We start from the raw sequence: 56,763 nt of genomic DNA on the forward strand, positions 1-56,763 counted from the left end.
GGCAGTCCATTATTAAGTTTTTTATTATGTTCCCTTTGTACACCGTTGCAAGCAAAAAAATATACTCAACGGGAATTGGCAGATAAGCTTAGTATCAGCGATAAAACAATCTCAAAATGGGAAAGGGGTAATGGTTTCCCAGAAGTATCATTGTTACTTCCACTTTGCAATGAACTAGAAATTACAGTAAATGAACTTCTATCTGGTGAAAGATTGCAAGCGATGGATTATAAAAAGAAAGCGGAGGAAAATATGGTGAATTTAGTGAAAGAAGCTCAAGAGAGTAAAAAGAAGATTATAATGTCTGCAATGGTTGGTGTTTTGGTAATTGTTGCAGCAGTACCTTTATTTGTTGTTGCGGGAATGTTTGAAATGCAGGTATGGACTAGAGTGCTATTGATGGGGATTGGATTTGTAATAATGGTAATTGGAATCGCTATTGCATGTGTATTAGACAGAGAAGCAGGAGCCTTTGAATGTCCTGAATGCAAGGAGCGATTTGTTCCTGATATGAAATCCTATGTTATGGGACCTCATACAATTACCAAAAGAAAGTTAACTTGTCCAAAATGTGGATGTACAAAATATTGCAAACATGTTTTAACCAGATAAGGTGAAACTTTCAGTTTATCTGACTCATAAACAATTTAATAATCGTTTTACACGGGGCTGTCGCACGTTAGTGCGACAGCCCCGTGCAGCTCTATCCGGTTTTACGATTCCCACTCGGCCTTGCGGGCTTCTCACCGCGCCGGTATCTACCGTCAGCGTACCGAGAAAAACGTCCTAAAAGCTCAGCTTGTAAACTTCTATAGACTCACCCCAAAAGCTGATTTCATTTTAATTCCATTCCTCTGCCAACAGGAAATCACGGATGTTGCGGTGCTTGATCCCGTTTCTGCTCATGTCGAACTCATCCAGAGAGACAACATATTTCGGGTAGTTATCGCGGATATTGTCATACGCGCCGAACTCACGCTGAACAGTCTCATCGGATGCCAGCAGATAGGCAACCTGAACATACAGTTTTTCTCCACTCTTGTCACATACAAAGTCGATCTCCTTGTCTCCGGTTCTCCCGACTGTAACTTTGTAGTCCCGGCGCAGCAGCTCCAGAAACACGATGTTCTCCAAAATGAGGTTGATGTCACGCATATTGCCGCCGAAAACAGCCTCCCGGATGCCGTGGTCGGCAATGTAATACTTCTCATTGGAGGCAAGGATCTGCTTTCCCTGCAAGTCCTCACGCTTGACCTGATAGAACAAATATGCATCGCAGCAGTATTTGATGTAGTTCAGGATGGTCTCCGGTGCAACGGTTCGCTTCTCGTTTTTGAGGAACTTCGCCAGAGAAGTTGCGGAGAAGGTCGTACCTACATTTGCAATCACATAAGCGATGATGCGTTCCAGCAGGTCCACGTCACGGATCTTGTTCCGTTTCACAATGTCCTTGAGCTGGACAGAGTTGAACAGGTCATGAAGGTAGAGCTTGGAAGGAGCATCCTCGTAGCGGATGTTGGCAAGGTACGGCATACCGCCGGATAGTAGATACTTCTGAAAGCATTTCTGGATCGGCTCATCCGGTGCGATGGGACGGTACAGTTCCAGAAATTCCGCGAAGGAGAATGGGTAAATAACGAACTCCACAAAGCGTCCGCCGAGATAGGTGGAAAGCTCACCGGACAGAAGTTTTGCGTTTGAACCGGTGATATAGATGTCGCAGTCAAGGGATACACGGAGGGAATTGATACACTTCTCCCAGTCTTTTACCTCCTGAATCTCATCAAAAAACAGATAGACCTTGCCGTTGATCTCTGCGGCTCTCTTCGTAATCTCATCATGCAGTGACTTTGCGGTTTGCAGATGAGAGAAGTTCAAATTCTCAAAGTTGATAGAGATGAACTGAGCGGAGCTGATACCGGACTCCACAAGCTCCTCTTTTATAAGCTCCAGCATGACTGATTTACCGCACCGGCGAATACCGGTCATGACCTTTATCAGCTCCGTTCCGATAAACGGACGGATGCGCTTCATATACATTTCACGTTTAATCACGATCATAAACCTCCTTGCCTGTGGTTGAACCTAGTGTAACACATTTACGTCTGAAACTCAAAGACATATTCATGAAAATATAAGATATAACTGATAAAATCTATATTTCTGCAAATTTCGACAGTTACGAACAAAAGTTTCTGAAGGGATTGCGCGATGAAATCCTCCGCTGCCCAGCGGAACCGGTAGAGCCGGAAGATAAGAGACCGGCTGCCCCTGCTGGCGTAGATCCTGAGCTTCTGGCAAAGATCCTCAGCAAATCCGGAGATGGCAGCCCTGCTGACGAGTCTGTGAAGATGTAAGGTAAAAATAAGATCTGTTGACTTTGGGAAGAATCCTAAGGGTGACAGATCTTTTTTTATGTTTTATTCTGCTTAGGATATACTAACCATAGCACTCGAAATAACATTGACAGATTTTGAAGATTGTTAGCAATATTAAATTCTGGTCTGTCACACTGCACTGGTACACGAACCAGAAACTCCTTGACAAGAACCTCTATTTCCTGCTATATTTGGTATATAGACCAGATGAAGAAACAAAGATAGTCACATAGAATAAGGACGGGGACAATTGGCAACAAGTTTAAGCGAACCAACAAAGAAACGCATCCTGCAGGTATGCGTAAAACTTTTCCTGGAGCAGGGGTACAAAAAGACAACTATGGCGGAAATCATCGCGAAGTCCAGCGTGTCCAGCAGCAGCTTTCAGAACATTTTCCGTGCAAAGGACGGCGTACTGACAGAGCTTGTGCAGTTCATGTTTGAGAATCAGTTTTCGATGGCAAGAAGTGCAGCGAGCACAAAGCTCCCTCCGGTCTATGTTTATGCAGTGGAAACAGCGATCCAGATGACGCTTACAGAGCTGAATGAAAACCTGCGGGAAATCTATATTGAAGCCTATACCCAGAAGGAAGCCTGTGAGTATATTCAGCGCGAAACAGCCAAAGAGCTGTATCAGATTTTCGGATCCTATCAGCCGGAGCTGACAGAGCGTGACTTTTACGAGCTGGAGATCGGATCTGCAGGCATCATGCGAGGTTACATGGCGCATCCGTGTGATGCAGAGCTGACATTGGAGAAGAAGCTTCGCTTATTTTTCACGATGAGCCTTCGGGCCTATAACGTTCCAGAGGAAGAAATCGGGCGGGTGATTCGATTCGTGGAGGGACTCGATATCCGCACGATCTCTGAACAGGTGATGCAGAAGCTGTTCAAAGCACTTGCCATGCACTATGAATTTTCATTGCAGGGGATAATGTAAAAAATGGAAAAGGAAAAGAGGGAGGAAACCCAATGAAGAGAAAAAAGCTGACAGCAAGTATGATCGCACTGGTCATGAGCGTAAGCCTGCCCATGACAACCTATGCCGCCAACTGGTATCTGGAAAATGGCAGCGTTACGGTAAATGCAGACAATTCCGGGCAGACGGTAACGCAGGGCAGTAGCTCTGCCGTGCCGGATGAGGCTCCTGTGATTACACAGCGGGAGAGCTCTGTAGAGACAGGAAACACAATTGCGATTAATGCGTCTGATAATGCAGCTGCAAATGTGACCATTAAGGATATCAATATTAAAAGCAGCAAGGATGCGATTGATGTTACAGGAAGCTCCAGTGCCAACATTACACTGGAGGGAGACAACAAGATCTTCTCTGAAACCGGCTCTGCACTGCATGTTTCGGATGGCAATGTCACCATAAACGGAAGCGGTTCTCTGAAGGCCGAGATTCAGGATGATCTTGGTTCTGACTATAACCATAATGCCAAGATCGGCAGCCATGAGAAGGAGGCCATGTCCGGCAACATCCATATTACAGGAGATGCAACCGTAAAAACAGATGACAATATAGCACCGAACTGCGGAGGAGACGGAGCAGGCATTGGCTCCGGCGAAGATGGGGAAATGTCCGGAAACATTGTCATTGACGGAAATGCGCAGGTTGAAGTATCCAGCAATGACCAGGGTGCGGGCATTGGCTCCGGCGATGATGGGAACCTAAGCGGTAACATTATGATTGGCGGGAATGCACAGGTTTCGGCAACCGGTGCTGAAGACAGCGCGGGCATCGGCACCGGAGATGACGGCCATTTCAGAGGCAGTATCACCATTGATGGAAACGCAAAGGTTACTGCCAAAGCAGGCGGAGATCACAGTGGTTCTGACGGCTCCGGTATCGGTGCTGGAGATGATGGGGATTTTACCGGGACAGTTACCATAGGCGGAAATGCTGCTGTGATTGCTGCAGGCTCGGATGAAGGCTGCGGAATTGGCGCTTCAGATGGTGAGAATATGAACGGCATCATCATCATTCGGGATCATGCAAAGGTCACTGCCTACGGCGGAGATCAGGGCGCAGCCATCGGTTCAGAGGATGAATGGGATATGACAGGAAAGATTATCATTGTCGGCAACGCCATTGTGAACACCGGAATGGTAGATAATGCAGGAAATGTTCTTTCGAACCGTATCGGCTATATTGGTGACGGGCAAGACTCCAACCATGATAGCAGTAAGGGACATTATATCCTTGGACCGGACGTAACGATCAACAGCCTGAGCGGAAGTGACACAGAAGCACTGAAGCAGTACGTCAATATGCACCTGGACAGCGAAGGAAACCCGACAAACCTGACGGAGCTGGATATCAGGATGGAAAATGGAATTTTTAAGGCAGAAGCAACCGGCGCGGGCAGCGTAGAAAAGGTTCTCTACAATGGCAGCGAAACTGTACCTGTTGCTCCCGGAAGCTATCCGGTAACCTGCATAATCAAGATTGACGGAAGCGAAATGGAACTTCCGATCGGAACACTGGTAATACCGGAGCCGGCATCTCCCGGTGAAACCGCAGCACCTGTGGAATACAGAATGCAGACATCTGCATCAGAGCCGGTACAGGGAAATGGAAAAAGCACAGGATACAAGGCTCCCGTACAAGGACATTTTTATCAGGTAGTAGGTCAGGACGGAAAAGCCATGATTTTTGCTACCGCGCAGAAGAAAGACGTGCTGGCAATTGCAACGGATTCCGATTTTGCCATGCTGACGGGAAAAATGGAGGACATCGAAGCGCTCAGAAAACAGGGCGTGAGAAGGATTATCTTCGCTACAAAGAGAGCAATCTCCACCTTCCTCCTTTCGGAGCTTCTTGAAAAGAGGGCATACGGAGAAATCTGGAGCCTCATCCACGATGGAGAGAACGTTGCGTTTACTGCAGTCGAAAAGAAGATGGATATAAGCAGTATTCTTACCCGGTTACAAACGAAATAAAAACTGATATAATAGGTACTGGTATTTGGAAACAGACATGACAGAAACAGGAAAGAGGACATGATTGGAATGTGTGGAGATCATGCTTTGCAGACTTTGCACAGATGATTTTCCGGTAAATTTTATAGAAGGATATCAGAGGGAACCCGGCAGTGGTCAGACAGCAGTCCTGACGCTGCCGGGTTGCTGTCTGAACAGTAACCATTTAGAGAAATTTCAGAAATTTATTTTCTGAAATAGATAACTCGTTTTAACTCGTAAATATGAATTAGAAAAAATTTTTAACTCGACAAATCGTTAATGAAAGCCGCTTGATGACTAAGCGGCTTTTCTAATACGTCATTGGATATTTCAGGTAATTACTGTATAATTGATATAAATAGTGATTTGTATATGGTTTCAATGTCTGATGGGCTACGTGTAGATTCTTTTTATGAAGACCAGCTCGAAAGAGCATGGTAGAATGGTTTGAAAAAATGCAGATATTAGTAGATGCTGATGCTTGTACAGTCATTTGAAAAACTTATATTGATGGCGAAGGAAAGATGATATGAATATACAGATATTCGGGACAAAGAAATGTAGTGATACAAGAAAAGCAGAGCGTTTTTTCAAAGAGCGTGGCATAAAGTATCAGTTCATTGATATGAAGGAAAAGGGCATGAGCAAAGGGGAATTCAATTCCGTAGCTCAGGCAAATGGTGGATTGGATAACATGGTCAACTGGGATGGCAAGGACAAGGATTTGCTTGCCCTTATAAAGTATATTGCTGCTGATGATAAGCTTGAAAAGGTTCTTGAAAATCCCCAGGTGATTAAGACACCAGTGGTTAGAAATAGTAAGCAATCAACCCTGGGTTATCTGCCGGATGTTTGGAAAAACTGGAATTAGAGGACAAGAATATGGTAAAAAAAATTATGCGGGATCCATTGTTTCTCGCTCAGAAATCTACAGATGCAACGGAGGCAGACCGACAGGTGATTACAGATCTGCTTGATACATTAAGGGCAAATCTGGATCATTGCGTTGGCATGGCAGCCAATATGATCGGTGTAAAGAAAAATATCATTGTGGTGGCAGCAGGTCCATTTCAATTTGCTATGGTAAATCCGGTTATTACAAAGAAGACCGGAGCATTTCAGACAGAAGAAGGATGCCTATCTCTGGAAGGGGTGCGTCCGTGTACAAGATATAAAGAAATTGAAGTGGATTTTTTGGATGCAGATTTCAAGAAGCAGCATGGCAAATATTCCGGTTGGACTGCACAGATCATCCAACACGAAATAGATCATTGTAATGGAGTTGTAATATGAAACCTAAGTCGCCTAAGAGCCTGGAACTATATGATATTATGATAAAACGGGGATATCCAGCGGAGTTTTGCGATCAAATAACGAAAAATCTTAACACCGACTGGACAGCCGGACGGATGATAGGTTATTTGTCCCATTACAAAAAGCTGCCGCTTGAGGAAATTGCAGATGAAATGCTTGCAATACTAAGTGACCGCAACAGAATTATGCAGAAACATGAAATGGAAGAAATCAATGCCAGATGGAATGAATATTTGAATGGATAGAGGATAAGGAGTAATACATGGACGGATATAAACCACCTTTTACAATTACAAATAGTATATTATCTCATGTGGCATCTGTATCTGAAAAAGTCGGGCGTATTACTGTAATGAGTAATATGGAAAACAAACCTCATCTAAGGAAAAATAACCGGATCAAATCCATTCATTCGTCTTTAAAGATCGAGGCAAATTCTCTTTCGCTAAGCCAGGTGCGTGATGTTATTAACGGGAAATTGGTTTTTGGAGAGGCAAAAGAAATACAGGAAGTAAAGAATGCATATAATGCCTATGAAAAAATAGCTGAAATAGATCCTTACAGCATAGAAGAATTAAAGAAATTTCATGGTATTATGACAAAATACATCGTAGAGGAATCCGGTGATTTCCGCAGTGGTGAAGAAGGTGTATTTAATGGTGAAGAGTGCATATTCATGGCTCCACCGGCACGCTTTGTTCCACAATTGATGAATGAATTATTTGGCTGGATGAAGAAAGAGAAAGATCAGATGCATCCGCTGATTTTGAGCAGCGTATTTCATTATGAATTCGTATTTATTCATCCTTTTACAGATGGCAATGGCAGGATGGCAAGGCTGTGGCATACAGCTATATTGGCTAAATGGAATCTTATTTTTGAATATATTCCGATAGAAAGCCAAATTGAAAAATTCCAGGATGATTATTATGATGCGATTGCAAAATGCCATGTAGAGGGAGAATCTACGGTATTTATTGAATTCATGCTGACTCAAATAGATAATACTTTAGCGGAACTTTTGAATCAGATGACAGATAGCGCCACGGATGACGCTATTCTTGACGCTGATGGCGCTAATCATGGTGCTGATCATATGGAAGGCAGATTGTTATCAGGCTTGAAACAGAATCCGTATATTACACAGACAGATTTAGCTAAAGAATTATCGTTGTCAAGGAGAACTGTCCAGAGAATCATGAAAGAACTGATGAATGACGGCAAGATAAAGAGAGTTGGTTCAACCAGAACAGGTCATTGGGAAATAAATGATTGATGCAGAGGCATAGTTTCGAGAAATGGAGAATATCAGTTATCATGTAGCAGCTGGATCTATTGATGAAGATTTGCTTCGAAGAATTCTTGCTGCAATACTAACCTGTACGTATGATTCTGATGAAGAACTCAAATTGGATATTTTTAATGCAATATCTGTGGACGATGTTTTTTATTGAGTGGAGTTGTAATATGAAACCTAAGTCACCTAAGAGCCTGGAACTATATGACATTATGATAAAACGGGGATACCCGGCGGAGTTTTGTGACCAAATAACGAAAAATCTTAATACCGACTGGACAGCCGGACGGATGATAGGTTATTTGTCCCATTACAAAAAGCTGCCGCTTGAGGAAATTGCAGATGAAATGCTTGCAATACTAAGTGACCGCAACAGAATTATGCAGAAACATGAAATGGAAGAAACCAATGCCAGGTGGAATGAATTTTTGAATAGCAAAAGAATATAGGAATATTTACATAGCCAGAGCTGCCTGATTATCGGTTCCGGCTATTTTTCTGCCCTTCTCCGGCTGCAGGTGTACATGCGGACTTGGGAAGGGCCTTTTCTATCCGCAATTTTCATTACAAATGGCCCGGTCATCTGTAAATAAAAAAGATTATGTTCTTGTATTAGAATGCTATTTCAGGTATAATAATTCGAGTATAAGTCTGCAAAAGGGGCAGACGTTTCTACCAACCGCCAAACTGGTTGACTACATTTTACGTAGTCAACCTTTTTTTATGACAATAGAATGCTCGCAGAGCGTGCATTCTATTGTTTATGAAAGAATATTTTATGGGAGAAAACATAATGTATGATGTTGTAATTGTAGGTGCAGGACCGGGAGGAATATTTACTGCATACGAATTATTAGAGAAAAGACCGGATTTAAGTATTGCTGTTTTTGAAATGGGAAATGAATTAACAAAACGCCACTGTCCGATTGATGGTGACAAAGTGAAATCTTGTATTCATTGTAAAAACTGTTCTATCATGAGTGGTTTTGGGGGTGCAGGTGCATTTTCTGATGGTAAATATAATATCACCAATGATTTTGGTGGGACGCTATACGAGTATATTGGTAAAAAATCTGCATTGGAATTAATGGAATATGTAGACAAGATCAATCTTGCGTTTGGTGGAGAAGGAACAAAACTGTATTCTACTGCAGGATCAAGTCTGAAGACACGCTGCATGCAAAATGGTTTACATTTATTGGATGCTTCTGTTCGTCATTTGGGAACAGATATTAACTATATTGTGTTGGAACATTTATATGATCATCTGAAAGAAAAGATTGATTTTCATTTCAATTGTTTCATTGATAAAGTAGAAAAACTGGATAGCGGATATCGAATCTATCATGAAGATTCCTATTATGATGGTAAAGAATGCGTTATTTCCGCAGGACGCAGTGGGAGTAAATGGATGGAAAATGTCTGTCAGGATTTGGGCATTAATACGAATTCGAATCGTGTGGATATCGGAGTTCGAGTGGAACTTCCGGCAGGAATCTTTGCACATCTGACGGATGAATTATATGAAAGCAAGATTGTGTACAGAACCTCAAAGTATGAAGATTTGGTGCGTACCTTCTGTATGAATCCAAAAGGAGAAGTCGTAAACGAAAATACAAATGGCATTGTTACTGTTAACGGTCACAGCTATGAGGATCCGGCAAAGCAGACAAATAATACAAACTTTGCGTTGCTTGTTGCAAAGCATTTTTCAGAGCCTTTCAAAGATTCTAATGGATATGGAGAAAGTGTTGCTCGATTAAGCAATATGCTGGGTGGCGGCGTGATTGTCCAGCGTTTTGGGGATTTGATCAGAGGCCGGAGAAGTACAGAAGAAAGAATCAGCGAATCCTTTACTGTTCCGACTTTAAACGCAGCGGCAGGTGATCTGAGTCTTGTCCTTCCGAAACGTTTATTAGACGGTATTATTGAAATGATCTATGCTCTGGACAAAATCGCACCGGGAACTGCCAGTGATGATACCTTACTGTATGGTGTAGAGGTAAAATTCTACAATATGGAAGTGGAGCTGGACCACAACCTGATGACTCGCCATGAAGGACTTTATATTATTGGTGATGGCAGCGGTATTACTCATTCTCTGTCCCACGCTTCAGCAAGTGGAGTATATGTTGCGAGACAAATTATTTCAAAAATGTAGAGGTGACTGGGACGGAGCAATAAAAATTTATGGAAAAATGAGATTAAAAAGGCAGTGATTTCCTGTATTTAGGGCTAGTCACAGCGTCAGCGGCTTGGTACTATAAGGATAATACAATATTTTTCGGTAGTTGCACCTTTGTTTTATTTCATTTCAATGCAAAAGGAGAAGCTGCTATGCAGAAAAACACAGAACATATCCCGAACCGAGACGATGTTAGTACGGCGATTTTGCAGCATTTGGACGGCCTCCGTGGAATTGATACCCATTGTCACCATTTACCGGATGACCAGTTTCAGAACATGGGGGTGAAATTCTTATACAATCACAGCTATTGCAACTGGATGGATGATCTCCTGGGACTTCTGCATAGCTATTCCAATGTCTATGCAGATCTCTGCTGGCTGCCCCTTATCAGCACATCGGCAGCGAAACGATTCCTGCGGGAAGCGCTGGAGATCGGTGGAAGCAATCGCATCCTCTGGGGCTGTGATACATGGACCTCTGAGGAAAGTTACGGTGCTGTTTTGGCATTCCGTCGGGTGGTGTCGGAAGTGCTCTCAGAGATGTGTCAGGAAGGCTACCTCAGCTGTGAAGAGGCCTGCTATACGGCTGGGCAGATCTGGCGCGGCAATGCGCTCAAGCTATTTGGCTTTGAAGACTGATGCAGGCAAGCGCAATCAGTTTGGCTGAATATCCTCATTTGTAAAATCAATATTGGTTCAGAGTTGGCGGAAGCTGAGAAAACCGATGGTGTAGACGGATAACAGTCAAAGCCATCGGTTTTCTTTATCCAAATATCGTGGAGCAGATGCTGCTGTGAAAAAGAATACACAATGTTGTGGTAACAAAAATAGAAATCGGATTTTAGGGAAGTTATTTATGACAATTTATTATAGGTAAGGTATAATAAAGAACAAGAGATTCTTTTTAATAGACATTTAGAAATTTGAAATAAGAGGAAGAATTAGATCGGTGAATGCGAATGTGATCAATGAATTGAAAAGCGGCCTGAGCGCCGCTTATATAAATGGTTCCTCTGCGGCAAATCTGGCGTATAAGCCGGCATTTGTATCGAATAATCCGGAAGAGGGGAAGAAGGTTATTTCATCCGTGGAGGATGAGCTGTTGCGCTGCGAAGAATTTCAGATCAGCGTTGCATTTATCACGATGGGCGGTGTGACACCACTCCTGCAGACATTAAAAGAGCTTGAAGAAAAGGGCGTTAAGGGGCAGATCCTTACGACAAATTACCTGAATTTCAGCGAACCGAGAGCACTTGAAAAACTCAATGGATTAAAGAATATTACATTGAAGATGTACGATGTGGAAGCAGCAGGAAATGGGTTTCATACGAAAGGATATATTTTCAAAAAAGAAGAAATTTACCGGATCATCATCGGAAGCTCCAATATGACAAGTGCGGCGTTGACGGTAAATAAAGAATGGAATACAAAACTGATTTCTACAGAAAGCGGAGAGATTGCAGAAGAAATTGTAGACGAGTTTCAGAATCTTTGGAACAGTGAGTATGCTTTACCCTATGATGATTTTTATGAAGTTTACAAAGAACGTTATAATATCGTAAAACACCAGAGAGAAATTGCCAAAAGCGAAGAAATCCTGTCGCTGGAGAAATATTCAATCTGCTGACCAGTGATGAGCGAGTAAGGCATATCATTGAGCAGTCAGAGTATTACGGATATAGCGGTGAGCGTGTAAAAGGACTTATTTTTTGCAGTCGTGTAAAAGAGTGCGAAGAATTGTCGAGAAAGTTTAATGCGCACGGATATCGAACAGTTGCTCTTAGCGGTAAGGACAGTGAAGAAAAACGGCAGGAAGCATTTGAGAGACTGGCAATGGAGGAAACGGATGCAACGCAAGAGATGCAGCCTTTGGATTTTATTTTTTCACGAGATATATTAAATGAAGGCGTGGATATCGTTGAGGTGAATCAGGTTATTATGCTTAGGCCGACCCAGTCTCCGATTGTATTTATTCAGCAACTGGGACGAGGACTTAGAAAGGCGCCTGGGAAAGAATACGTTGTTATTTTGGATTTTATCGGAAACTACAATAATAACTTTATGATTCCAGTGGCTTTATCAGGAGACCGGACTTATAATGCTGACGTGATCCGCAAATATGTCATCAGTGGAAATAGTACAATACCCGGTGCTTCAACGGTTCATTTTGATGAGATTTCCAAGGATAAGATATTTCAGTCTATCGACAAGATCAAAGGGATGAAAACACTGATCAAAGAAAGCTATGTTTCTTTGAAAAATCGGTTAGGACGGATTCCGCTTCTGTATGATTTCTATGAAAATCAGGAAATTGACCCACTGGTAATTATCAGAGAATATAAGACATATGATGCCTTTATGGTGGCGATGGAACAGGATAAATACAAGAATGTGCTAAACGAACAGGAGAAATTAACGCTGGAGTATTTGTCCAAAACGGTTCTTTCCGGAGTGCGTCCTGATGAGCTTGTAATATTAAGTCAATTGCTCCATAGAGATCATATCGCGGTGGCAGATTTTATAAAAGAGTATCAAAATACCTATGGAATTGAAATCAGCACATCCCGGGTAAAGGAAGCAGTCCAGGTGCTGCAGGGACATTTTGTAAGTAAAGAAGCAGAATATCAGAAATATTGTCAGATTGATATTCTGGAAAACGATCCGGCAGGAATGATCAAAAGACTGCAAAGCTATACGGAGAGACTTACACATATTCCGTTCTATACACAGGTAGAAGATATTATAAAAGTCGGCATTGCCAGATATAAGGAAAAATATTTACCGGGGATAAAATCGGAGGATCCATTTGTATTATACGAAAAGTATTCCAGAAGAGATGTAAGCCTTCTTATGAATTGTGGTAAGGATTTATCTTCTATTATGTATGGTATGAAACGAATTGAAAATGATGTTTTTATTTTTATTACCTATCACAAAGAAGAAAGTCAGGATGAAAAAAACTATGTCGATGGAAAACCGGATTATGCAGATGCCTTTGAAGATAATCTGATTTTTAAATGGGATTCTCAGATTGGGAAAGGTCTGGACAGTTCCTATATGAAGGATGTACTTGGAGCAGATAGAAAGCATTTATTTGTAAAAAAATCAGATGCGGAGACCAGCTTCTACTATATGGGACAATTTGATGTATTAGAAGCCAGAAATGCCCAAAAGGAAGATAATCGTGGCCGCATGCAGCCAATTACGAAGGTCACTATGAAAATGCATCATGCAGTGCGCGAGGATTTATTAAGATACTTACAGTCACATATTACGGCATAATGGTTGGAGGAATAAAAGACATGAAAACAATCAAAGTAGTTGCAGCGGTTATTTGCGACAACATAAAAGAGAAGAATAAAATATTTGCGACGGCACGGGGTTACGGGGAATTAAAAGGGGGCTGGGAATTTCCGGGCGGAAAAGTAGAACCGGGAGAAACACCGCAGCAGGCTCTTGTAAGAGAAATTATGGAAGAGCTGGATACAGAAATTAAGGTTGGTGAATGGATCGATACAATCGAATTTGATTATCCGACCTTTCATCTTTCAATGGATTGTTTTTGGGCGGAGGTTACCAAGGGCCATCTTGAGTTAAAAGAGGCAGAGGCGGCAAAATGGCTCACAAAGGATCGGTTAGACAGTGTTGCCTGGTTACCGGCAGATATTACATTGATAGATAAAATTCAAGGGTATATGAAATAAGCCAGTGCAATTTGACTGGCGATAGATTCAAGGGGAAGAGAATTTTTCTAAAAAATCCAGTAATTACTGATTGATTGTGTATAGACAGTGTCATATAATAAATATACAAGAAAGAGAGGTGCTTTTATGGAAAGTATGGGAATTGTTCAAGCGAGAACACCAGAGAGCGTAAAAGAAAACGCGACAAACATTTTAGAAAAGCTTGGCCTTAATATGTCTACGTATATCAATATGGCACTGAATCAGTTGATTATACAGGAAGGAATTCCTTTTGCTGTTAAGCTGGCAAAGTCATCCTATACGGATGAAGAGAAAATAAAGGAAGTAGCCGCAACCTTAAGGATGGAAGGTCTAAAGCTGAGTGACAGTGATCTTAGTATGCTGCAGAAGATTAAAAGTGGTAACATGAGCATTGATGATGCGAGAACGAAAATATTAAGCGAGGTATAATATGCCGGATACAAAATATTGTTATCCTGATACAGATGTACTGATCAATAAGCTTGATATAAGGGATCTTGATAAGTTTCATATATTTGAACGGAAGTTGACAATGCTTAGATTGCTGGAACTGCTGGACAAACCAATAAATGGTAAATTTGATTTCAAGCATTTGCAGGCTATTCATGCTTATATTTTCCAGGATGTGTATGACTGGGCAGGAAAAGTAAGAACCGTAGACATTGCGAAAGGAAATATGTTTTGTAATGTCAGATTTATTTCAAGTCAGGCTGATGTGATTTTTTCCGGACTTAAGGAAGAGCATTATTTAGCAGGACTGGATGAGGATATGTTTATTAAGCGGCTTGCGTATTATTTTTCTGAAATAAATGCGCTGCATCCGTTTAGAGAAGGAAACGGACGCAGTCAGCGAGAATTTATTCGTTCTCTGGCATTGAAAAACGGATATTTAATCTATTTTGACAGAGTATCGGAAGAAGAAATGTTATTAGCCAGCCAGAAGTCTTTTCTGTGTGACTATGAGGATATGGAAAAGATTATAGCAAAATGTATCAAGAAAAAGTAAATATAGAACAGGGCATAAGGCCGACCGGTGAACTACTTACTGACCGGTCTTTTCTTATGCCAAAAACAACAAAATCCGACAAAAATGAACAGCCGGAAATCATGAAAGATCAGGAGGAATTTTATTATGGCATTTTTTCAGAGCGCAGTAGGAACTTTACAGACATTTGTGATCGCACTGGGAGCAGGTATTGGAATCTGGAGTTTAATCAAGGAAAGGGAGTGAATATTACGGTGCGGCGGGAATACTCAATGAATTAAAAAAAGCCATGGCAGAGTCACGATGATGATTCTGTCATGGCTTTTTTTCTTTCATAGGAAAATGCGTCCTATGAAAGAAAAACGCTCCGCAAGGATCGCACTGCGGCGGAATGGTAGAATGTCGCTTACGCGACCCGCCGCAGGCGGAGAATCCTGCAGAGCAGGATTCTTTTTTAAGAAAATTGTTCAGAAAAGGGAGCTTAGTTTTTCTCGCGAAGGAACAGATACCAGTACAGGAAGCCGACAACGATGACACCGCCGAAGATATTACCGATGGTGGCAGGGATCAGATTGTTGAGGATAAAGGTTCCGATATTTAAGCCCTCTGCAGCGATGCCGTATGCAGATGCGGCCATCATACCTGCGGGAATGTAGAACATGTTTGCAACGCAGTGCTCGAAGCCGCAGAGAACGAATGCGGAGATCGGAGGGTATACGGCGAGAATTTTGCCGGAAACGTGGGTTGCGCTCATGCCCATCCAGACAGCTACGCAGACCATAACGTTACACAGGATACCGCGGAAAAAGACCTCGGAAAAGCTCAGGGAAACCTTTGTGACAGCGGTATTTACCATGTTTTGTGCGAGCAGTCCGTCATACAGCCCGGGAATATGTCCGTATACGAACAGAACGGACACAAACAGAGAACCGATCAGGTTGCCGAGATAAACAAACAGGTAGTTTTTCATAAGTGCCTTAAAGGTGATCTTATGGTCGAGCAGGGAAATGACCATAAGGCAGTTACCGGTGAACAGCTCACTGCCGTTGCAGATAACCATCGCAAGTCCTGCCGGGAAAACGAGGGCGGATACGATCCGGGCTGCGGACGGATTGGTGATGTCTGCGGAAGCAACAGATGCTGCGGCACCTGCCAGTGCGATAAACATGCCGGCGAAGAAGCCAAGCAGCAGCATGTGCAGACCGGGAAGGTTGGCCTTGCGGACGCCGGCAATATCATAGTTTTTTGCAATTTGATCTGATGAAATCATGGGATTTGCAGTTCCTCCTTTTTGGAACCCACAGGTTCCTGTATTTTCTGCGTTCATTAATGGTAATATTGTAACATGCGCCCCGAAAAGCCGCAAGGAGACAGCCTTTCTTGTATGGTAAAAAAAACATTTCAGATTCCCTGCAGAATCATCCGTTCATCTTTTTCCGGCGGATGCAGCGTTCTTCACGGTTTGCAAACGCTTTGATTTTTCCTTCCAATAAAATGGCGCGTCCTTTTTCGTTTCTTGTATACACAACATCATAGGCTCCGATATACGGCTTCATACATTTAGCGAAAAGCTGCGCGTCCTCCTTGCGCTTGGAAAAACATTCCGGGACGACGTAAAATCCGTTCAGCCCGCGGAAGCGTTTGGGACTTACCAGAAGGTAGCGCTGGTTATCGACCGCATCGAAAAAATCGTTGACACACTGCGCGAATAAGGCCTTATCGCGTCCGCTTCCTCCAGAAAGAAAAATAACATGATGATCAGAACCAGAAGTACCAGATACGACTTTGCAGTGCGGCTCTTCTAAAAGGTTTTGTGTCTCCAATGCTTTCAAAATGCCATTTCCGAATGCTTTGAGGCGGCGCAGCGGGCTTCCGAGCATGAAAAGCTTTGGAAAGGCTGCGATCAGGACGCCGCCTGCATACAGAGCCATAAAAAATCCGATGACGCCGGAGACTGCGGAACGCGAAGCAAAACCGGTTCCCAGAGCGAAAATCAGGCCGACCAAAAGCAGGGCAGAGGTCAGAAGCAGCGCCCGGAGCGCATCCCAGAACAGGACAGAGGTCACATATTTATCCGGAATTTCATTGGTATTGACAACTTCCATTTTGTCGTACACGGCGAGAGAACGCATCCAGCGGTCTTTTAGCTCGCTGCGTTTTTGGGAAAGGGCGAGCATTTTCCGATTCATGGAAGCTGCGTTGCTTTTAGTAAAAGGAGAGCGGATGATGGAAAGGCGGTCGATGCCGTTTTCGATCGTATCTTCCGTATAATGCAGTCCGAGAAACTGCTCCATGCGTCGACAGAGCAGCGTGTAGTCCTCGCTGATTGTGTCCTCCGGGTTTTGCTGTACTTCTTTCCGGGGCTTTAGGCAGACGAGATGCCAGATATTGCTCGTCTTGTTCGGGTCTTCTTTCCAGACGCGGATGGCGCGGCCGCGCATCTGGTTGCTGAGCATAAAGGAGCCGACAAAGCTTGCCAGAATCAGGGAATTGATGCAGGGAGAATCCCAGCCTTCTCCGAGCAGGGATTTCGTGCCGATCAGAACCTGCATTGCGCCCTGTGCAAAAATGGCAGTAACGGCTGCAGTGAGGGCGTGCGCGTCCCCTGTGGCGGTCACTTTTAAGTAGTCGTTTTCCGAAAGGCTGCCGATGGCAGAAAACGTGAGTTTGATTTTTGCGTCGGTCTGCTGCAGCAGCGCTTCTTTTGCTTCTGCAGGTATGATGACGACGCTTCCGCACAGAACGCCTAACCGGATTGTTTTATGCTTTTTTTCATTTTCCCTGCGGAGCATTTCAAAAAAGGGAAGAACGCCGAGGGACGCGATCGTCGCTTCGGGATTGCCGATTGCTTTTTCATATTCTTTTCGGATATAATCGGTCAGAATCAAAAGGCGCAGGGAGCTGCCCATCGAATCGTACTCCGAAAATACAATATCCCGGATGCTGTTGGCTTTGCCGAGGGAATTGGTCAGCAGCTTTTCGACTGCTGCACTTTTGGTCAGGATGACTTTTTTCTTTTCGATCAGACCCTGGGATTTTAGCTGGTCGATCAGCATTTCCCGGTAAACCTTATCACATAGATAGGAATCGGTGTCATCGTATAAAAAGCCCTGCAAAAGCCGTTCCATCCATTTTACGTCCATGGAGGGCAGTTTTTTTGCCCCGAGCAGCCGTTGCAGACGTGCAGGGAATGCTGTATTTTTGCTCTGCAGATAAATCAAAATTGCCTCGAGATATTCCGGGTCATCGAGAAGAAGGTCATCCGAAATCTGACCGTTTAAACCTTTGTGTGTTTCAATCACAGTGAGCAGCTGGGAATCCTGCATCAGGCTTTGCAGCATCTGACTGCTGCGCTCTTCAAAATTTTGAATTTCTTTTGTTTCCGCTGTGGTCGGATAATTGAAATAGACATAATCCTGATGCGGGCAGAGACTTCCCTCTTTTACCAGCTCCGGAATCGTGATTTCCTCGTCGATATCTCCGCACATATTCATGTAGCGCGTCCACATCGCAGGCGTGGAATCATAGGGCGGGGTAGCGGTCAGGGAAATGGTTCTCAGGGAAGAAAGCTGCGATTGGAAGGCTTCGAGGGATTTCCACCATTCGCTGCGAAGATGATGGCATTCGTCGAGGCAAAGCAGTTCGATGTTGGCATTTTTCATGGTTCGAACTAAGTCAAAGTCAGAATAATCGACTTCTTCGCTGTCGGTCGGGGCGGTATCCTCGCCGGGCGTTTCCGTGCCGCAAAAACGGGTCATTGCACTGTGAAGCGCCTGATAGGTTGCGACCGTAATGGCCTTCGGCTGCTTCAGGCTCAGGGAGACGTAATCCTCCAGTGCGTATCCGTCGCATAAAAAGGCTTCCTGAATCCTTGCTGCCCACTGTTCCCGAATCGTGATGGAGGGTGCCAAAATGAGCGTGTTCGCATTCAGGCGTTTGATCAGTTCGATGCCGAGGGTCGTTTTGCCGGAACCGGGCGCGGCGACGATGTGGATTTTGTCGTCGGACAGATAGCGGCTGACATTTTGCAGAACCCGCGCCTGGTAGCTGCGCCAGGTTCCGTGAAATTCCAAAATTCCTTCATAATTCATAAGAGGTTCTCCTTAAAGAATCAGTTCCTGAAGTTTTATTAGAAAGGCGCGACTATTTTATTCTATCTTATGGTGCGTTTATCCTTCCTGTCAACTCATTTCCCAGCTTTACGAAACCGGGAAATGGCGCTATACTGACGGTAATACGACGCACGGTCACAGTATTATGTAAACTGAAGAAAAGGTGGAAACAGTATGGAACGACCACAGGCAGAATGGCTGATTGAGTTTTTGGAAAAAGCCGGAAAGTTAAAATCGGTGCCGCGGCATTGCATTACACCGGAAGGCGTGCGGGAAACGGTCGCGGGACATTGCTGGAGAGTTTCTCTGATGGCGTGGCTGTTGAAAGAGGAATTGCCGGACGTCGATATGGAAAAGGTAATCCATATGTGTCTGCTGCACGATCTCGGAGAAGCGGTAACGGGCGATATCCCTGCATTTGAAAAAAAGGAACAGGATCGCAGCGTGGAGCGAAAAGCCGTGGATGGACTGCTTTCGATGCTTCCGGGCAAAACCGGTGAAGAGGCGAAAGTGCTTTTTGCAGAGATGAATGCGCTTAAGACAGAGGAAGCGAAAGTTTACAAAGCGCTGGATAAGCTGGAAGCTGTGATCGCCCATAACGAAAGCAACATCAGCACCTGGTTGCCGCTGGAATATGAGCTGCAGCAGACCTATGCAGCGGAAAGCGTCAAGGGCTTTCCGATTTTGGAGGAAATTCAGAGGCTGGCAGTAGAAAAGACGCTGGAAAAAATCGCGGAAGAAAAAGCGGGGAGGAATCCGGAGGATGGAAGAAGAGAAGAATAACGTAGAGAATTCTGCAGAACCCACAGGCGATCAGGCAGCTGATGCGCAGTCATCAGCCGTGGTGCCGCTGCAGCCTGACAAACCGCTTTCTGGCAAAGAACTGCGGCGTCAGAAAAAAGAAGCCGCTGCAGCGCAAAAGGCTGAAGCTGCCGCACAGAAAGCACGGGAAAAAGCCGAGGCAGAAGCGCAGAAGGCACGCCAGAAGGAGGAATCGCTCGCTGCGAAGCTGCAGCGCCGCCAGGAGAAAAAAGAATACCGGCAGGGCGTCCGCCAGGAACGCGGACAGGAAATAAGACTGCTCTGGCATATCGTGGAATTCATCATGCTTGTGACGTTTATTGTGCTTGCGATTGATCAGGTGGGATTGTACGGATTTTTGTTTGTATGGTTCTTTATCGCGCTTGCAGCGGCATCCATTGTGCTGCTGCTTGCAGGACTGATCCGCGCGTTTCGTAAAAAACGCGCCGGGATCATGATTTTGGTATCCCTGATCGGAATCATCGGATGTATCGCGTGGTTTATTTTTCTGGTTTCGTCAAAACTGATCTGAGCGTGCCAGAACGAAAATTAGGAGAGTCACATGGCTCTCCTAAAATTTTATTCATGACAATAGAATGCTCGCAAAGCGTGCATTCTATTGTTTCATAGGAAAATGCGTCCTATGAAATAAAAACGCTCCGCGCGGATCGCACTGCAGCGGAATGGAAGGATGCGCACTCGGCGCAAGGGTAGATGGTTGCTAAAGCAACCGCGCCTCGGCGCAAGAATGTGCCAAGGCACATTCTTTTTTAGAAAAACAGATTCAAAAAGTGGCTGAACAGGGAAACGCCGGAGGAAAATTCTGCGTTTATAAGGAGTAGGAACGTACATTGCGCCGGGAAATGCAGAATTGCGACCCCGCGTGGTTTACACGATCGGAACCCCTGCAGGCAGCATAATTGATTCAGCAAAAAAGCAGGCCGCAGTCGCGGAAGAGGAGAGGAACAATGGAGGACGATAAAATCATCGCCCTTTACTGGGCACGAAAGGAAGAAGCAATTTCGGAAACGGACAGAAAATACGGCAGCTATTGCCGCAGCATTTCTTTCCGGATTTTAAACGATAAAGAGGACAGCGAGGAATGCGTCAACGATACCTGGCTGCATACCTGGAACGCGATTCCCCCCGGGAAACCGGAATTTCTGGCGGGATTTCTGGGGAAAATAGTGAGAAACCTTTCGATCAGTAAATATCGGGCAGGGCATGCCCAAAAGCGCGGAAGCGGCGAGACGCAGGCGCTTTTGGACGAACTGGAAGAATGTATTCCATCCGGCAAAAGTGTAGAGGACGAGATCGAGGGCAGGGAAACCGCCGCAGCGATCAATCGTTTTCTGGAAACACTGGACGCCGAAAGCCGGAAAATATTTGTCCGGCGGTATTTCTGGGCAGAGCCGGTTAAGGAGCTGGCAGGCAATTTGAATATCAGCGAGGGCAAGGTAAAGTCGCAGCTGTTTCGGATGCGGGCGAAGCTGAAAATGCATCTGGAAAAGGAGGGGATTGCACTGTGAAAAAGAATGAAAAGCTTTTCGACGCCATCGGACAGATCGATGAGCGATATATTGCGGAGGCGCTGGAACCGATGTATCAGGAAAGCGTAGGGACTTCGGATGAAAATAAAGCGGCGATGCCCAAAAAAGGAAAATCGTTTTTTTACCGGCAGCGGCGCACAGTGGCGGCAGCAGCTGCTCTCGTTATCTGCATTGGCGCAGCCGGAATTGCACAGTGGCGGTTGCATTCGGAAGAACCCGGACCGGAGATGGCGGCCTATGATATGGAAGGGCTGAGTGCGGAGGATGGAATTGCACTGCAGGCAGAAGATGCAGCGGCTGTTGCTCCGGATGCGGACGAAAATCAGGGGGCGGCAGCCGACCAGAATGCGGTACAGGGACGTATGGCCAACAACGCAGAGACCTGTTTCGCAGAAATTTATCTTGAGGTTGCAACGGCAAACTCCGGAAAAATTACCTGGCGGATTGTCAATGAAAGCGACACAGAAATCGTCGGCTGGGGAACAGATTATACGCTGGAACGTTTTACAGAAAACGGTTGGGAAATCGTTGAAAATTCCGACGCAGATTTAGAAACACAAAAAGAAAGCAGTCAGGCGGTCGCAGGAGAAACCAAAGAAGGAACACTGGATTTGGCTGCTGATGGTATCCGGCTGGAGGCAGGGCAGTATCGTTTGAAAAAAGAATGCCGGATTTTTGACGACGAAAACAGCCGCCAGACCGAGCTGACCGCAGAATTTCAGGTTGAACCGTGACCTTTGGCTATAAAGATTTTATTGTGTGCCACAGGTTGTTTTCGAAACCTGTGATTCTGACATCATGATTGTCACAAAGCTGATTTTGTGGTAAACTGATAACAGTTTAGACACAGCGGTGGAGAACTCTGTGAAGCAGGCTTTAAGGCCGGGGCTTTTGACTCAGACATCATAATTCATGACAATAGAATGCTCGCAGAGCGTGCATCCCATTGTTTTACAGGCAGGAAAAGGAGGACAGACGGAAGATGGACGGAACATTTTTTCTTTTGGCAGGCGGACTGCTGATCATTCTTTTTGCAGTAATTGTGGCGGTTGTTTCCTCTGTGACATCGGCAGTAGCGGCGGATGTAGACGATGAGGAAGAATGATTTTCCTGAGAAAAGCGGCAGAAAAGCGGCGATTCAAAATATCAGACGAAGATAAAAGGGCAGCAGGCGCAATAAAGAGCCTGACTGTCCTTTTTAAAGTTTATGCCCGGATATGTTTAAAAAGCAGAACGAATAAATTTTACGGCAAGACGAGCTTTTTATCTTTCCATTTCGATATCTATACAAATAGTTTGTAAAATCTTGACAAAATACAAACTAACTGATTGTAAAATACTGGAAAATACAAACAGTTAGTTTCTCTTCATCTGTGCAGTCAGAAGGTATGATAAGAATATCAGACTAAATTCTGGAGGTGGACATCATGGAGAAGGATGTTTATGTCAAAATTGGTGAACGGCTCCGAAAGCAACGCAGGATAATGGGCCTGACGCAGGAACAGGCAGCAGAGCTTCTTGGAGTATCAACCACCTATTATGGGGAGATTGAGCGTGGAAACCGCAAACTGACAATTCCGCGGATTCTGACCGTTTATGAAAAGATGAACCTTGAACCTACCTATCTTCTGACCGGAGAAATCCTGACAGACAAGGTTTATGATGAAATTTTTGATGGTTGTCCCAGAGAAAAGGAGCAGGCCCTGGAGGAGGTACTTAGAAGTATTTCACGCCTGTACTGAAGACCGACTGTTTCGAGACAAAGGGGGACCATGATGAGTGGGGAGAAAAATTCGTTTGATAACTTTGAAGAACTGTATACAAACTGTTATTGGCTTGTATACCGATATGTCCGTCATATGATTGAAAAAGATCTGGCGGCAGCAGAGGATGTGACACAGGAGGTGTTTCTGGTTGCATATCAGAAATGGCAGGAGGTGCGCAGACATCCGAATCAGAAAGGTTTTTTGCTGCTGACAGCTAAAAATAAATTGAAAAAATGGTATGAGCAGCAAGGAAAAATACAGACAGAAGGCTCAGGGCAGGAAGAAAAAGCTGCCCGAAGGCCGGATTCCGGTCAGGAAGGATATTATGTACAGGCAGAATGGAACGCCTTTCTGGAGCAGATTTTTTCCATGCAGGAGCTTTTGATCTGGAAGTTTTATTATGAAAACGGATTTTCCTGCGCGGAGATTGGGGAAAAGATTGGAATATCGGAAAGCAACACAAAAGTCAAGCTGTTCCGAATGAGACAAAAATTAAAAAGCTGTATGGAGGAGTAATCTGACAGGCAGGGGTATGAAGAATCCGGGGATGATTTTGGAAGGATAGCTGTTCGCAACGTATGACGGGCAACAAAGAAGGAGGACAGAAACGTGTCTGAAAAGAAGAATTCACTGGAAGAAAAACGTATTCTGCAGAAAAAGCTGCAATGGTATACGCTGGAAGCGGAGGATGGGGAGTTTAACGCGACGGAAGTGGAGGCAATGTTGGAGCGTTTGGATGAGCTGGAATCGCTGCCGGAAAAGGAGGACGGAGCAGATTTTTCGGAGCCCAAAGAAGCTTTAAAGCGATTTTACCAAAAATATGCAGGGGAAAATGTGGAAAATTGAGTAAAAAAAAGAGGGCGGATGTGGAAATCCGGTCTCTTTTGTTTTGACAACGTATAGGCGCTATGTTAAACTTAGGAAAGTAAAAAGTGGGGCAATATACCCGATTTTGAAAAAATATAAGACGGAAAAATGGAACGTTCGCGGAATATTTTGAAATTCTGTACCGAAGACACAGCTGCGGATACCTGACCGATAAGATAAAATCATGAGGTGAGTACCTTGGATAAGTACGAATATAAGCTGCGCCTTGAAGAGATCAAGACGCTGAACAAAAAGGGCCGTTTTCAGGAGTCCGCACAGATCGCGGATACGATCGACTGGAAAAAGGTCCGTAATACCTCCACACTTGGAATTATCAGCGATGTTTATAAGATAAACCGAAGATTTGACGACGCCAGGGAGATCCTGCTTCTGGCAAATGAAAAAAGTCCGCAGAACAGGCGGATTGTCTATGCGTTGTGCGATCTGGCGATCAAGACCGGCCAGGTTGTGGAAGCTGTGGAATATTATAAGCAGTTTGTACAGCTTTCGCCAAACGATAACAGTAAGTATATCCTGTTGTATAAAATTTACGAGGCACAGGATATCAGCCTGGAAGAGCGGATCGCTGTTTTGAAAGAGTACAAAAAACGCGAATATAATGAAAAGTGGGCATATGAGCTGGCATTTTTGTATCACAGGGTCGGACTTGCCACGGAGTGTGTAGAGGAGTGCGATCAGCTGATCCTCTGGTTCGGTGAGGGCAAATATGTGCTCAAGGCGATGGAGTTAAAGCGCCTGTATGTACCGCTTTCGCCTGCACAGCAGCAGCTTTACGACAGTCAGTACGGCGGCAGAAACGCAGTAGAGGAAGAACCGCAGGAAGCGCCTGCACAGGAACAGACTCAGGCAGTCCGGTCTGCTGAAAGCAAAGAAAAAGCAGATCTGGATATCCATGTAAAACCGATGGATATGGGACAATATAATACGATCAATTTACAGGAAGCGCTTGCCGCGAGCATGCGTGACGTGTTTGCGGTTGACAGGGAAGAGGTAAAGACGGCTTCTCCTGAGCAAGAAGAACCTGACCTGATGAAAAATCAGCAGACCGTTTACGCTGCAGAAAATGGAAATGGGGAATATCAGGAAGACATTTCCCGTGTCCTTGAAGAATCTGACCAGTGGGACGCACAGGCAACGGGACAGCTCGATACGGAAGAGACGAAGCTGGCGGCAGATGCAGTGGACGCGGCAGAGTCCGTCAGCGTGCAGCCTACACAAAGCACACCGCAGGTGTATGCTGACGTAGAACCGACATTACCTGTCGCATCGTCCAGCGAGGCATGCGCTTACGTTGCCGAGCCGGTAAACGCGCAGCCTGAGGCACCCATCCTCGCGGCGCAGGCCGCGCCGGAACAGACTCCTGCGGTGACAGATCCTGCGGATGCCGGAATGCAGGAAATCCATCCGGCGGTGGTGGAGACTCCCTGGATGCCGATGGAAACCGACAAAATCGAACACATACAGGGCGTGGAAATACAGGAAAAGGCTGCGGCAGTCCCGGAAAGACAGCCGGAAAGGAAGGCTGTTGTGGGAAACACTAAGATAGAACGCCAGACGACCGGCCAGATGAACATCGAAGAGGTGCTCAAGGAATGGGAACGGCTGAAAAAGGAAAATGAAGAAAAGAGAAAACAGGAAACCAGACAGTGGATGCTCCAGCAGACAGGTTCCCTGTTTGATGATTTTGATGAAAGCTCCAGAAACGGCGTGCTGGAACAGCTGCAGAGAGAAGAATCCCTGCCGGTAGAAGACGAGAAAGCTCCTGCAAATGCTGAAAATCAGGAAGCGCCTGCAGGAGAAAGAGCTGCTGTAGAGACGACTGCAGCAAAAGCACCGCTTGTCGATCCGTCCAGAGAAACCGAGACGGAAGAACTCGAAGAGATCGAGGAAGCGCCGCCGGTGGCGGATGCCGCACAGGGCTACACAGAGCAGAATGCAGAAACAGAAGCGCAGGATGCAGAGCCGGTACAGCATTATGCGAAACAGGCCGCACCGGAAAGGATCGGAGCGCCTGCAACAGAAGAAACCAAAGCACCGCGTCAGGAAGCACCTACAGCGCAGCCGGAGGCCTCCGGCGAAGAAAAGCGACTGCAGGAGCGTGTATCCCAACAGCAGGCAGCCGAGCGTGTGCGCAGCATGACAAAGGCAGAGCGCAAGCTTTTTGCCCAGTTCATCCCGACCAAACGCGCAATGCGCCAGCTGGTCGCAGCGCTGGATGAAATCAGCCTTTCTGCGTACACTGGAAACGTTGTGATTACCGGTATGCCAGGCTCCGGTACACTGAAACTGACAAAATGTATGATCCGCGAAATTCAGGCGTCCGACGGAAACTTCTCCGGCAAGGTTGCCAAAGTGAACGCGGAGCTGATCAATAAAAAAGATGCAAAAGCGCTTGTGGAAAAGGTTGCAAACGGCGCGCTCGTCATTGAGAAAGCCGGAAAGCTTTCCAACGAGGGATGTGAGAAGCTTGCAGACGCATTGAATCAGGAACATACCGGCATCATTGTATTTGTATTGGATGAAAAACGGGCGATCGACCGTTTATATAAGAAAAACGGAAGACTGATGGAAAGCTTTACCGCGCGGTTTGATATCGCGGCGCTGGACAGCGCAACGCTGGTAAAATACGGCTGTCAGTACGCATATACACAGGAGTATTCGATCGACGAGCTCGGCAGGCTCGCCCTGCATACCAGAATCGAGGATATGCAGACCAGTTCGCATGCCGTTACGGTGGGGGAAGTGCGTGACATCGTGGATGAGGCGATTGCTCATGCAAACCGTAAGACGATCGGACACTTTATAGATATTGTGCTTCGGAGACGCTACGATGAAGATGACATGATTATTTTGCGGGAGAAAGACTTTATCTGAGCGTTTCAAATATATCCAAACAGGGGGTTATTATGGCAAAGGCAAAGACAGCGAAAGCAGTAAAAGCGGCGAAAGTGCCGGAAACGGTATACATTTCGGAGGCCGACCAGTATCTGTTTGCTCAGGGGACGCATTACGATATTTACAAAAAGCTGGGCGCACATCAGTCTGTAGAAGACGGGAAGAAAGGAATGAGCTTTGCCGTCTGGGCACCGCACGCAGCCAGCGTTTTTGTGATTGGAACGTTTAACAGCTGGAATGAGACTGCAAACCAGATGGAAAAGCTGGGACCCGGCGGAATTTATAAGACGTTTATTCCGGACGTTGGTCTGGGAGAGCTTTACAAATTTCTGATTATCACGCCGGACGGCAGAAAGCTGTACAAGGCAGACCCGTTTGCAAACCAGGGGGAGGTACGTCCGGGAACTGCTTCTGTTACGACAGATATTACCAATTTTAAATGGTCGGACAGCAAGTGGATTGAAGAAAGAAGCGCGCAGGATCCGGAAAAAGCGCCGGTTGCAATTTATGAGTGTCACATTGGTTCCTGGATGAAGCATCCGGAAACGGAGGATGGATTTTATAATTACAGAGAATTTGCGGATCGTATCGTAGAATATCTGAAAAAACTGAAATATACCCACATCGAGCTGATGGGAATCGCAGAGCATCCGTTTGACGGCTCCTGGGGCTATCAGGTAACCGGCTATTATGCACCGACTTCCCGTTACGGAACGCCGGAGGATTTTGCATATCTGGTCAATAAGCTGCACCGCAATAAGATTGGTGTCATTTTGGACTGGGTACCCGCCCATTTTCCCAAGGATGCCCACGGTCTGGCAGATTTTGACGGTGAGGCGCTGTTTGAATATCCCGATCCCAGAATGGGCGAGCATCCTGAGTGGGGAACTAAAGTATTCAACTATGCCAAGAGCGAGGTTAAGGGCTTCCTGATCACAAATGCCCTGTACTGGATTAAGGAATTCCATGTAGACGGACTGCGTGTGGATGCGGTTGCCTCTATGTTGTATCTGGATTATGGCAGAAAAGACGGCGAATGGGTACAGAACCGTTACGGCGGCAATACAAACCTGGACGCGATCGAATTTTTCAAGCATTTCAATTCCGTGATCCGTGGAACTTATCCGGGTATCATGACGATCGCAGAAGAGTCTACGGCGTGGCCAAACGTGACCGGAAAAATCGGCAGTGACAGCCTTGGATTTACGTTTAAGTGGAATATGGGCTGGATGCACGATTTCTGTGAATATATGAAGTTGGATCCTTATTTCAGGAAGAATGATCATCATGCGCTGACCTTTGCGATGTCTTATAACGATGCGGAGGACTATATTTTACCTCTGTCTCACGATGAGGTCGTACATCTGAAATGCTCGATGGTCAACAAAATGCCCGGCTACAAGGTGGACAAGTACGCAAACCTGCGCGTCGGCTATACTTATATGCTCGGACATTCCGGCAAAAAGCTTTTGTTCATGGGACAGGAGTTCGGACAGGAGCGCGAATGGAGTGAGGCCCGTGAGCTGGACTGGTTCCTGCTGCAAAATGAGCTGAATCAAGGACTGCAGGATTACGTGGCAGAGCTTTTAAAGCTTTATCGAAAATATCCCTGTATGTATGAGATCGACAACAGCTGGGACGGTTTTGAGTGGATCAATGCGGATGATGCAGATCGCAGCACTTACAGCTTTATTCGTAAAACCAGTGGAGAAAAGACAAAGAGATTGCTTTTTGTATTGAATATGACGCCGGTAGAGCGTAAGGATTACTGCGTTGGGGTACCGGAAAAGAAGAAATATAAGCTGGTGTTAAACAGCGCGGAAAAACGCTTTGGCGGCAGCGGAGAAGAACTGAAAACCGATTATACAGCAACTGCAGAGCCCAGCGACTACAAGCCGTACCGGATCACCTTTGACCTGCCTGCATATGGCGCACTGGTATTTGCATTCTGAGAAATGCGTTGTGCGGGTATTCTGATGCCGCAACCAATAGAATACACGCATTGCAGATATTGTTAGAGAGAGAAAAGGACCAAGGGTTCCAAGGGGAATCCAAGGTCCTTTTTTACAGAAAGCGCATCGAAAAAGAGGCCCCTTTGTTTGCTCCTGTTTTCCTCTTTTGTATCGTGTGAAAAATACGGTCAGGAAGGAGCTTATGCGCCAAATTACACGTCTCCTGCAGAGACTTTATCAAGTCCGTTCCACTGATTGAGGAGATAACGGTAACGTTTCATGGCGGCATTGAGCTGAAAAATGTAGCAGTCGATCAGATCAGGATCGGTCGCGTATTCGAACCCGGCATAGGCATTGTCCAGCTCCCATTTGGCGAGCTGCAGATTGTTTCTCAAGGCTTCTTCGGGCGTTTTTGAGGCAAGCTCAGCGGACGGTCTGCCGCCGATGCGAAAAGAAACTTTCATGTGTGTTCCTCCCGGAAAGATAAAGTGGTAACGTTCGAAATCCCCGGTATTCTGACAGCTTTGGCAGGGGAGTTTGTTACAGTATAGAGAAAAACTGGAAGAAATATACATCCGGACAATGAATATCCGGGCAGGGAGAAAAAATATCTGCGGTTATTTCCATCGTATGATACGAATATCTGCGTGACAGGCAGGAATATATATAGATCAACGAAGTCCGGGCGGGAGGGCTTATGAAAAAGGGAGCGGAGCTTGCGCTGAATTTTATGCTGCGGCTGGTTTTTGGAATGATCGCCATTTTTCTGATAAACGGATATCTGCAGGAAAAAGGACTGGATGCGTGCGTCGGAATCAATGCGCTGAGTGCGTTGACGTCTGGATTTCTCGGACTACCGGGTGTTGCATTGTTGTACGGCGTGCGGGTGTATTTGATGTGGTAAAAATACATAAAGATTGCATACCAGGTTTGTCAAAACGTCACAAGTAACATTTAAGGTACTATCTTGCGCTGGACAGTACAGAAAATCCGGTCTATACTTTGTCTTACCATCAGGCGGGATCAATGCAGAGGCATCTGATCCCGGTCCATACCGCTGATTAGCGGTTCTTATATTTTCTGAATTCTGTATTCTGTTATTCATGACAATAGAATACTCGCAGAGCGTGTATTCTATTGTTTAGGAAATTACCAGGAGGAATACGAACAATTGAATAGACGGACATTGGCGATTTGCGATCCGGAGGAGGCGTATGCATGCAGGCTGATGGATGCGCTGAGCAGACGGGAGGATTTTCCGTTTGAGGTGTTGGCTTTTACGGGAGCAGAGCGTTTACAGGATTCTCTCGCCCGAAAGCCGGTACAGATTTTGCTGATCGCGCAGGGGCTTTTTCGGGAAGAGATGAAGGACTGGGTACGGCATGTCATTTTGCTGCAGGAGGAAGAAAACAGCCCGGTACAGGAGCTTCCGTGCGTGAGCAAGTACAGCAGTGTGCTCCGGATTGCAAAAAAAGTCACGGAGACGGCGATGCAAACAGAGAAATTGCCATTTTTGCAGACGGTAGGGAAGGCTTGCGTGTACGGATTTTATACGCCGGTAGGACGCAGCCTGCAGACAACGCTTGCGCTGACGATGGGACAGCTTCTGGCGGCAAATAAGAGGGTGCTGTATCTGAATTTTGAATGCTGTGCAGGGCTGACCGAGATGCTTGGAAAACAGGCGGATAACACAGAGTTCGCAAGTTTGCTGTACTATTTGCAGGAGTCTAAGGAGCAGTTTTTAGGCAGACTGTATCAGGCAGCGGAGTGCATCAACGGAATGGATTTCATTCTTCCGGCGTCATGCGGGTACGATCTGTACGGAATCGCCAGAGAGGAATGGCGGCGTCTGCTGGATTTATTGGATGATGGGCAATATGACGTCATTCTATTGGATCTGTCGGATGGGGTGCAGGGATTATTTGATGTCCTGCGGCGTTGTACGAGGATTTACACGATCGTACGGGAGGACGGCTTTGCCGCCGCGAAGCTTGCTCAGTATCGGGAGACGCTGGAACGGACGGATTATTCGGACGTCTGGGAGCGCTCGAAAAAGTTAAAATTGCCATTTTTCTGCCAACTGCCCAAGGACATCGGAAATCTGTTGACCGGGGAGCTGGCGGAATATACGAAGAAAGTGTTGGATGCAGATGAGCAGGGCGGTGTATGAACAGTTCCGCGTGCAGGTGAAGCAGGAAATTTTGCAGAAGCTGGACTGCGGACAGGATTTTTCGGATGGGCAGGTACGACGGCTGATAGATGAAAGGCTCTGCAGAAGCGACTGCATCGGCAGGCTGGACGTGGCAGAGCGAAGAAAGCTTGGCAGAGAGCTGTTTGCGGCGATTCGGGGTTTCGATGTACTGCAGGAGCTTCTGGAGGACAAGCGGATTACGGAGATCATGGTCAACGGGCCGGATCGGATTTTTATCGAAAAGGACGGCAGGCTTACGCAGTGGCAGGGACGGTTCGAAAGTCCTGCACGGCTGCTGGATGTGATTCAGCAGATCGCGGCGGGCTGCAACCGGGTTGTCAATGAGGCGTCTCCGATTCTGGATGCAAGGCTTTCCGATGGTTCACGGGTAAACGTCGTGCTTTCTCCGGTTGCGTTAAATGGTCCTGCGATGACAATCCGGCGGTTTCCGGAAGAGGGAATGACGCTGGACAGGCTGGTGGCGCTTGGGTCGATTACAGAAGAATGCAAAAGCTTTCTCGAACTGTTGGTAAAGTGCCGGTACAACATTTTTATCAGCGGGGGTACGGGGAGCGGAAAGACGACGTTTTTAAATGCGCTGTCGCAGGCGATTCCGCCGGAGGAACGAATCGTGACGATCGAGGACAGCGCGGAGCTGCAGTTAAAATATGCGCAAAATCTGGTTTCCCTCGAAACCAGAAACGCCAACATGGAGGGATGCAAAACGATTTCCGTGCGGGATCTGATCCGCAGCAGTTTAAGAATGCGGCCGGATCGGATTATCGTCGGGGAAGTTCGCGGTGCAGAGATCTGTGAGCTGCTGACCGCCTACAATTCCGGGCACGCCGGGAGTATGTCAACCGGGCACGGAAACACAGCGCGGGACATGCTGCTTCGGATGGAGACCATGCTCCTGATGGGAATGGACATTCCATTGTCTGCCATACGAAGACAGATCGCATCGGGAATTGATATTTTAGTGCATCTTGGAAGGATGCGGGACAAAACCAGAAAGGTACTGGAAATCGCAGAAATTACAGGATTTTCGGAAGGGGAGATTATGACCAGGACGCTGTATGCCTTTGAAGAGGACGAAAACAGTACGCGGGAAAAGGTCAGCGGCAAACTGGAAAAGAAAGGAGAACTTTGTCATGTGGAAAAGCTGGAAGCGGCGGGCTTTGGCTGAGAATAAAACGGACTATTCCAAATACCGGTTTTCCTGGCAGGAATATTTGCTCTGCTTTTTCAAAGCATTTTTTGCAACAGGCGCTTTTACAGGGATGTTCTACCGGTCATGGCTTGGAATGCTGGCGTTTCCGGCAGTATGGAAGGTTTTATACGGACGCGACAAAAAGAACAGAATTCAAAAAAGAAAGGAAAGACTCTCTCTGCAATTTAAGGATACTATCCTGATGGTAACGGCAGGTATCCAGGCAGGGAGCTCCATAGAAAATGCATTCCTGGATGTGGAACGCGAAATCGGCGTCCTTTACGGACAAAATAGCGAGATGGGACAGGAGCTTGCACTGATTCGCAAGGGACTGACAAACCGGGTGGCGCTGGAGCAGATGCTTCTGGATTTTGGCAGGCGCAGCGGCATCGAAGAAATCCGGGATTTTACAGAGGTGTTTGCAACAGCGCGGCATCTGGGCGGCAACTTAAAGGAGATGATTCAGAGAACAGCAGACCTGACGGGACAGCGGATGGAAACGCAGCGGGATATTGCGACGATGCTGGCATCGAGAAAATATGAGCAGAAGGTGATGATGCTGATTCCGTTTTTACTCTACGGCTATATGCAGGTGTCGTCGAAGGGATTCTTTGACGGACTGTATCATAACCCGGCAGGAATCGCGATTATGACGGTCTGCCTCGGGCTGTATCTGGCGTCGTGCGTGCTGGCGGAGAAGATTATGGATATTCGGGCGTGATAGAGGACATGTGGAAACAGAAAAAAGGAAAAAAGGTTGGACTGTTTCATTCGTGTGCGCTGCGGCTGGTAGTGTTGCAGAAAAAAATGGAACGAAACCGAGGCGGCAGGAAAACGGGAAACAGGCAGGGACAGGAAATTTTGTGCCGGATCTGGGGGCGGGAAACAGGCGCTCTCAAATATCGGGAATTTCAGGTTCAAAAAACAGAGCGCCTGCTGGCGATCCTGTCCGCCGGGCTGGCGATGGCACTGCTTTGTCAGATTTTTTTGACGACAGGAGGTTTAGAGCCATTGACAGAACTGCTTCGCCCGGACAGCGGGGAAGGAGACCGGACATATGTACTGGATGCTGAGGTCGGAGACGAAAAGCTGCGGAGGATTTCGGTATCGGTGCCGGAGCAGGAGCTGTCAGAAGAAGAGGCATCAGCGCTTCTGGATCAGGCACAGGTAGAGCTGGAGCGCTGGGCAGCGGCAATTCCAAACCCAGACAGCGTGGAAGACGATCTGGACTTGCCGGAGAGATTCTGCGGCGGGCTGGTGACGGGAAGCTGGCAGAGTGACTGCTATGACCTGATGGATGCTTCCGGACAGATTCGGAAACAGTGGGTGGAGGAAGGCGGAGAGCTGGTAGTGCTGAGCGTCCGACTGCAGTGTGTTGAGCAGGAGCGGGAATGCTCCTTTGCAGTGCGGATTGTGCCAAAGGGAGACAGTCTGGCAGATCGACTGATGCGCGAAACAGGACGGCAGCTGGAAGCAGAGCGCAGTCTGCAGCAAGCGTCGGCAGCGCTGCCGGAAACACTGGAAGAGCAGCCTGTAAAATGGCGGCTGCATCAGGAACCATATGGGCTGTGGATTTTATGTCTGACGATAGCAGGGGCAGGTTTGATTTCGTTTGCATATGATCACGATTTGGAAAAAGAAGGAGAAGCGAGGCAGGAAGAGCTCGCATTGGCCTATCCGTCCTTTTTAGCGCGGTTGACGCTGCTTGCGCAGACTGGAATGCCGATCCGACAGATTTTTGCGAGACTTTCCAAAGAAAAGAATGGTGTTGTTTACGAAGAGGTGCGCCGGACATTTCGGGAAATGGAAAGCGGAATGACGCAGACCGAAGCGCTGGAACGTTTTGGAAAACGCACCCGTCTGCCGCAATATAAAAAGTGCGCGGCATTGCTGGCCCAGAACATCCGCAGGGGAACAGGCGAACTGATCACTGCACTCGGACAGGAGGCAGAGAATGCGTTCGAGGAACAGAAAGCTGCCGCGCGGAGAAAAGCAGAGGAAGCACAGACAAAATTGTTATTTCCGATGCTGCTGATGCTGAGTGTGGTGATGATTCTGATTTTGGTACCGGCGTGGCTTTCCTTCGGAGGACTGTGACGGTGCCTGGGAAACGTTGCATCGAACGTGCAGTAAGAAACGATAAATGATAGGAAGACGAGGAGGAACAAATATGCTGATGTATTGGAAAAACCGTGCAGTGAATGGAGTATGGAAGCTGCAGAGAAGAGTGTATGAGGTGCTCAGAAATGAAGATGGAGTCGGAACTGTGGAAGTCGTGTTATTGATTTTAGTCGCAACTGGACTCGTGCTGATTTTCAAAGACAGAATTACAGAGCTTGTGACGAATATTTTTGGCAAAATCACGTCCCAGGCAGGGAAGATATGAGGCAGAAAGCAGAAAAGTACGCAGACGTGCATCGTGCTGTATCCTGTGTAGATAAGCCCTGGAGCGAGAGAAAGCAGAGTACGCCTGGCTATATGACGGTATATCTTGCACTTGTTATGGGCATTTTGCTTTCGCTGATTCTGGCCGTCCTGACGGCGGTCAGAATCTCCACGATTCGAATGTACATAGAGTGCTGTGCGGATATGGCGTTGGATTCTGCGCTGGCGGAATATCATCGGGAAATGTTGGATCAGTATGACCTGTTTTTTATCGATACGGCGTATCAGACCGGCGATCCATCCTATCATCGGACGGAAGAACATATTTTCCGTTATATGGAACGGAATCTGCGTCCACAGGAGGAATTTTCAACAGCAGGGGCAAAAGACCTGCTGGGGCTTTCGACAGAAGATGTGGAGCTTTTGCAGGCGGGCGTTGCAACTGACGATGGCGGGACGGTGCTGCAGTATCATATCGTCCAGTATATGAAGGATATTTCCGGGCTTTCTTTGGCGGAAACGTTGCTGGAGCAGGGAAACCAGCTGGAAGATTTGCAGGGACGCGATCTGGAAGCAGAGTGGGATGCTGCCGAGGAATCGCTGAAAGAAGAGATTTTTCGCCGGAAAAAGCTTCAGGATAAAGACTGGGATGGAGAAATTCCGGAAACACCGTCGGATGCGGTGCGGGCGACGCGCAGCGAGGGAATTCTGGGAGCAGCGGTGCAGGGAATGCAGCTTTCCAGTGCGTGTCTTTCCGGGGCGGGCAGACCGTCTGTGCGGCATTTAAACAGTGGAACCGGTTTGTCGGATGGAAAGGAAGCTGTGAACAGCCTGGTCGATCAGGGGCTTTTGTATGCTTATATCCTGAAAAAATGCGGCAGCTTCGGGCAGGAGAAAGAAAACAGCGCGCTCGCTTACGAGGTGGAATATATTTTGCAGCAGCAGACGCAGGATCGGGAAAATCTGAAAAAGACGCTGCAGGAGATTTTGTTGCTTCGGGAAGCTGTGAACGCAGCCTTTCTATTTGGAAGCAGCTTAAAAGCGGAGGCGGAAACCGCAGCGGGCGTTATTGCCATACTGCTTGGCTTGCCTGAGATAAAAGACCTTGCAGCGACCGTGATTTTATTTGCCTGGGCATACGCGGAAAGTGTCAAGGATGTCCGAATTTTGCTGCGGGGGGATAAGATTCCGCTTGTCAAAAGCGAGGGAAGCTGGAATACGCCGTTTTCTCAGCTGTTGACCTACAGAAGCCATCTGGATTCCTATCGTTCGTCTGCGGACGGGATGAGCTATCAGGATTATCTCGGCGCGCTGCTGGTATGTCACGGTGCAAAAAAGGCGATTGCAGGACTGATGGATGTGATGGAGAGCGATATCCGGCAGACGCCGGGAAACAGCAATTTTCGGCTGGATGGGCTGATCGACGGGATGCAGGCATGTATCCGGGTAGTCAGCGGCTATACCGGAAGCTATGAAATCACAAGGCGGTACGAGTATGAATAAGCGATTAAGAGGGGAGGGTCGGGCCGGATGCCTTTTTGGAGAAACCTATTATCGAATGCGCTGCTGTTTTCTCTCCAGGACAGCAGTATAAAATACGGACAACATGCTCTCAATTCCCGGAAGCCCAAAGACCGAATTGCCGGATGGATACGCAGGTGGATCTGTCCGGGGCGAAAAAAGGCATCTCGCCGGGCGCTTCCGGCTGGCATGACGGTGGAGGCAGCAGTTGTACTGCCGGTTTTCCTGTTTGCAGTTGCCAATCTTTTATCGCTGTTTCTGGTATTTTGGACGTATTCCTCAAAAGAAGCGCAGCTGCATCAGACGGCCCGTCAGCTTGCGCTGTATGCCTATGGGCAGGAGGATGGAGAACCGGATGTACGGCTGATGCGGCTGACGCCGGTCTCTGCGCCATTTGGGACAGCCGCTTTTCGGAGCAGCTATGTCGTAAACGGGTGCGTGATGCACAAATGGATTGGCTACAGCGGGGACGGGACGGGAGAAGACTGGGAACGGCAGGAAGAAGAGCTGGTTTATATTACAAAATCAGGAGAAGCCTATCACCGGGAACGGAGCTGTCTCTATTTGAATCCGTCCATCCGCCTTGCAGACCGGGAGGAAATAACAGCAGATTATACACCATGCAGCGTATGTGTTGGCAGGGGACGGTTAGAAAATCGGCTGATTTATGTGACGGACGGAGGAAGCAGATATCATAATACAGTAAGCTGCAGCGGGCTCAGACGGACGATTGAAAGCGTCACGCTGATGCAGGCGCTGGAGATGGGCAGACATGCCTGTCCACGGTGCGGATGACAGAGAGAAAAATATGGAAACAGGATTGGCGGTTTTATTTGGAGTGTGTTGTTCGGTAACGGACTGTAAAAGGCGGAAGATTACATTGTCGGTGCTTTTGGCTGGCGCGGCCGCAGGATGTATTCTGTCCGGGATTCGTATCTGGCAGGGAACGGAGAGTGCTTGGGAAATGTTTGCAGCAATTCTTCCGGCGGTATGTCTGGAAAGCGTTGTAATCCTGACTGCCGGAAAGGTCGGGAGCGGAGACGCGGGAATGCTGCTGGTATTCGGGTTGTTGCTGGGGTGGAAAGCATGCGTTTCAATTTTGTGCATGGGCTGTCTGCTGATTGGTGTTGTAGCTGGCTGCGGGATGGGGATCGGTGTGCTTCATCAGAACAGTAGGCTGCCGTTTGCCCCGTTTTTGTTTGCTGCGACGGTGATTACGCAGCTGTTGCAGACGTAAAGATGAGAAAATTATGGAAAAAAACCAATATCAGAAAAAAAAAGAAGCAGACGGTTATGTGGTCGTAGAAGCGGCGGTGCTTCTTCCGCTTGCCTCGATTTTCATTGTGCTTTTGATCGGACTTTGCAGTTATCTGTATCAGGGCTGTTTTCTGATGCAGGCGGCATATACAGCGGCTTTTCGGAGTGCGGCACAGGAACGCCCGGACGCCGGTTATGCGGATGGGCAGTTAAATCAGCTGTTGGAGGGGGAGGTTCTGTCTTTTGGAAAAGAAGAAAGGCAGATCAAAGCCGGAATGCTTCGGGTTGAAGTGACTTTGGAACGGGAAACGCCGCTTGCACGGTTGGCGGCTGTTGGCGACAGAGGACGGCTGAAGGTAAAGCAGACTGCGTATGTCAGGAATGCGGCGGCTTATATCAGAGGAATCAGAAGAGGAAAGGAACTGGGGGATGAATAAGCAGATAGAGCGAAAAAGTGGACAGGATCGGATTGCGGAAAAAGTGATCTATAAACGGGAATTGAACCATAGCTATATGGTATTACCCTGCCAGGACAAGGATATGGCGGAGCGGTATGATTACCGGATTATGCAGCACAATCGAATTGGAAGGCTGCTTCCGTGCAGCCTGCGGTATCTGGATGGGGAAGAGCTTTTATACTATGACATTACTTCCCGCCAGCCGCTTGCACGGCTGTATGAAAGCCGGAGAATGAAGGCGGCAGACCTGGAACGGATTATCCGGGATACAGCAGCGGTACAGGCACAGCTGGGGGAGTACATGTTGGATGAGTCTGGGGTTCTTCTGGAGGAAGAGGTAATTTTTGCAGATGTGGAGACAGGGGAGCTTTATTTTGCTTTTTATCCAGGCGGACTACAGACTGGAAAACAGTATACGGAGTTGGCGGATTTCTTTCTGGAGCATATCGATCATGGACAGGAGCAGGCAGTAAACCTTGCGTATGAATTCTATAAGCTTTCCAAGGCGGATTACTTTGTGCTGTCCTCTTTCCTGCCGTTTCTGGAGAAAGAGATGGAGGCTTCGAAGCAGACCGGGCGGGGAAAGGAGCACGGTTGGTGCGTGTCAGGGGCGTACACGGAAAGCGGTGGACGAAACGGCGGAGAGGGAGATTCGGGAGATTGGAGCTGCAGGAGTACTGTTGGGGCGCGCATAACGCTGCCGGATGGCGAATGGCCTGTAGAGCTGCGAAAAAGTGAAAGTACGTCAGAGTCGGGAACTGTAGGGCAGCGAGGTGCTTTGACAGGCGTTTCTTATCAAGACGCTGAATACGCCTCAGATATCATGACAGAGGGGGATGAACAGAAAGCAGCGCACAAGCCCTGGTGGAAGCGGTTGTTTTCAGGATTTCGGAAGAGCAAGTCTGTCGGGGAGGAATGCGAGGAAGTGTCGGTCAGCAGGATGGATCAGATGGTATGGGACAGCTATGAGCAGCAGCTGTATGAAAATGGCAGTCAGGAGACGGTCTATTTTGCCGATCTGGACAGCATGACAGAGCAGTACGATGGGCTGTACTGCCTGAATGCGCAGGGGAAAGAGCAGCGTCTTGTGCTAAAGGGACTTCCGCTTACGATCGGAAAGCTGAAAGGAAGAGTTTCCGTCGTGCTGTCAGACCGATCGGTCAGCAGAATCCATGCACGGCTGGAGGGATACGGAGGAAGAATCAGCGTGCGCGACCTGAATTCCAGAAATGGAACGAGCGTCAATGGACATAAGCTTTCTCCGAACGAAAGCGTGCAGTTACAGGAGGGGGATATGGTATGCTTTGGAAGAGAGCGCTTTCGGTATGAAAGAGTGCAGGAACAGCGTTGACACCAGGACAGGTAAGTGATACCCTCATTTCAGGAGGAAAACGGCTATGGCATACCGGGAAACGATGGAAAACAACGGGATGGAAGCTGGTAGAGCAAAGAACCAAATCCCTTATTGTACAGTGGTGCTGGTAGCGTTGAATGTCATTCTTTTTCTGATCGGACTGATCCTGCCCAAAGCAGGAGAATGGATGGAATCGGAGGGCTGCTTCAGCGTGGTGTATCTTCTCTATGAGCACAGCGGGTTTTATCGACTGATTACGGCTGCATTTCTGCATGCCGACGTCGAGCATCTGCTCAACAACATGCTGCTGCTCTACTGCTGCGGCGATGTGGTGGAAAGATGCCTTGGAAAGGTGCGCTTTCTGATCCTGTATTTTGGCTCTGCGATTTTCGGAAATCTGCTTTCTGCGGCATATGAGCTTTCAACTGGAAGCTTTTATGAATCGATCGGAGCCAGCGGAGCGGTTTTCGGGCTGACGGGTGCGTTGCTTTTTCTGGTAATTGTCAAAAAAGGAGCGGCTGCGGGAATTTCCCTGAAAAGAGCGGTATTCGCCGTTGTCCTGTCTCTGTATGCAGGGTTTGGCAGTGCGTATGTGAACAATGCGGCGCATGTAGGCGGACTGTTGAGCGGTTTTCTTCTTGGATTTTTATTAAGCATTATACCGCCGGTATTTAGAAAGAAGGGATTTTCACATGAAAAAAGATGATTGTATTTTCTGTAAAATTGCAAACGGAGAGATTCCGTCCAATACGTTGTATGAAGACGACAGCTTCCGCGTGATCCTGGATCTTGGACCTGCGACAAAGGGACATGCCCTCGTGATGCCGAAGGAGCATTTTGGAAATCTTTATGAGCTGCCGGATGACTGGTGTCAGAAAGCATTTTCCCTGGCGAAAAAGATGGCAGGCCAGATGACGGAGAAGCTGCACTGCGATGGCTTTAACCTCGTTCAGAATAATGGTGCGACAGCAGGACAGACTGTTCCTCATTTCCATATCCACCTGATTCCCAGATATGAAAATGACGGACAGACGATCAACTGGAAGCAGACCAGCCCGACCGCAGAAGAGCTGGCAGCTGTAAAAGAAGAAATTCTTGGATAAGACAGACGCACGTTCATCCTCGCAAATATCAGGAAAAAGCGCTGTGCATTTGATGTATCCGGAGTCTGGAAACTGCCGTTCCTAAAAGGAAAGGCTGTTTCCTGCCGAATCGTTCATTTGCACAGCGCTTTTTATTCATGTTCAGTCCGTTATCTCGTTTAAAATTTCAAGAATAGAAGGAATTGCATTGGTCTGGCGGCTTTTTTCCATCGCGTCAATATAGGTCTGTCTGGAGCAGTACAGTGCATGCACTTTTTCTATCAGAAGACCGGGTGACAGGTAGTCTTCGTCGATCACCATGGAGAAGCCCTGTGCCTCAAAGGAGCGTGCGTTTAAAATCTGGTCGCCGCGGCTTGCACCTGCAGAAAGCGGAATCAGCAGGTTGGGCTTTTTGAGGGCGAGCAGCTCACAGATTGCATTTGCACCTGCGCGGGAAACGACGATGTCCGCCATGGCGAAGATGTCCTTTAAATCGTCTTTTACATATTCGAACTGCTTGTAGCCGGGTGTTTTTAATAACAGGTTGTCAATTTTATCCTTACCGCAGATGTGCACGATCTGAAAATCATCCAGAAGCTTTGGAAGCGCTTCGCGGACGGACTGATTGATGACCGCAGAGCCAAGGGAGCCGCCGATGATCATCAGAACCGGCTTGTCGGAATGAAAACCGCAGAGCTTCCTTGCTGCTTCTTTATTTCCGTGCAGCAGTTCTTCTCGGATCGGGGAGCCGGTCAGGATACTCTTTTCAGCCGGAAGCGATTTTAAGGTTTCCGGGAAGTTGCAGCAGACCTTTCGGGCAACCGGGATACAGAGCTTGTTGGCAAGTCCGGGTGTCATATCGGATTCATGGATAACGCATGGAATTTTCAGGGAAGCGGCAGCGCGCACAACCGGGACAGATACGAATCCGCCTTTGGAAAAAACAACGTCCGGCTGCAGCTCTTTTAAAATTTTACGGGCTTCGGAAAATCCCTTGAGTACGCGGAACGGATCTGAGAAGTTTTTCAGGTCAAAATACCGCCGGAATTTGCCGGTAGCGATGCCGTAATAAGGAATGTGGTAATCTGCCATCAGGCGTTTTTCCATTCCGTCATAGGAACCGATATAAAATACCTCGTAGCCGGCTTTTTCGAGCTCGGGAAGAAGGGCAATATTCGGGGTAATATGACCGGCTGTTCCGCCACCGGTAAGTACGATTTTTTTACTCATGATGGGATCTCCTCAAAATTACTTTCTGTCGTAAAAATTACTGCGCCTGCACGATTTCTTCCAGCGCGCGGGCGAGCTGATCAGGACATGACGTGGGCTTGAAGCCGCATTTAATGCCCTTTAAACGTGCGATTGCGTCCTCGGCTTTCATGCCGACTACCAGGCTGGAAATGCCTTTTAAGTTGCCGTTGCAGCCGCCGGTAAAAGCGACAGATTTGATTGTATGCTGATCCGGTTCCATCTCGATATCGATCAGGGTAGAGCAGGTACCTTTTGTCTTGTAGGTCATAGAATCCTCCTTGTTTTGCCGTCGAAAATTCGATTTTCTTGTTCCGATAGGGATTATAGCAGTTTTCCTGTGAAAAAGAAAGGCGGAAATTGGAAATCGATTGTGCGCCTGCGAGGATTGCAGCCGGGAATCCAGGGGCCTTATACTAAAGAAAAAGCGGAACCTGCGCGGCATCAGGACGCAGGAAAGCAGGATGGAGGAAAGCATGACAAGATATCTTTTGATGGGAACAGCAGCGGCGCTTTTGTTTTTTAGTATTTTATGCAGATTTTTTCCGGGTATGCGGCTGAAACGGCTGCTTGGGGAAACGGCGAATCTTTCTGTTTCACCGAATACAATTTTACGGCAATGCGTGTTGAAATACAGCAGCCTGTGCGAATTAAACGGCGGCAGGATGAATACATCGGTTTATGTGGAAAAATTTCTGCGACAGTTGAAATTCGGACGGTTCAGCCTGCGGTTCTGGGACAGACTTGGCGGGCAGCTTTTGCTTCTGTCTGTTTTTGCAGACGGAATCGGAGCCTGCATGGGGCTGATGGGCGGACAGACGCTTGGGAATGTGATCTGGTTTTATCTGCAGGCGTTTTTGAGTCTGTATCTGTATTTTGCGGTGATTGGGATGATCGATACGGCGTCGACGGCAGAGGAACTGAAAATCACGCTGGCGGATTTTCTGGAAAACCGTATGTCGGAGCGGCTGGCGCAGGTAAAGCGGGATAACGACTATCTGGATGAGCAGGAGCGAGAGGTGCGTAGAGAGGTCGAGAGCGTGGGGCAAACCGCTGCTGTCCGCAGAATGCAGGAGCCCAGGGCAGCTGAGTCCGAGTTGACAGAGCTTTTGCGGGAGTTTCTGGCTTGAAGTGCTGTGCGTTTTTTGCTACTCTTATAGGAAAACAGCAGACGGCGCGAATACGCCGGATGAAAAAGAACCCAGGCGGTCGAAGGAACGAGCCGCAGAAATGAGAGGAACACATGAAGATTGTAGTATTGGACAGAAGCAGTGTCGGTGAGGATGTCTCCGTCGAAGCGATAAAGCAGTTTGGCGAGGTGGATTTTTACAACAGCACGCCGGATGAGCTGGTGGCAGAACGGATCGCGGATGCAAATATCGTTGTGGCAAACAAAAGTCCGATGAATGAATCCACAATGAAGGATGCAAAGCAGGTGAAGATGATCTGTCAGCTTTCCACCGGCTATGATAACGTAGATATTGAATATTGTAAAAACAGAGGCATCCATGTGGCAAACGCGCGGAATTATTCGACGGCTGCAGTTGCGCAGCATACAGTTGCCCTGGCGCTCTCTGTGCTGGAAAACCTGCCGTATTATGATAACTACGTAAAATCCGGCGCGTATGCATCACAGCCCCGGTTTGCTCATTTTAAACCCTGGTATGAACTGGAGGGAAAGACCTGGGGCATCGCCGGAATGGGAAATATCGGGAGACGGGTTGCGAAGGCGGCAGAAGCCCTGGGCTGCAAGGTTATTTTTTATGCAACCTCAGGACACAGCGACTGCAGGGACTATGAACGGGTGGATTGGGATACCCTGTTGGCACAGTCAGATATTTTGTCTCTGCACTGTCCTCTGAGCGACAGAACGTTTCACCTGATGAATGCGGACGCCTTTTCCAAAATGAAAAAGAGCGCAGTGTTGATCAATGTGGCGCGCGGTGCGGTTGTGGATACGGATGCGTTGTATGAGGCGTTGGTAAACGGAGAGATCAGAGGAGCGGGCACGGATGTGTTCGAAAAGGAGCCGATCCTTGCAGATAACCCCCTGGCGACGCTGAAAGAAACCGGAAAGCTGCAGCTGACGCCGCATATGGCCTGGGCGAGCATCGAAGCGCGGGAACGCTGCGTGGAGGAGACCTGTAAAAATATCGCGGCATTTATCAGCGGAGAAGGACGCAACCTGGTTGTGTAAACTTTTTACAACACTTTGCCCCTGCCATTCGTTTTCCTAATGAAAGCAGAATTACAAAGCTGCTCCTGTACAGGATGCCGGAAGACGTTCCGGTTAAGGGACGGAATAAGTCCATAATTGTAGTATCTATTAAAATCCTGGACACAGCCGCTTTCCGGCGCTGTCAGATGCGGCAGCAGGGAAGCGGCTGTGAAAATTTTATTACTGTTTTACTTTTTCAATGGAAATAATTTCACCGGTAAAGCTTTCGATTTCGGATAAAATACCGGTATAGGTGACGGTCACGCGGTCGCCGGATTTGATCTGGTCGAGCCCGTCCGGTCGCTTATCGGAATCATAGGAAAATGCGTGGGGTGTCCCGTCATCGGAAACGACGACGAACATAAAGTCCTTCATTTCCTGAATTTTGCCGGTTACGGTGGATGTTTTGCCGGACATCAGACCGTCCTGTGTTTCGGCGGCAGTTCCGTTGGCTGCGCTGTTTCCGTTGGAGTTGGAGCCGGACGCCGTTTCGGAAGGAGCGTTTCCGATAAGATCGGTGGCGCTGCTCTCCGGCGTGATGGAGTCGGTCTGTCCGTTCATCGAAGTTTCTTCGGAAAAATCAGATTCCGAAGCGATCTGGGTCTGCGGCGGAACGGTTTCGGTCGCAGTGTTTCTGCCGCATGCCGCAGCGAACAGCAAAATCGTGGTTAAAAGAATGGAACCTGCAAAAGAAAGTTTTTTCATAATTTCCCTCATTTCTGCGCACATTTTTTGCGCATGTCGAGTTTGTGTCAAGTGCGCACAGACACAAAGCTCGCGATTGAAAAATTTTCTTTTTCAATCTTTATACCTCCGTTTTTTTATTATGTGCAGAAAAAAATGAGATATGCGGTATTATTAAAAAAAGGGCTTTTGGGGGTTGGGCTTGAAAAAGTGGGAAGCTTTTGTTACGATGGGAGCAGAAAAAACGTCGGAGAGAGGGGACGACATGACAGCGCTGGAATTTATTCACAAACATCAGAACGATGAAGATAACGGGGAATGTCTGATTCTGCCGGATGGCAGTGTGGAAGAGCCGTTGCCTTCGCATATTGGCAGGCTGGTTGAACTGACCGGGATGGATGCCGGCGCTTTGCACGGCAGAATGGAAAAAAATATGGAGCCGCTGTTCTGGCTGGTGGAATACACCGGCTGCATGTCCGTGTGGCAGACGCGGGTAGTAGCGCCGACAGTGCCGACGGGGCAGCAGCAGGCTGCGCTTGAAGAGCTCCATGACGCTGCATTTCTGGCGCCGAAGTATCTGATGCAGACGCCGGGACAGGAATATGTGGAGAGCGTGCACCAGGCGAAAGAAGAGCTTAGGGATAGATAAAAACAGCCGCTGCTGCCGGAAAAACCGATGCAGAGCGGCTGAATTTATATGATGGGTCTGGAGCCTTACAGTGCTTCAAACATATCGGAAAGTCTTTTTGCGGATGCCGCGAGGTCGCAGAGCCCTTTTTGGGTCGTTTCCGGTGTAAATGCTTCGAGGTAGCTGCTCGCTTCCAGTGTAAAGTAACCGGAGTAGTTGATGTCCTTGAGCGCCTTTACGACAGCGTCGAAGTCGATGGACATGGAAAACGGAATCTGATGGGAATCGTGCCAGCAGTCGTTATCGTGGATATGCAGCGCCTGCAGACGGTTTCCGAGTGCGCGGATCATGTTGGCTGCACCTTCTCCGGAACCGCGCATTTCTGCATGTCCGATATCCAGGCAGGCAACGAAAAAGTCGTCGTTTACGACGTCGAGGTGTTCGTTAAAGCTTGCAGAGGTCGCACATGCCGCGAAAGAGGACTGATCCTTTTCCTTGTCCCAGCCCCACATATTTTCGGTTGCGATTTTAACGCCGCATTCTTTTGCAAACGGCAGCAGATCAAAGTACATTTCCGCGTTTTCCTGGGCGGACAGGTAGTTGTCCGGATGGATGATGCAGATTTTGCCGCCTGCCTCTGCGGTGCATTCCAGCGCGCGTTTTAAGTAGGGGATGATCGGTCCGCGGGACGGGAACGGCGCGTGCGATTGATTGCAGAGGATGCCGTTGTCGAGACCGATCTGTTTTAATCTGCGCGCGAAGGCGAGATAATTGTCGGAAGCGAGCGGATTGTCATTGGGTAAAAAGCATCCGGCGCTCCAATCATATTTGCACATGTCGAACATGGAAAAATCCCATGCGTCAAAGCCTGCTTTGGCGGTATATTCTACAGCCTTTTCTTCGCCGACCAGCGCTGCAGCCGAGGCGATTTCTGTCGATATTTTCATAAGTCCCTCCCGTTTGTAACGCACGCGAAAAAAGGATGGCGTGCGGTAATATGGAGCCGAGGCACGGCTCGTGTCTACGCACAGTATAGCATAGCAGAGGGGGGAAAAACAGAGGAAGTTTGCGAATTGAGAAAGAGTTTGAAAAAATGAGGTGTGGCTTTTGATGCCACACCTCAGAATTTTTGTAAACCTTGGTAAATACGGGATTTTTCATTAACCGAAGTATCTCTTTAACAGACCCTCAAATGCTTTTCCGTGTCTGGCCTCGTCACGGGCCATCTCATGAACAGTATCATGGATTGCATCCAGGTTCAGAGCCTTTGCTCTCTTTGCCAGATCAGTCTTACCAGCGGTAGCGCCGTTCTCAGCTTCTACTCTCATCTCCAGATTCTTCTTGGTGGAGTCGGTAACAACTTCGCCTAACAGCTCTGCAAATTTTGCAGCATGCTCAGCTTCTTCGAAAGCTGCCTTTTCCCAGTACAGACCGATTTCGGGATAGCCTTCTCTGTGTGCAACTCTTGCCATAGCCAGATACATACCAACTTCAGAGCACTCGCCCTCGAAGTTTGCTCTCAGGTCAGCGATGATATCTTCCGGAGCGCCCTGTGCAACGCCTACAACGTGCTCAGCAGCCCAGTTCATTTCGCCGGACTGAGCGACGAATTTGGAAGCGGGAGCATGGCAGATAGGACATTCTTCCGGAGCCTTTTCACCTTCATAAACATAACCACATACAGAACATACGAATTTCATAATTTTAATCCCCTTTCTTATTCATGACAATGGGTTTCATTGTCTGATTTGTTGTGAAAAATTAACTGTGCTGTTTGTTTAAACAGCAGTGGCAGATCCCCTGAAAATACACTGCATGTCCGTCGATCCGGTTTCCATCCACGGATGTCCCGTGAAGAGAATCGAAGGAATCCGGAAATTCGGTGTGCAGGTCGAGAACGCTGCCGCATTCCGAGCAGATAAAGTGATAATGACGGCTGGTATCGGCATCGAAGTGATCCACACCGTCCCCAAGCCGGAGTCTTGCGATCTCACCGAGGTCAGCAAGCAGCGTCAGGTTCCGGTAGACAGTTCCAAGACTGATGTTTGGAAAGTCTGCACGGAGAGAGTGATATACCACATCTGCGGTCGGATGATCTTTGCGTGTCATAAGGAAGCTCTTGATTGCTTCCCGCTGACGGCTGTACTTCAAAGCCGGCATTGCTTCATCTCCTATTCGACAACGATAATCGTTATTGTTATCATGGCTTTATTATAGGTCGCCGATCCGGAAATGTCAACACCATTTTTTAGATTTATACATTTTTTAGAAATATATTCTTTCTATTTTATAAAAAGAAAAAAAGGATGTGGTATACTGAAAACAGTAATGCAGTGCAGTCGGGAAATGCAGACTGTCTGCAGCAAAAGACAGGGAGTTGTCAGATCATGAAATTTAAGACAAAGCTTGCAATCACATTTTTGACGATCATCCTGCTTCCGGTTTTATTGTCCCTGTGTGCGTTTCTGGGTATTGGGACGGTCATGATGCGGTCGGGAGATCAGACGACCTACGGCGAAGGTATGCGGGCGTACAGCATGATGTCGGAATCGATCGATGCGTTCAGTCAGGCGACGGATGAGCTGTTCGATACGATTCAGGAGCAGGCGCGGGAAAATACGCACCGGCTGGAGGACAAGGCGTATTTGGATAAATTAAATGAAGAAGCGGCGGATAAATCTTCCTATATTATCATCCGAAAAGGGGATCAGATTTACTATGCCGGAAATGCGGCTGCCGCGCAGCAGATTTTTTCCAGGCTGCCGGCGTATGGGCTGGAGAGCGAGGAAACGGATTCCGCATATTACTTTAATGATATGCGCAAGCTGGTAAAACAGATTGATTTTCAGTTTGCAGACGGGACAGAGGGCAGCGCATTTATTGTAACGCGGATCACGAGTATATTTTCCAAGACGTTCCTGCTGGATATGTTTCTGGCGATCATATTTATTCTGGTGCTTACGGCGATGGTGCTGACCCAGTGGATCCATAAGGATGTATTTGCTCCGATCAACCGGCTGAATCTGGCGATGCAGAAAATCGCGGAGGGAAACTTCGATTATATGCTGGAATCCGAGGACGACAACGAAATTGGCGAGCTGTACCGCAACTATGAGGACATGCGTCTTCGGTTAAAAGAGTCCACAGAGGAAAAGATTCAGAACGAAAAGCAGAACCGCGAGCTGATCAGCAATATCACGCATGATTTAAAAACTCCGATCACGGCGATCAAGGGCTATGTGGAAGGAATTATCGACGGTGTGGCGGACACACCGGAGCGTCGGGACAAATATCTGCGCACGATTTACACAAAAGCAAACGACATGGATCGGCTGATCAATGAGCTGACCTATTATTCCAGTATTGATAATAATCGTATTCCGTACAATTTCCACCGGATAAACGTTGCAGAATTTTTCGCAGACTGCGTAGAGGACGTCGGGCTGGATCTGGAATCGAAAAATATCCAGCTGAACTATTCCAATCTGGTGGAGCCCGACACCCGGATTATCGCAGATCCGGAGCAGCTCAAAAAAGTCATCAACAATATCATTGGCAACAGCATCAAATATATGGACAAAGAGAAAGGTGTGATCGATATTCGCCTGCTGGATGAGGTGGATTCCATCCGGGTAGAAATCGAGGACAACGGCAAGGGAATCGCGGCAAAAGACCTCGGCAATATATTTGAGCGGTTTTACCGGACGGACGCATCCCGCAACTCCATGAAAGGCGGAAGCGGAATCGGGCTGTCCATTGTGAAAAAGATCATCGAGGATCATGGCGGATACATCTGGGCGACCAGCAAAGAGGGCGAAGGAACATGTCTGCATTTTGTGATTAGAAAATACAGGGAGGCGGAAGCAGATGAGTAAAATTTTAATTATCGAAGATGAAGTGGCAATTGCAGATCTGGAAAAGGATTATCTGGAGCTGAGCGGATTTGATGTACAGATCGAATATGCGGGTGACAAAGGACTTACGCGCGCACTGAAAGAGGATTTTGACCTGATCGTGCTGGATCTGATGCTGCCCGGCATTGATGGGTTTGAGGTATGCCGCAGGATCCGGGAGGAGAAAAATGTCCCGATCCTGATGGTGAGTGCGAAAAAGGATGACATCGACAAAATCCGTGGCCTGGGTCTGGGTGCAGACGACTATATGACGAAACCGTTTTCTCCGAGCGAGCTGGTAGCGCGCGTCAAGGCGCATATGGCGCGGTATGAAAGGCTGACGAGCAGCCATCAGAAAACAAACGATATTATAGAAATCCGTGGCCTGAAAATCGACAAAACGGCAAGGCGTGTATGGATTAACGGCGAAGAGAAAGCATTTACGACAAAGGAATTCGACCTGCTGACCTTCCTTGCAGAGAACCCGAACCATGTTTTTACCAAAGAAGAGCTGTTTCGGGAAATCTGGGATATGGAATCGATCGGCGACATTGCGACCGTAACCGTCCATATCAAAAAAATCCGTGAAAAAATCGAAGTGGACACCGCCAATCCGCAGTATATCGAAACAATCTGGGGTGTTGGATATCGCTTCAAGGTCTGAAGCATATCCGGAAATGAGGGGAACGTGGCAGTAAAAATTATATACGAAGATAAAGATATTCTGGTTTGCGAAAAACCGGCGGGACTGGCGGTTCAAAGCGCCCGGATTTCCGAGCCGGATATGGTCAGTGAGCTGAAAAACTACCTGACGGGGAAGCAGTCGGCGGGCGCGCCCGGCAAATCTGCGGAAATCTCGGCGTTTGGCGGCACCCGACAGCCGGCATCGGCAACGACGTCCGTCGGAGTGCGCAAGCCGCAGTCGGTCTATCTGGGTGTCGTGCACCGGCTCGACCAGCCGGTTTCCGGTCTTTTGGTTTTTGCCAAAAATAAAAAAGCCGCAGGTGCGTTAAGCACCCAGACTGCGCAGCATCAGATGAACAAAATCTATTACGCAGTCGTGTATACGAAAGAAGACCTGACCGGAAAACGCGGAACACTGACAGACTGGTTGGTAAAGGAAGCTTCTATTGCTCGCGTCTGCGATGCTTCGCAGAACGGTGCGAAAAAGGCGGTTTTATCCTGGAAATGTCTGGCATGTCAGGGAAACCGGGCACTTTTGGAAGTGGAGCTGGAAACGGGAAGATTCCATCAGATCCGGGTGCAGATGGCGCATGCGGGGATGCCGCTTCTTGGCGATCAGCGCTACGGCAGCGAAGAGAGTCGGGAGGTATCCATGCAGCTCGGGATTCGGACAATCCGTCTGCAGGCAGTAAAACTTGCGTTTTGTCATCCGACAAGCGGGAAAAGAGTATGTTATGAGCTTACGGACAAACTTACACTTTGAAAGCAAATCTGCGGTTTCGTGGCTGACCGCCCTGTGGATTTTTCTGATGACAGTGGTTTTTCCTTATTCTATGAAGGATCACTATTCCCAGATGGGCGTGCGGAAGTTTTCGTTTTTCCTGACAGTCAGTCTGGTGTGCCTGATTCCTGCAGGCGTGCTGGCGGCTGGAAGCTGGGGAAAAGACTGCGCAGCGAAGGTGTTTTTGCGGATGCACAAGCCGGAGTCAGACGCAAAGACGCAGACAGGTGTGCAGGCACAGGCACACCCAGCCGCTCGTTCTCTCAGCAATTTAGATATTGCCATGCTGTGTTACCTTGCAGCGATTTTCGTTTCGTGGCTATTTAGTGTTGACCGTGCGGCGGCATGGACTGGCACAGATGGCTGGTCGATGGGGCTGCGGACGCAGGTACTTCTTGTGCTGATGTATTTTCTGGTATCGAGGTATCTGATCTGGTGGAAAGGGCTGCTGGCAGTACATATGCTGGCGTCCGGCGGCGTGTTTTTGCTGGGGATCCTGCACCGGTTTTCGATCGATCCCCTCGGAATGTATCAGGGCCTGGATGAGTCGTGGCAGCTGTTGTTTCTTTCGACCATCGGGCAGGCGTCCTGGTATTCCGGATATGTCTGCGTGGCGCTGACAGCTGGAGCTGCGGTGTTTTTTATTGCAAAAGACAATAGAATCCGCATGGCAGCAGGGCTGTACTGCATGCTGGGCTTTGGAACGGTTGTGACTCAGAACAGCGACAGTGCGTTTGCTGCGATGGTGTTTTTGCTTCTGGGATTGTTTCTTGCAGGCTGCGACAGCTTCGATCGGATGGAACGGTTTCTGGAAACGCTGCTGTTGATGTTTGGAAGCTTTAAATTGATCGGAATTTTGCAGGAGTTATTCCCTGAGAAAGCAAAACAGCTCGGCAGCCTTTCGAAATTTTTATCAAAAAGTACGGCGACATGGGTATTTTTTCTGATCGTGTGCATGGGATACATTGTGCTGCTGTTGTACCGGCAAAAGCATGAAGCTGCAGAAATTATCCGCTGTGGGCGGACTTTGCGAAAGATTGCAGTGATCGGCGTGGTCGGTCTGATGCTTCTTTTTGTGGTGACGATTTGGGCGAATACAACCGGTCTGCTGCAGAAATGGTTCGGGGTTTCCAGTACGGGCCAGTATCTTTTATTTGATGAATATTGGGGAAATTCCCGCGGCTTTTCCTGGAGCATCACGGCGGAAACGTTTGCAAAGCTGCCGTTGTGGAGAAAGCTTACGGGCGTTGGACCGGACTGTTATTCGGTTTACTGCTATGCAGACACAGATCTTGCGGGCAGACTGCATCATTATTTCGGGCAGAATCAGACGTTGACGAATGCGCATAATGAATTTTTAAACCAGCTGTTCTGTACCGGCGGGATCGGATTTGCAGCGTTTGTCGGATTTCTGGCTGCTGCGGTGTGTCGCTTCTGGAAAAACAGGGAAAAAGAACCAATGGCGTTGATGGGGCTGCTGGCGGTACTCGTTTACGGTGCGCACAACTTTTTCTGTTATCAGCAGGTTTGCTGCATTCCGTTTCTGTTTCTGCTGATCGCTATGTCAGAAAATCTGGTGCGGAAAGCGGCAGAAAAATAGTAGAAAGGAATACCCAATATCACGAATCGCTTTTTGAATCCTGATCCTGATATCATAATAATGTCGAAATTACTCATACTAAGTCTCAATGGAGATGGGAAAACATCTGCGGAACGGAGAATGGTATGGGTAATTTTTTTGAAAAAAACAGCTGTTTGGAGAAGAAGGATAGCGCTGCGGATGCAGAGGAAAATAGAGAGAATGCCCGGTCTTGCAGGCAAAAAGTGCTCTATGCTGCAGGGCTTGCAGGCGGGTTATACGCAGTGCTTCGATATTTGCTGCCGCTTGTTGCACCGTTTGTGTTTGCTTTTTTCATTGTCCGAATTTTATATCCGCAGCTTTGCCGGGCAGAGAAAAGGCTGCGGATTCGCAAAGACATCCTGATGGCAGGATTTTTGCTGCTTTTGACCGGAATCCTTGCGGCTGGATTCTTTTTTCTGCTGTCAAAGGGAACTGCATGGGCGGTAAAAATCGGAAGTGAGTCAGGAGCGATCAAAGATCAGGTGAATATAGCGTTTGAAAATGGCTGTTGCAGGGCGGAAGAGCTTCTCGGGAGGGAACAGGGAGAAATTCGAACGTTTTTTCAGGATAAGGGAGACGAAATGGCGAAAACTGTCGGTCGGGAGATTTTGCCAAAGGCTGCGGACTGGACGGCGAAATCCTGCAGCTTTGCGCTGCGGACAGGAGCGTTCTGGGGGATCGGGATGATCGCGGCGTTCTGGCTGTGCAGGGATTATGCGCGTTTTTCGGAATGGATGAAAAAGAGCGAGATCTGGGAAAATATTGACAGAATCTTACGGATGACAGGCGGTTACTGCAGGGCGCAGCTGAAAATTCTGGTGATCATATCAGGAATTACAGTTTTGGGGCTTTGGATTGGAAAAGTCAGAAATGGTCTGTGGATTGGATTATTGGCAGGGATTTTGGACGCATTGCCGATGATCGGAACCGGCATTGTACTGATTCCGACTGCAATTTGGCAGCTTTTGAATGAAAATCCTCAGGGTGCGGCATTTGCTTCGGTTACCTACGTCGCGTGTATTGCAGCACGGGAGCTTCTGGAACCGCGCCTGTTGGGTGCGCAGATCGGTCTGCCGCCGGTGCTGATGCTTTTGTCAGTCTATGCAGGTGTGAAAGTGTTTGGAGCCGGCGGCATTTTTCTGGGACCGTTGTATACAGTGCTGTATACAGAAGGACTGCGGCAGATTTTCTGCAGAAGCTGAGGTTATTCAATTCCCATCAGGTGCTGCAGCTGAGAGAAACGCCTCTGTGCACAGGGGCAGACCGCGCCGTTATCCAGAACAATCTGGCAGGGGCGGCGATACAGCGTGCGGATATGCGCAGTGTTTACCAGGCAGGATTTGTGACAGAGAAAAAAGCTCTGGTCGAGTTTGGAGAGCGTTTCATTCAAGGAGCCGCTGCACTGGTAGATCGCAGTCGTCGTATGGACGGTGATGCGGTGCGCACCGGTCGCTTCGATATAAAGAATTTCATGGATTGGTATGAATAAATCCTGATCGGGCATCCTGAAATGCAGCCGACCGTTCGGAGAAGCCGGAATTTTACTTTTCTCGAGAACGCTCTGCAAACAGTGAAGAATCTGCAGGGTGTAGTTCGGATCGTCTTTGATTAAAAAACCCAGCGGTTCTACCTGATAGCGGAACGTTGTCATTGCCATTTCGGAATGCGTCGTAGTAAAAATAATGAATGCGCGCGGATCCTTCTGGCGGATTGCTGAGGCAAGTTCGATTCCATCCATGTCAGAGTGCAGATGGATGTCGAGAAAATAAACGGCATTTTCGGGCTGATCCGGAAGCAGATTCAGCAGCTCATGCGGCGTGTGGACGGCCTGTCGAATCTCCATGTCGTAAGCTTGAATGAAAATGTACTTTTCGATCATGGATTTGAGAAGATCAAGCTGAAGCGGGTTATCCTCACATAAATAAATTGGTATCATGTCATCCCCCATTCTGCCGCAGAAGCGGCATGAAATCTTTATGATTTAATGAGCGCAAGAGAGCGGGAACAGGCAAAGCCTGCTCATCGCGAACGGCGAAATTATTGAGTGAGCTATGCTCACGATATATTATGATAATTCTTTTTGAAGTTGGAAACAACAAGAATCTGTTTAAAAAGACCGTTTTCGCAGATCGTGTTGGAGGTCAGCTCCGGCGCATTGGCGATCAGCATATTTGCGGTGGGAAGTCCAAGACCGCTGTGCGCTTCTTTGGAAGAAATACTTGGCTTGAAAAGCTCTTCCAGAGGGAAAAGAAGCGGCTTCGTCGAGTTTTCAATATGAAAAATAACAGAATGCACCTTGCACACGATTGCAATATGAAACCGTTTCTGTTCGGTTTCGGAAGCAGCTTCGATCGCGTTATCCAGAAAAATACCCAGCACTCTGGAAAGAGTGAGCAAATCAGTGGAAAGTTCTGTGATTTCCTGCGTCAGCTCGAAGGAAACATCCAGCTGACGGTTCATTGCCTGTACCATTTTTGTATACAAAAGACCCTTGATCTCCGTCACCTTGATCAGCGACAGACGCGCAAGGGTGTCGTCCTGATTGACCAGAATGCTGCTGCTCGTGACGATACTGGAATCAAAATAATTCCGAAGCTTGTCCATATCGTTTTCCTGGATGTAGCCGGTAATGGTGGAAAGAATGTTCAGGTAATCGTGTTTGAACCGTCGGATGTCCTGATAATGATTTTCGAGCTGTGCCATGTAGTGTGTCAGATTTTCCTGCTCACGGGCCTGAAGCTCCAGCTTTTTGTTGGCCTGAAGTGTGTTGTAAAGCATCAGAAAAATCAGGACGTTTGCTGTTGCGAAGCAGAAAATCAGGATTCCGTTGAAGAACAGAATATCGCTCGGATAATGAAGCAGACTGCCGAAAATGATGTTGATCAGGAAAATACAGGAACAGATTGTGACCTCCAGAAACAAAAGCAACTGAATCCGCGGAGGGATTACATTTTGATCCGTGACCAGCTTCCGGTGCAGACGGTTGCCGATAAACAGACACGGCAGGATGCAAAGGAGGGCGTGGAGGATGGAGAACAGGAGCGTGAGGGGAAGGGAGGTCAGAATGACATCAAAATCATATCCGGCGATACGCAGCGGAATAGTGACAGCGTAGTCAGTCAGAACACTCCAAGCCCATAGAATCTGAAAAAAGAGAAGATTGTATAATCGATCCTTTTTATGAAACAGCAAAATAATAATCGCTCCAAGTAAAAAGATCGGGATGCCATATTGCCCGGAAAACGGGGCCAGAAAAATACAGATAAAAATTGTGTATAAGTATAGAGGGTAAGTGATTTTTCGGGGCAGACGTTTTGAAAGGATCAGATGACACATCAGTATAAAAGTGGTAGTTGAAATAAGTTGGCATAAAAAAGTAAGTAAAGTCATAAGCAAACCTCCTAGTGCATATATTATATTATCATGAGGACAAAGAAAGATGAAGCAGAAACGGAATATGAAAAAACGTAAAAATAATAACAATAGGTTTGCGTTTGGGTTAAAAAATGATGCGTTTAGGAAAAAATGATTTATCCATAAAAAGGTGTGATATCTTTAATACAGGAGGAGAGGACAATGATAGACAAGCTGGCAAACCAGATAGCGCAATGGAATAGAAGAGAATTAAAACTGACAGAGACAGAAAGTAAAGTCATAGAGTTTGGGCTTGGTGTATTTCTGGATGTGTGCGTAAAATTTTTGATTCTTTTTATGATCAGCGTTTTGATAGGAAAAGAAGTTGAATTTGCATTATGTTTATTATCCTTTTGTGGATTAAGATGTTGGGCAGGCGGAGTTCATTGCCCAACAAGAGGGACATGCTTATTGGCTATGATTGCTTTATGTTTTATTAGTCTTGTGGCAGGTAGCCTTTTAGAAAACTGGGGAATTGGAGTATTTGTTGTTTTATGGGGACTCTGCATTCTGATTTTATGGTTAAGGGCACCTGGAAGAACGAAAACAGCGCCATTGTTAGAAGCAGAAGAGAATCTTCGAAAAAAGGTATATTCTATATTATTTTGTGGAGGGCTGATTTTGCTGAGTTTATTGCTTACAAAATCGAACTGGCGTGGAATTATTGTAATTTCCGCACTGCTGGAGTCGCTCAGTATTCTTCCTTGTAAAAGGAATAAAATATAATACTGAAAAAGGAGAATATTTATGATGAAAGAAAAAACTGCAAAACTGGTTAGAAAAATTGCATTGAGTTCCGCAAAAAATGCAGTGAACAGAAAGCTGATTTTAATCCTGCATGAGCCCGAAGTACCTGAATTTGTCCGGAAATACATGGAGAAAAAGGAAAAGTAAATTCCGGGAACCGACGTGTGACAGCGTTTAAGACGAATTTCACTGCGTTCAGGAAATTTTGATCTGTGAATGGACAGGCTATGTTACACTGTGAGACAGATAAGGCAGAAGGCGGTTACATAAAAACTCCGGGAGCCTTATTCATTGCCGAAAACGGCATAAAAAACAAGCAGAGCATGTGGGGAATTTGTGTGGTGATAATTAGATCGTGGGATAAATACATTGCTTTGCCTGTTTTTTAGAAGGAAACGAAGGGCGTGCAAAAATCAAAAAATGGTTTTTGCGCGTCTTTTCGTTTGCGGTGATGAGAGTGAAAATTCACTATCACTGAGTGAAAAAAGTGAATATTCACTCTGATAGGGTGAAAATTCACCTAATACTATTGAAAAAAGTGAAAATACAGATATGATATAGCTAAGAACT

At 47.3% G+C, this 56,763-nt stretch carries 61 protein-coding genes and 1 riboswitch; of the genes, 49 read left to right on the plus strand and 12 right to left on the minus strand.

Features of this window, described 5'->3' with window-relative positions:
• Positions 1-45 precede the first annotated feature (45 nt).
• A complete protein-coding gene (locus ACLTOQ_RS10430) occupies positions 46-612 on the plus strand; it encodes a helix-turn-helix domain-containing protein (RefSeq protein WP_412319400.1) in 567 nt (188 codons plus the stop codon).
• A gap of 228 nt (positions 613-840) precedes the next feature.
• On the opposite strand, the gene ACLTOQ_RS10435 is transcribed toward ACLTOQ_RS10430, so the two are convergent.
• Positions 841-2,055, minus strand: coding sequence for an ATP-binding protein (locus tag ACLTOQ_RS10435; protein WP_349173962.1), 1,215 nt, complete (start codon positions 2,053-2,055; stop codon positions 841-843).
• Positions 2,056-2,628: 573 nt separating this feature from the next.
• Between ACLTOQ_RS10435 and ACLTOQ_RS10440 the strand changes: the two genes are divergently transcribed.
• The 15 genes from ACLTOQ_RS10440 (at position 2,629) to ACLTOQ_RS10510 (ending at position 15,099) form a co-directional block, all read left to right on the plus strand.
• The gene (locus tag ACLTOQ_RS10440; RefSeq protein ID WP_412319153.1) at positions 2,629-3,318 is read left to right on the plus strand and encodes a TetR/AcrR family transcriptional regulator; all 690 of its coding nucleotides are present in this window, start codon (positions 2,629-2,631) and stop codon (positions 3,316-3,318) included.
• Between the two features lie 32 nt (positions 3,319-3,350).
• Positions 3,351-5,324: a hypothetical protein gene (locus tag ACLTOQ_RS10445; RefSeq protein ID WP_412319363.1), complete on the plus strand. Its 1,974-nt coding sequence runs from the start codon at positions 3,351-3,353 to the stop codon at positions 5,322-5,324.
• Between the two features lie 550 nt (positions 5,325-5,874).
• Entirely contained in the window at positions 5,875-6,216 is a 342-nt protein-coding gene (locus tag ACLTOQ_RS10450; protein ID WP_021914345.1) for an arsenate reductase family protein, read from the plus strand.
• Positions 6,217-6,227: 11 nt separating this feature from the next.
• Positions 6,228-6,638 carry a peptide deformylase gene (locus tag ACLTOQ_RS10455; RefSeq protein ID WP_021914346.1) on the plus strand — a complete coding sequence of 137 codons (411 nt, stop codon included), beginning with the start codon at positions 6,228-6,230 and terminating at the stop codon, positions 6,636-6,638.
• Entirely contained in the window at positions 6,635-6,904 is a 270-nt protein-coding gene (locus ACLTOQ_RS10460) for a hypothetical protein (RefSeq protein WP_262587101.1), read from the plus strand. The genes ACLTOQ_RS10455 and ACLTOQ_RS10460 overlap by 4 nt, the downstream gene beginning before the upstream one ends.
• Before the next feature lie 17 nt (positions 6,905-6,921).
• Positions 6,922-7,935: a Fic family protein gene (locus tag ACLTOQ_RS10465; RefSeq protein WP_412319364.1), complete on the plus strand. Its 1,014-nt coding sequence runs from the start codon at positions 6,922-6,924 to the stop codon at positions 7,933-7,935.
• Positions 7,936-8,126: 191 nt separating this feature from the next.
• A complete protein-coding gene (locus tag ACLTOQ_RS10470) occupies positions 8,127-8,405 on the plus strand; it encodes a hypothetical protein (RefSeq protein ID WP_337598536.1) in 279 nt (92 codons plus the stop codon).
• Positions 8,406-8,579: 174 nt separating this feature from the next.
• Positions 8,580-8,674, plus strand: a riboswitch (purine riboswitch).
• A gap of 75 nt (positions 8,675-8,749) precedes the next feature.
• Positions 8,750-10,117: an NAD(P)/FAD-dependent oxidoreductase gene (locus ACLTOQ_RS10475; protein WP_412319365.1), complete on the plus strand. Its 1,368-nt coding sequence runs from the start codon at positions 8,750-8,752 to the stop codon at positions 10,115-10,117.
• A gap of 176 nt (positions 10,118-10,293) precedes the next feature.
• Entirely contained in the window at positions 10,294-10,782 is a 489-nt protein-coding gene (locus ACLTOQ_RS10480) for an amidohydrolase family protein (RefSeq protein ID WP_412319366.1), read from the plus strand.
• Between the two features lie 310 nt (positions 10,783-11,092).
• Positions 11,093-11,770 (plus strand): phospholipase D-like domain-containing protein, encoded by a 678-nt coding sequence (locus tag ACLTOQ_RS10485; RefSeq protein WP_412319367.1) that lies wholly within the window; start codon positions 11,093-11,095, stop codon positions 11,768-11,770.
• Positions 11,771-11,880: 110 nt separating this feature from the next.
• A complete protein-coding gene (locus tag ACLTOQ_RS10490) occupies positions 11,881-13,425 on the plus strand; it encodes a DUF3427 domain-containing protein (RefSeq protein ID WP_412319368.1) in 1,545 nt (514 codons plus the stop codon).
• Between the two features lie 20 nt (positions 13,426-13,445).
• A complete protein-coding gene (locus ACLTOQ_RS10495; protein WP_337560967.1) occupies positions 13,446-13,847 on the plus strand; it encodes a (deoxy)nucleoside triphosphate pyrophosphohydrolase in 402 nt (133 codons plus the stop codon).
• Positions 13,848-13,973: 126 nt separating this feature from the next.
• Positions 13,974-14,297, plus strand: coding sequence for a type II toxin-antitoxin system RelB/DinJ family antitoxin (locus ACLTOQ_RS10500; RefSeq protein WP_021915080.1), 324 nt, complete (start codon positions 13,974-13,976; stop codon positions 14,295-14,297).
• 1 nt (position 14,298) lies between these two features.
• Positions 14,299-14,874: a Fic/DOC family protein gene (locus tag ACLTOQ_RS10505; RefSeq protein WP_337560970.1), complete on the plus strand. Its 576-nt coding sequence runs from the start codon at positions 14,299-14,301 to the stop codon at positions 14,872-14,874.
• Between the two features lie 126 nt (positions 14,875-15,000).
• Complete coding sequence (locus ACLTOQ_RS10510) at positions 15,001-15,099, plus strand: Maff2 family mobile element protein (RefSeq protein ID WP_021915078.1); 99 nt, start codon at positions 15,001-15,003, stop codon at positions 15,097-15,099.
• Between the two features lie 235 nt (positions 15,100-15,334).
• On the opposite strand, the gene ACLTOQ_RS10515 is transcribed toward ACLTOQ_RS10510, so the two are convergent.
• Complete coding sequence (locus ACLTOQ_RS10515) at positions 15,335-16,123, minus strand: formate/nitrite transporter family protein (protein WP_337673020.1); 789 nt, start codon at positions 16,121-16,123, stop codon at positions 15,335-15,337.
• 148 nt (positions 16,124-16,271) lie between these two features.
• Positions 16,272-18,944 (minus strand): DEAD/DEAH box helicase family protein, encoded by a 2,673-nt coding sequence (locus tag ACLTOQ_RS10520; RefSeq protein WP_412319369.1) that lies wholly within the window; start codon positions 18,942-18,944, stop codon positions 16,272-16,274.
• Positions 18,945-19,139: 195 nt separating this feature from the next.
• On the opposite strand from ACLTOQ_RS10520, the gene ACLTOQ_RS10525 reads away from it, so the two are divergent.
• The 10 genes from ACLTOQ_RS10525 to glgB all read left to right on the plus strand — a co-directional run bounded on the left by ACLTOQ_RS10525 (position 19,140) and on the right by glgB (position 28,817).
• Complete coding sequence (locus ACLTOQ_RS10525; RefSeq protein ID WP_412319370.1) at positions 19,140-19,748, plus strand: HD domain-containing protein; 609 nt, start codon at positions 19,140-19,142, stop codon at positions 19,746-19,748.
• Entirely contained in the window at positions 19,729-20,298 is a 570-nt protein-coding gene (locus ACLTOQ_RS10530) for a hypothetical protein (protein WP_412319371.1), read from the plus strand. Before ACLTOQ_RS10525 ends, ACLTOQ_RS10530 begins: the two co-directional genes overlap by 20 nt.
• A gap of 436 nt (positions 20,299-20,734) precedes the next feature.
• Positions 20,735-21,295, plus strand: coding sequence for an RNA polymerase sigma factor (locus ACLTOQ_RS10535; RefSeq protein WP_021915072.1), 561 nt, complete (start codon positions 20,735-20,737; stop codon positions 21,293-21,295).
• Positions 21,292-22,050 carry an immunoglobulin-like domain-containing protein gene (locus tag ACLTOQ_RS10540; RefSeq protein WP_412319372.1) on the plus strand — a complete coding sequence of 253 codons (759 nt, stop codon included), beginning with the start codon at positions 21,292-21,294 and terminating at the stop codon, positions 22,048-22,050. The genes ACLTOQ_RS10535 and ACLTOQ_RS10540 overlap by 4 nt, the downstream gene beginning before the upstream one ends.
• Positions 22,051-22,298: 248 nt before the next feature.
• Positions 22,299-22,421, plus strand: a complete 123-nt coding sequence (locus ACLTOQ_RS10545; RefSeq protein WP_021915070.1) for a hypothetical protein — start codon at positions 22,299-22,301, stop codon at positions 22,419-22,421.
• 322 nt (positions 22,422-22,743) lie between these two features.
• Entirely contained in the window at positions 22,744-23,058 is a 315-nt protein-coding gene (locus tag ACLTOQ_RS10550) for a helix-turn-helix domain-containing protein (RefSeq protein ID WP_021915069.1), read from the plus strand.
• Positions 23,059-23,091: 33 nt separating this feature from the next.
• Positions 23,092-23,598, plus strand: coding sequence for an RNA polymerase sigma factor (locus tag ACLTOQ_RS10555; RefSeq protein ID WP_308728261.1), 507 nt, complete (start codon positions 23,092-23,094; stop codon positions 23,596-23,598).
• Between the two features lie 93 nt (positions 23,599-23,691).
• On the plus strand, positions 23,692-23,928 hold the full coding sequence (locus ACLTOQ_RS10560) for a hypothetical protein (RefSeq protein ID WP_262587135.1): 237 nt from the start codon (positions 23,692-23,694) through the stop codon (positions 23,926-23,928).
• 219 nt (positions 23,929-24,147) lie between these two features.
• The gene (locus tag ACLTOQ_RS10565) at positions 24,148-26,844 is read left to right on the plus strand and encodes a hypothetical protein (protein WP_262587137.1); all 2,697 of its coding nucleotides are present in this window, start codon (positions 24,148-24,150) and stop codon (positions 26,842-26,844) included.
• Positions 26,845-26,876: 32 nt separating this feature from the next.
• On the plus strand, positions 26,877-28,817 hold the full coding sequence (gene glgB, locus ACLTOQ_RS10570) for a 1,4-alpha-glucan branching protein GlgB (protein ID WP_117962515.1): 1,941 nt from the start codon (positions 26,877-26,879) through the stop codon (positions 28,815-28,817).
• A gap of 212 nt (positions 28,818-29,029) precedes the next feature.
• Here glgB and ACLTOQ_RS10575 read toward each other — a convergent pair whose 3' ends face one another.
• Positions 29,030-29,281, minus strand: coding sequence for a DUF2508 family protein (locus ACLTOQ_RS10575; RefSeq protein ID WP_021915064.1), 252 nt, complete (start codon positions 29,279-29,281; stop codon positions 29,030-29,032).
• Between the two features lie 233 nt (positions 29,282-29,514).
• On the opposite strand from ACLTOQ_RS10575, the gene ACLTOQ_RS10580 reads away from it, so the two are divergent.
• The 13 genes from ACLTOQ_RS10580 (at position 29,515) to ACLTOQ_RS10640 (ending at position 40,296) form a co-directional block, all read left to right on the plus strand.
• Positions 29,515-29,721 (plus strand): pro-sigmaK processing inhibitor BofA family protein, encoded by a 207-nt coding sequence (locus ACLTOQ_RS10580; RefSeq protein WP_412319373.1) that lies wholly within the window; start codon positions 29,515-29,517, stop codon positions 29,719-29,721.
• A gap of 267 nt (positions 29,722-29,988) precedes the next feature.
• Positions 29,989-30,987, plus strand: coding sequence for a hypothetical protein (locus tag ACLTOQ_RS10585; protein ID WP_262587142.1), 999 nt, complete (start codon positions 29,989-29,991; stop codon positions 30,985-30,987).
• Positions 30,968-32,194, plus strand: coding sequence for a CpaF family protein (locus ACLTOQ_RS10590; RefSeq protein WP_412319401.1), 1,227 nt, complete (start codon positions 30,968-30,970; stop codon positions 32,192-32,194). Before ACLTOQ_RS10585 ends, ACLTOQ_RS10590 begins: the two co-directional genes overlap by 20 nt.
• Complete coding sequence (locus ACLTOQ_RS10595; protein ID WP_021915060.1) at positions 32,160-32,939, plus strand: type II secretion system F family protein; 780 nt, start codon at positions 32,160-32,162, stop codon at positions 32,937-32,939. The genes ACLTOQ_RS10590 and ACLTOQ_RS10595 overlap by 35 nt, the downstream gene beginning before the upstream one ends.
• An 8-nt stretch (positions 32,940-32,947) precedes the next feature.
• The gene (locus tag ACLTOQ_RS10600; RefSeq protein WP_412319374.1) at positions 32,948-34,315 is read left to right on the plus strand and encodes a type II secretion system F family protein; all 1,368 of its coding nucleotides are present in this window, start codon (positions 32,948-32,950) and stop codon (positions 34,313-34,315) included.
• A gap of 73 nt (positions 34,316-34,388) precedes the next feature.
• Positions 34,389-34,604 carry a Flp1 family type IVb pilin gene (locus tag ACLTOQ_RS10605; protein ID WP_262587145.1) on the plus strand — a complete coding sequence of 72 codons (216 nt, stop codon included), beginning with the start codon at positions 34,389-34,391 and terminating at the stop codon, positions 34,602-34,604.
• Positions 34,601-36,106 (plus strand): DUF5702 domain-containing protein, encoded by a 1,506-nt coding sequence (locus ACLTOQ_RS10610; protein WP_412319375.1) that lies wholly within the window; start codon positions 34,601-34,603, stop codon positions 36,104-36,106. The genes ACLTOQ_RS10605 and ACLTOQ_RS10610 overlap by 4 nt, the downstream gene beginning before the upstream one ends.
• Before the next feature lie 27 nt (positions 36,107-36,133).
• Positions 36,134-36,919: a TadE family protein gene (locus tag ACLTOQ_RS10615; RefSeq protein WP_337560996.1), complete on the plus strand. Its 786-nt coding sequence runs from the start codon at positions 36,134-36,136 to the stop codon at positions 36,917-36,919.
• A 13-nt stretch (positions 36,920-36,932) separates the two neighbouring features.
• Positions 36,933-37,361 (plus strand): prepilin peptidase, encoded by a 429-nt coding sequence (locus tag ACLTOQ_RS10620; RefSeq protein WP_412319376.1) that lies wholly within the window; start codon positions 36,933-36,935, stop codon positions 37,359-37,361.
• Positions 37,362-37,374: 13 nt separating this feature from the next.
• Positions 37,375-37,818: a hypothetical protein gene (locus tag ACLTOQ_RS10625; protein ID WP_262587152.1), complete on the plus strand. Its 444-nt coding sequence runs from the start codon at positions 37,375-37,377 to the stop codon at positions 37,816-37,818.
• Entirely contained in the window at positions 37,811-39,190 is a 1,380-nt protein-coding gene (locus tag ACLTOQ_RS10630; protein ID WP_262587154.1) for an FHA domain-containing protein, read from the plus strand. Before ACLTOQ_RS10625 ends, ACLTOQ_RS10630 begins: the two co-directional genes overlap by 8 nt.
• 46 nt (positions 39,191-39,236) lie before the next feature.
• On the plus strand, positions 39,237-39,899 hold the full coding sequence (locus tag ACLTOQ_RS10635) for a rhomboid family intramembrane serine protease (RefSeq protein ID WP_117962535.1): 663 nt from the start codon (positions 39,237-39,239) through the stop codon (positions 39,897-39,899).
• Positions 39,886-40,296: an HIT family protein gene (locus ACLTOQ_RS10640; protein WP_021915051.1), complete on the plus strand. Its 411-nt coding sequence runs from the start codon at positions 39,886-39,888 to the stop codon at positions 40,294-40,296. The genes ACLTOQ_RS10635 and ACLTOQ_RS10640 overlap by 14 nt, the downstream gene beginning before the upstream one ends.
• 141 nt (positions 40,297-40,437) lie before the next feature.
• On the opposite strand, the gene ACLTOQ_RS10645 is transcribed toward ACLTOQ_RS10640, so the two are convergent.
• The gene (locus ACLTOQ_RS10645; RefSeq protein WP_262587157.1) at positions 40,438-41,505 is read right to left on the minus strand and encodes an undecaprenyldiphospho-muramoylpentapeptide beta-N-acetylglucosaminyltransferase; all 1,068 of its coding nucleotides are present in this window, start codon (positions 41,503-41,505) and stop codon (positions 40,438-40,440) included.
• Between the two features lie 37 nt (positions 41,506-41,542).
• Positions 41,543-41,794, minus strand: coding sequence for a TIGR03905 family TSCPD domain-containing protein (locus tag ACLTOQ_RS10650; protein WP_021915049.1), 252 nt, complete (start codon positions 41,792-41,794; stop codon positions 41,543-41,545).
• Between the two features lie 205 nt (positions 41,795-41,999).
• Between ACLTOQ_RS10650 and ACLTOQ_RS10655 the strand changes: the two genes are divergently transcribed.
• Entirely contained in the window at positions 42,000-42,653 is a 654-nt protein-coding gene (locus ACLTOQ_RS10655) for a hypothetical protein (protein WP_262587159.1), read from the plus strand.
• Between the two features lie 113 nt (positions 42,654-42,766).
• Complete coding sequence (locus tag ACLTOQ_RS10660; protein ID WP_118497130.1) at positions 42,767-43,720, plus strand: D-2-hydroxyacid dehydrogenase; 954 nt, start codon at positions 42,767-42,769, stop codon at positions 43,718-43,720.
• A 201-nt stretch (positions 43,721-43,921) separates the two neighbouring features.
• Here ACLTOQ_RS10660 and ACLTOQ_RS10665 read toward each other — a convergent pair whose 3' ends face one another.
• Positions 43,922-44,446 (minus strand): hypothetical protein, encoded by a 525-nt coding sequence (locus ACLTOQ_RS10665; protein WP_412319377.1) that lies wholly within the window; start codon positions 44,444-44,446, stop codon positions 43,922-43,924.
• A 181-nt stretch (positions 44,447-44,627) separates the two neighbouring features.
• On the opposite strand from ACLTOQ_RS10665, the gene ACLTOQ_RS10670 reads away from it, so the two are divergent.
• Complete coding sequence (locus ACLTOQ_RS10670) at positions 44,628-45,074, plus strand: hypothetical protein (protein ID WP_308728247.1); 447 nt, start codon at positions 44,628-44,630, stop codon at positions 45,072-45,074.
• Positions 45,075-45,139: 65 nt separating this feature from the next.
• Here the strand turns inward: ACLTOQ_RS10670 and ACLTOQ_RS10675 are convergent, their stop codons facing one another.
• The 3 genes from ACLTOQ_RS10675 to ACLTOQ_RS10685 form a co-directional block, all read right to left on the minus strand.
• Entirely contained in the window at positions 45,140-46,000 is an 861-nt protein-coding gene (locus ACLTOQ_RS10675) for a sugar phosphate isomerase/epimerase family protein (RefSeq protein WP_308728246.1), read from the minus strand.
• A gap of 213 nt (positions 46,001-46,213) precedes the next feature.
• On the minus strand, positions 46,214-46,756 hold the full coding sequence (locus tag ACLTOQ_RS10680; RefSeq protein WP_117962559.1) for an NADH peroxidase: 543 nt from the start codon (positions 46,754-46,756) through the stop codon (positions 46,214-46,216).
• A gap of 58 nt (positions 46,757-46,814) precedes the next feature.
• The gene (locus ACLTOQ_RS10685) at positions 46,815-47,213 is read right to left on the minus strand and encodes a transcriptional repressor (protein WP_308728245.1); all 399 of its coding nucleotides are present in this window, start codon (positions 47,211-47,213) and stop codon (positions 46,815-46,817) included.
• A gap of 227 nt (positions 47,214-47,440) precedes the next feature.
• Between ACLTOQ_RS10685 and ACLTOQ_RS10690 the strand changes: the two genes are divergently transcribed.
• The 5 genes from ACLTOQ_RS10690 to ACLTOQ_RS10710 all read left to right on the plus strand — a co-directional run bounded on the left by ACLTOQ_RS10690 (position 47,441) and on the right by ACLTOQ_RS10710 (position 53,234).
• Positions 47,441-48,928 carry a sensor histidine kinase gene (locus tag ACLTOQ_RS10690; protein ID WP_412287027.1) on the plus strand — a complete coding sequence of 496 codons (1,488 nt, stop codon included), beginning with the start codon at positions 47,441-47,443 and terminating at the stop codon, positions 48,926-48,928.
• A complete protein-coding gene (locus ACLTOQ_RS10695) occupies positions 48,921-49,610 on the plus strand; it encodes a response regulator transcription factor (RefSeq protein ID WP_021915040.1) in 690 nt (229 codons plus the stop codon). Before ACLTOQ_RS10690 ends, ACLTOQ_RS10695 begins: the two co-directional genes overlap by 8 nt.
• A gap of 24 nt (positions 49,611-49,634) precedes the next feature.
• Complete coding sequence (locus ACLTOQ_RS10700) at positions 49,635-50,393, plus strand: RluA family pseudouridine synthase (RefSeq protein ID WP_337426657.1); 759 nt, start codon at positions 49,635-49,637, stop codon at positions 50,391-50,393.
• Positions 50,365-52,011 carry an O-antigen ligase family protein gene (locus tag ACLTOQ_RS10705; RefSeq protein WP_337561011.1) on the plus strand — a complete coding sequence of 549 codons (1,647 nt, stop codon included), beginning with the start codon at positions 50,365-50,367 and terminating at the stop codon, positions 52,009-52,011. The genes ACLTOQ_RS10700 and ACLTOQ_RS10705 overlap by 29 nt, the downstream gene beginning before the upstream one ends.
• A gap of 125 nt (positions 52,012-52,136) precedes the next feature.
• Positions 52,137-53,234 carry an AI-2E family transporter gene (locus tag ACLTOQ_RS10710; RefSeq protein WP_021915037.1) on the plus strand — a complete coding sequence of 366 codons (1,098 nt, stop codon included), beginning with the start codon at positions 52,137-52,139 and terminating at the stop codon, positions 53,232-53,234.
• 2 nt (positions 53,235-53,236) lie between these two features.
• Here the strand turns inward: ACLTOQ_RS10710 and ACLTOQ_RS10715 are convergent, their stop codons facing one another.
• Together ACLTOQ_RS10715 and ACLTOQ_RS10720 are read right to left on the minus strand one after the other, a co-directional pair.
• A complete protein-coding gene (locus tag ACLTOQ_RS10715; RefSeq protein ID WP_021915036.1) occupies positions 53,237-53,968 on the minus strand; it encodes a LytR/AlgR family response regulator transcription factor in 732 nt (243 codons plus the stop codon).
• A gap of 119 nt (positions 53,969-54,087) precedes the next feature.
• Positions 54,088-55,422, minus strand: a complete 1,335-nt coding sequence (locus tag ACLTOQ_RS10720; protein WP_337426651.1) for a GHKL domain-containing protein — start codon at positions 55,420-55,422, stop codon at positions 54,088-54,090.
• A gap of 186 nt (positions 55,423-55,608) precedes the next feature.
• Here ACLTOQ_RS10720 and ACLTOQ_RS10725 point away from each other — a divergent pair, with 186 nt between their 5' ends.
• Positions 55,609-56,172 (plus strand): accessory gene regulator B family protein, encoded by a 564-nt coding sequence (locus ACLTOQ_RS10725; RefSeq protein WP_337426649.1) that lies wholly within the window; start codon positions 55,609-55,611, stop codon positions 56,170-56,172.
• Between the two features lie 21 nt (positions 56,173-56,193).
• A complete protein-coding gene (locus ACLTOQ_RS10730) occupies positions 56,194-56,340 on the plus strand; it encodes a hypothetical protein (RefSeq protein WP_337673738.1) in 147 nt (48 codons plus the stop codon).
• The last annotated feature ends 423 nt before the right edge of the window (positions 56,341-56,763 follow it).

Source organism: Gallintestinimicrobium sp. (assembly GCF_046968865.1).
GTDB lineage: Bacteria > Bacillota > Clostridia > Lachnospirales > Lachnospiraceae > Gallintestinimicrobium > Gallintestinimicrobium propionicum.

Coding starts and splice junctions, on each gene's coding strand:
- ACLTOQ_RS10445 (WP_412319363.1), top strand. CDS start 3,351: ATGAAGAGAAAAAAGCTGACAGCAAGTATGATCGCACTGGTCATGAGC.
- ACLTOQ_RS10450 (WP_021914345.1), top strand. CDS start 5,875: ATGAATATACAGATATTCGGGACAAAGAAATGTAGTGATACAAGAAAA.
- ACLTOQ_RS10455 (WP_021914346.1), top strand. CDS start 6,228: ATGGTAAAAAAAATTATGCGGGATCCATTGTTTCTCGCTCAGAAATCT.
- ACLTOQ_RS10460 (WP_262587101.1), top strand. CDS start 6,635: ATGAAACCTAAGTCGCCTAAGAGCCTGGAACTATATGATATTATGATA.
- ACLTOQ_RS10465 (WP_412319364.1), top strand. CDS start 6,922: ATGGACGGATATAAACCACCTTTTACAATTACAAATAGTATATTATCT.
- ACLTOQ_RS10470 (WP_337598536.1), top strand. CDS start 8,127: ATGAAACCTAAGTCACCTAAGAGCCTGGAACTATATGACATTATGATA.
- ACLTOQ_RS10475 (WP_412319365.1), top strand. CDS start 8,750: ATGTATGATGTTGTAATTGTAGGTGCAGGACCGGGAGGAATATTTACT.
- ACLTOQ_RS10480 (WP_412319366.1), top strand. CDS start 10,294: ATGCAGAAAAACACAGAACATATCCCGAACCGAGACGATGTTAGTACG.
- ACLTOQ_RS10495 (WP_337560967.1), top strand. CDS start 13,446: ATGAAAACAATCAAAGTAGTTGCAGCGGTTATTTGCGACAACATAAAA.
- ACLTOQ_RS10500 (WP_021915080.1), top strand. CDS start 13,974: ATGGAAAGTATGGGAATTGTTCAAGCGAGAACACCAGAGAGCGTAAAA.
- ACLTOQ_RS10505 (WP_337560970.1), top strand. CDS start 14,299: ATGCCGGATACAAAATATTGTTATCCTGATACAGATGTACTGATCAAT.
- ACLTOQ_RS10510 (WP_021915078.1), top strand. CDS start 15,001: ATGGCATTTTTTCAGAGCGCAGTAGGAACTTTACAGACATTTGTGATC.
- ACLTOQ_RS10515 (WP_337673020.1), bottom strand. CDS start 16,123: ATGATTTCATCAGATCAAATTGCAAAAAACTATGATATTGCCGGCGTC.
- ACLTOQ_RS10520 (WP_412319369.1), bottom strand. CDS start 18,944: ATGAATTATGAAGGAATTTTGGAATTTCACGGAACCTGGCGCAGCTAC.
- ACLTOQ_RS10525 (WP_412319370.1), top strand. CDS start 19,140: ATGGAACGACCACAGGCAGAATGGCTGATTGAGTTTTTGGAAAAAGCC.
- ACLTOQ_RS10530 (WP_412319371.1), top strand. CDS start 19,729: ATGGAAGAAGAGAAGAATAACGTAGAGAATTCTGCAGAACCCACAGGC.
- ACLTOQ_RS10535 (WP_021915072.1), top strand. CDS start 20,735: ATGGAGGACGATAAAATCATCGCCCTTTACTGGGCACGAAAGGAAGAA.
- ACLTOQ_RS10545 (WP_021915070.1), top strand. CDS start 22,299: ATGGACGGAACATTTTTTCTTTTGGCAGGCGGACTGCTGATCATTCTT.
- ACLTOQ_RS10550 (WP_021915069.1), top strand. CDS start 22,744: ATGGAGAAGGATGTTTATGTCAAAATTGGTGAACGGCTCCGAAAGCAA.
- ACLTOQ_RS10555 (WP_308728261.1), top strand. CDS start 23,092: ATGAGTGGGGAGAAAAATTCGTTTGATAACTTTGAAGAACTGTATACA.
- glgB (WP_117962515.1), top strand. CDS start 26,877: ATGGCAAAGGCAAAGACAGCGAAAGCAGTAAAAGCGGCGAAAGTGCCG.
- ACLTOQ_RS10575 (WP_021915064.1), bottom strand. CDS start 29,281: ATGAAAGTTTCTTTTCGCATCGGCGGCAGACCGTCCGCTGAGCTTGCC.
- ACLTOQ_RS10580 (WP_412319373.1), top strand. CDS start 29,515: ATGAAAAAGGGAGCGGAGCTTGCGCTGAATTTTATGCTGCGGCTGGTT.
- ACLTOQ_RS10590 (WP_412319401.1), top strand. CDS start 30,968: ATGAGCAGGGCGGTGTATGAACAGTTCCGCGTGCAGGTGAAGCAGGAA.
- ACLTOQ_RS10595 (WP_021915060.1), top strand. CDS start 32,160: ATGTGGAAAAGCTGGAAGCGGCGGGCTTTGGCTGAGAATAAAACGGAC.
- ACLTOQ_RS10600 (WP_412319374.1), top strand. CDS start 32,948: ATGTGGAAACAGAAAAAAGGAAAAAAGGTTGGACTGTTTCATTCGTGT.
- ACLTOQ_RS10605 (WP_262587145.1), top strand. CDS start 34,389: ATGCTGATGTATTGGAAAAACCGTGCAGTGAATGGAGTATGGAAGCTG.
- ACLTOQ_RS10610 (WP_412319375.1), top strand. CDS start 34,601: ATGAGGCAGAAAGCAGAAAAGTACGCAGACGTGCATCGTGCTGTATCC.
- ACLTOQ_RS10615 (WP_337560996.1), top strand. CDS start 36,134: ATGCCTTTTTGGAGAAACCTATTATCGAATGCGCTGCTGTTTTCTCTC.
- ACLTOQ_RS10620 (WP_412319376.1), top strand. CDS start 36,933: ATGGAAACAGGATTGGCGGTTTTATTTGGAGTGTGTTGTTCGGTAACG.
- ACLTOQ_RS10625 (WP_262587152.1), top strand. CDS start 37,375: ATGGAAAAAAACCAATATCAGAAAAAAAAAGAAGCAGACGGTTATGTG.
- ACLTOQ_RS10630 (WP_262587154.1), top strand. CDS start 37,811: ATGAATAAGCAGATAGAGCGAAAAAGTGGACAGGATCGGATTGCGGAA.
- ACLTOQ_RS10635 (WP_117962535.1), top strand. CDS start 39,237: ATGGCATACCGGGAAACGATGGAAAACAACGGGATGGAAGCTGGTAGA.
- ACLTOQ_RS10640 (WP_021915051.1), top strand. CDS start 39,886: ATGAAAAAAGATGATTGTATTTTCTGTAAAATTGCAAACGGAGAGATT.
- ACLTOQ_RS10645 (WP_262587157.1), bottom strand. CDS start 41,505: ATGAGTAAAAAAATCGTACTTACCGGTGGCGGAACAGCCGGTCATATT.
- ACLTOQ_RS10650 (WP_021915049.1), bottom strand. CDS start 41,794: ATGACCTACAAGACAAAAGGTACCTGCTCTACCCTGATCGATATCGAG.
- ACLTOQ_RS10655 (WP_262587159.1), top strand. CDS start 42,000: ATGACAAGATATCTTTTGATGGGAACAGCAGCGGCGCTTTTGTTTTTT.
- ACLTOQ_RS10660 (WP_118497130.1), top strand. CDS start 42,767: ATGAAGATTGTAGTATTGGACAGAAGCAGTGTCGGTGAGGATGTCTCC.
- ACLTOQ_RS10665 (WP_412319377.1), bottom strand. CDS start 44,446: ATGAAAAAACTTTCTTTTGCAGGTTCCATTCTTTTAACCACGATTTTG.
- ACLTOQ_RS10675 (WP_308728246.1), bottom strand. CDS start 46,000: ATGAAAATATCGACAGAAATCGCCTCGGCTGCAGCGCTGGTCGGCGAA.
- ACLTOQ_RS10685 (WP_308728245.1), bottom strand. CDS start 47,213: ATGCCGGCTTTGAAGTACAGCCGTCAGCGGGAAGCAATCAAGAGCTTC.
- ACLTOQ_RS10690 (WP_412287027.1), top strand. CDS start 47,441: ATGAAATTTAAGACAAAGCTTGCAATCACATTTTTGACGATCATCCTG.
- ACLTOQ_RS10695 (WP_021915040.1), top strand. CDS start 48,921: ATGAGTAAAATTTTAATTATCGAAGATGAAGTGGCAATTGCAGATCTG.
- ACLTOQ_RS10705 (WP_337561011.1), top strand. CDS start 50,365: ATGAGCTTACGGACAAACTTACACTTTGAAAGCAAATCTGCGGTTTCG.
- ACLTOQ_RS10710 (WP_021915037.1), top strand. CDS start 52,137: ATGGGTAATTTTTTTGAAAAAAACAGCTGTTTGGAGAAGAAGGATAGC.
- ACLTOQ_RS10715 (WP_021915036.1), bottom strand. CDS start 53,968: ATGATACCAATTTATTTATGTGAGGATAACCCGCTTCAGCTTGATCTT.
- ACLTOQ_RS10720 (WP_337426651.1), bottom strand. CDS start 55,422: ATGACTTTACTTACTTTTTTATGCCAACTTATTTCAACTACCACTTTT.
- ACLTOQ_RS10725 (WP_337426649.1), top strand. CDS start 55,609: ATGATAGACAAGCTGGCAAACCAGATAGCGCAATGGAATAGAAGAGAA.
- ACLTOQ_RS10730 (WP_337673738.1), top strand. CDS start 56,194: ATGATGAAAGAAAAAACTGCAAAACTGGTTAGAAAAATTGCATTGAGT.